Raw genomic sequence first — 57,671 nt, forward strand, 5'->3', positions numbered from 1 at the left:
GTGTACAGAAAGCGCCCAGCCACGGGGCGGCTGGGCGCTAATGATAGCTGATTACCAACAACAGTTGACAAAGAGCCTTTTATTTCTATCTAAAGGTTGCAAGCACAAAAAGGCTCGTGAACTAGACTCACATTGAGCGTTCTACCGTCTCCACTAATTCAATAGCTAGAAGTTGGGACTGACTGATAACATCGGTCGTGAAGGTGGCGTTACATCGGCTAGTTTTGCCGACGTTAACCCACGGACGGTCCGGAACACTTGCGTTTTTTGCAAGGATTCCGGGCGAGGTCCAAGACGTGCTTGGCTTGGACCGGTCCCACGACCGCATGTTATCAGTGCCAACAGCTACTAATTAACCTGTAAGAGCTAGTTATTGACACGATGGCGCTTACTCGTGAACTTCATCTGTTAACCTTTAGTCTTTATCATAAATCGAATAACCTTTTACGCATCTTTTTGTAACTGCGCGGCAAACTGATTGATCTTTCGCAGTCGGTGATTAATCCCAGACTTCGAAATCGGACCACCTGGCACCAAAGTTCCTAATTCTTTCAAACTGACTTCTCGGTGTTCAAGCCGTGCAATCGCCACTTCTTGTAACTTGATTGGTAATTGTTTCAAGCCAACCGTTGAATCAATCAACATGATGTTTTCAATCTGTTGACTTGAGGCATTCGCCACTTTATCCATATTGGCATTTTCACAGTTCACTAATCGGTTCACCGAATTTCGCATGTCGCGCATAATGCGGACATCTTCGAACTTCAACATCCCGGTCGTCGCACCAATCAATGACAAAAAGTCCGCAATTTTTTCAGCTTCCTTGATGTAGGTGATGAAGCCACCACGACGATCCGTCGTTCGCGAATTCAGGCCATACTTGTTCATCATTTCAGAAATCATGCGGTTATGCTCTTCATACAGTGAATAAATTTCCAAATGATAACGCGAGGTTTCAGGATTATTCACCGAGCCACCGGCTAAAAACGCGCCTCTTAAATATGAGCGCACGGCACCATCATCAGTTAATACTTCCGTTGGCGCAACTTCAACGATTTGAAAATCTTTTAAAATCCCCAAATCTTCTAAAACCATATCTGTCCCGGTTTTCAGGCGCACAATATACAAGTTATTTTTGTTCAACTTCATTTTGCGGCGCACGATTAACTCACTTGCCACGTCATAAAATTGTTTCAATAACCGGTAGATACGCCGCGCGATGGCCGGGTTTTCGGTCTGAATATTCAAAATAAAATGGTGATTAGATAAGCTAATCGCCCCATTCATTCGAATCAAGGCCATCAGTTCGGCCTTCGCATTCTCGCGATGGACAGCGAGGTTGGTTAGTTCTTTTTTAACTTCACTGGCGTATGACATCTATTAGCGTCCTCCTATCTTAAAACATCGGAGTGACCGACTAAATTCATGAGTTCCGTCACAACTTGGTCACCATCATGGAAAGCCCCATTGTCTCGTAATTTCAAGAAATTAGCCGAGATCACCTTGCAACCTTGATCTCGTAGCCCACGAAAGTCATGACTGACTTGGCGGGAAACTTCGTTAAATTTATGAAAGTCCATATAGTCATCAGGGACTTTTTCAGTGTTAACGAGCACTGTATTAATAAACGCCTCGCCTAAATGTCGGTTTAGCACCCGAACATGGTCGGCATCCGAGAAATTATCGGTTTCACCTTTTTGCGTCATGATATTACAAATATAGACCACTTCCGCATCGGTTGCGCAGACGGCTCGACCAATATTATCAATCGTCAAGTTCGGTAAAATACTTGTAAATAAGCTCCCGGGTCCTAACACAATTTGGTCCGCTTGCATGATGGCATCAATCACTGGCTGCACCGCTGCTGGCTTATTGCCAGCTTTATCCGTGACCCAGACACGATCTAATGACTTATGCGCGGCAGTAATTTCCGCCTCACCTACTAGTTCAGACCCATCTTTAAAGCGACCATGTAACGTCAAGGCTTCATTAGCAGCCGGATAGACGTGCCCCTCAACTTGCATCATATGCGACAATTCTTGGACCGCATCAAAGACCCCTGACTTCATTTCAGTCAAAGCGGCAATAATAAGGTTGCCAATCGCATGACCAGCAAAAAATTGGTCATCACCTTGGAAGCGATACTGGAAAATATCTTTGTAAATGTTTGGTAAATTGGACAATGCCACCATTACATTTCGAATGTCACCAGGTGGCACGACATTGACATAGTTTCGAATAATGCCTGAGGAACCCCCATCATCGGCCACTGTCACGACTGCAGTGATATCCACCGCCTGCTTCCGCAAGCCGTTTAGGACAACTGGCAAACCAGTTCCCCCACCAATCACCACAATCTTGGGCCGCTGGGTCTTAAACGTATATTTTCTCATGAACGGTTAACTGTTTCCTTCCGCTTTTCGATATCACGATGACTGATGTGCACCTTATAATCTTGACCCAAGGCTTCACCAATGCGCTTCGTTAACGCAACGGAACGGTGTTGCCCACCAGTACAACCTATCGCAATCGTCAAACTAGTTTTGCCCTCGGCTTCATATCCTGGCATGATACTCTCTAGCATCCCAAGGAATTGTTGATAGAACTTTTCAGTCGCGGGTTGTTGCATCACATAATCATAGACGGGCTTATCCAGCCCCGTCTGATGTTTTAATTCTGGAATATAATACGGATTTGGTAAGAAACGAACATCCATCACGATATCCGCATCAATAGGCAAGCCGTATTTGAAACCGAATGATAAAACTTCAATATGGAAAGTTTCATCCGCACTCGTTTCAAATTTATCAAAAATCGACTCTCGCAGTTCTCGTGGCGTCAACGTCGTGGTATCAATGACATACGAGGCCCGATCTTTTAACGGTCCTAATAATTCACGTTCTTTGCGGACACCATCCATGATTCGACCTTCCATCGCTAAAGGATGAGAACGTCTCGTTTCCTTATATCGAGAAACTAACTCCTCGTTGGAAGCATCCAAAAAGAGAATCTGTGTTGAAACAAAATCGGTATTATCCAAATTTGCCAACATATCAATAATTTCGTCGTAAAACGCCCGTGATCGTAAATCAATCACCAGCGCCACCTTTTCAATTTTCCCGGATTCTTCCACTAATTCAGAAAACTTGGGTAACAAGGCGGGCGGCATATTATCAATACAAAAATAACCTAAATCTTCAAAACTCTGGACAGCAACTGTTTTACCAGCGCCGCTCATCCCAGAGACGATGACTAATTGTAATGAATCTGCCATAGCACTGCTCCTTTGGTTCATATTGTTGGTAGTATAACATACCGGGCGTGTCACTGCTACTCTCGCCCCCGGTTATTGGTAGTATAAAGCGGTTAGTGCCATTGCTGGTCCTAACCGCTACTTACAATCACTTAATTACGTCGGGCAAAGGCAATTAAAATTGCGTTGATCCCAAAAATGGCAAAGTAAACACTGACTAAAAGGTTAAATGAGAATGCTGCAACCATCGGATTGAAAATCAACATAATCCCAATGGCTAAACTCAAAATATCTAAAATCATGGAAAAGACATAGTAGCCCATCCCGAATACGCGTAAGTGTGAGACCACCACCAAGCGTTCTATTGAATCAATTAAGAACCAGAACGCAAAGACGTAACCTAAGACAACGATACCGGTTGGCGAGTGAAATAAAAATAACAGCCCAACTAAAATGTCGATAACGGCGAAGACTAACGCAAAATTGGCTCGTAATCCGGTCTCACGTCGTAACTTGGTATAACCACCAATCGTAGTAATCCCACTAATAATTGCAGCAATGGCAAATAAGAAAACCAAACTAAGTAACGCGGCTTTAGGCTGCTTCATGACAAAATAGGCCGCAATCAGGAACACGATCCCTGTCATGAATTCAGTCCAGTCAAAGCCCCAACGATGATCATTAAACATATGACTTAACATCTCCAATATTCTTTAGTTCCATCATACCAGTTCATGAAAGAGTTTCCAATTCTTGGGATAGCTGCGACTAAACCCACTTTAGGGCGCCAACCAATAAAATCAGACACCCTGAACTAGCGTGACGTCGAAATGATTTTGCTTAAACTTCTTTGAACTTTACAGCAGTGCCGTACGCCGCGACGGATTGAATATCTGTCCCAATTGACCCAGAATCAAACCGCATCATGACAACGGCATCCGCCCCAAGTTCAATCGCATTGGTCCGTAACCGATCAACCGCGGCTTCACGCGCTTCATCTAACATTTTGGTGTAATCCTTCACTTCGCCACCAACAATATTTTTCATTGAGGCACCGATATTACGAAAAACATTCTTTGATTGGGTGGTTACCCCAAAAACTTCACCAATAATTTCATAAGCTTGCCCGGGAATTTGTTCAGTTGTTGTGACTAACATTTTGGTCATAAAAATCCCTCCTCAGTGCTTTAAATATACCGGTAATAACGTTTAGTTGCAATCGTTTCCATTTATTTTCAGCAAAAATGAAAAGACCCGAGAAAAATTCTCAGGCCTTTTCGCTATCAATGGTCAAATTGATAAACAAAGTTTAGTTGTTACGATCAAGCGATTGGTACTGTGCTAGCTGCGCAGTCGCTCGTTTGAGTTCCGCCTTGATTTGATCAAAACCAGTGCCACCTAGGGAATGACGCCGTTCAACCGCAACTTTGGCATCTAAATCATGATAGACGTCTTCGTCGATCAACGGTGAAATTTTCTTGTATTCCGCTAACGGAATATCTTGCAGTGGCCGATTCTTTTTCAAACCATCTAAGACCAGCTTTCCCACAATCGCATGGGCTTCACGGAACGGAATACCTTTGTTAGCCAAATAATCAGCTAATTCGGTCGCATTTGAGAAATCATTGGTGGTGGCGTTTGCCATCCGGTCTTCATTAACGGTTAAGGTCGCCAGCATACCAGTGAACACATGTAGACTCGTTAAAATCGTGTTCACGGTGTCAAAGGCGCCTTCTTTATCCTCTTGCAAATCTTTATTGTAGGCGAGCGGAATGGCTTTCATGACGGTCAATAATCCCATCAAGTTACCATAAACCCGGCCAGACTTACCCCGAATCAATTCAGCCATATCAGGATTCTTTTTCTGCGGCATAATTGAACTACCGGTCGAAAATTGATCGCTCAGGCTCAAATACTTAAATTCGTAACTGCTCCAAGAAACGATTTCTTCGCAGAAGCGTGAGAGATGCATCATCAAAATTGACGCATTGCTTAAGAATTCTAAGACGAAATCTCGATCAGACACCGCATCCAAACTATTGTGATAAACGTCACTGAAACCGAGCAATTTCGCACTATACTCGCGATCAATTGGGAAAGTCGTCCCAGCCAAGGCTGCGGCTCCCAATGGTGAAATATCGGTGTGTTTCATATTGAACTCGAAACGTTCCATATCCCGCTTAAACATCTGATAATAGGCCAGCAAATAATGACCGTACGAAATTGGTTGGGCATGTTGCAAATGCGTATAACCTGGCATAATCGTTTCCACATTTTCACTCGCTTTTTCCACGAGCACTGCTTCCAAATCATGTAGCCGATCTAAAATTTTCGGTAACTGATGCTTCATGTATAAATGAAAATCCGTCGCGACTTGATCATTGCGGGAACGTGCGGTATGCAATTTACCAGCGACCGGTCCGATTTCTTCCGTCAATAATGATTCAATATTCATATGAATATCTTCATTGACCGTCGAAAATTCGAGCTCCCCATTTTGCAACTGTTGGGCTAACTTTTCCAGTCCAGCCACAATTTGGTCAACATCAGTTGCAGCCAAAATGCCGGTTTTCTTGAGCATCTTAACGTGTGCCAACGATCCGGCAATATCTTCGGCTGCCAGTAACTGGTCAAAACCGATTGATGCCCCGAAGTCATCGACATACTTGGCGCCAGTTTCCGTAAACCGGCCGCCCCAGAGTTTTTTGGTACTCATTAGGCGTGTTCCTTGGTCGCTTTTGCTTCAGCTTGGGCCTTAGCCTGAACCTGCGCGTTAACTTGCGTTGGTAGCCCCCACAACTTGATAAAGCCGACTGCCGCTTGTTGATCAAATTCATCGGCAGCGGTATAAGTCGCTAAATTCTTGTCATAGAGTGAGTTTGGTGACTTCCGACCTTCAGTAATGACATTGCCTTTGAATAATTGCACCCGAACCACACCATTCACAACTTGTTGCGTTTCTTTCAGAAAGGCCATCATGGCATCCATCAATGGTGAGAACCAGAGGCCGTTATAAATCGTATCGGCTAACTTTTGTTCGATAATTGGCTTGAAATGTGCTAATTCACGTTCAAAGGTTAAATCTTCCAAATCTTTATGGGCTTTGAGTAACACCGTTGCAGCAGGAGCTTCGTAGACTTCACGCGACTTGATCCCGACTAACCGATTTTCAATATGGTCAATCCGGCCAATGCCATGTTCACCAGCAATTTTATCCAATTTCACGATTAAATCAGCTAAGTTCATGGTTTCGCCATCTAAGGCAACTGGCACACCAGCATCGAAAGTAATTTCGAGTACAGTTGGCTTGTCTGGTGTATCAGCTAAAGCTTTGGTCCGATCAAAGGCATCGGCAGGGGCACCTTCCCAAGGATCTTCCAAAATACCACATTCGTTAGCCCGACCCCAAAGATTTTCATCAATTGAGTATGGGCTGTCTAAATTGATTGGAACGGGAATATTGTGTTTCTTAGCGTAATCAATTTCTTCTTCACGTGACCAATGCCAGTCACGGACTGGGGCTTCGATTTTAATATCAGGTGCCAAGGCATGGATGGCCACTTCGAAACGAACTTGGTCATTACCTTTACCAGTACAACCATGCGCAATAGCAACGGCATGTTCTTTTTTAGCTAAGGTGACTAACTTCTTCGCAATCAAAGGACGAGATAGCGCTGAAACCAATGGGTATTCACCTTCATACAAGGTGTGGCCTTGTAAGGCAATCAACGCATATTCTTCAGCAAATTCTTGCTTGGCGTCGATCATGTATGATGAAACGGCCCCTAACTGAATCGCCTTATCCTTAATCGCCGCCATGTCTTTGCCTTCACCAACATCAATACAGCAAGCAACGACATCATAACCTTTGTCCTTCAACCAACTAATTGCGACTGACGTATCGAGTCCACCTGAATAAGCGAGAATAATTTTATCATTTTGTTTGACCATTGAGTTGTACCTCCAAAAATTTATGTCTTATTTCTCAATGACAGTATCGTACCACCAGATTTAACTTTATGCAACAATTATTATAAAATATTCGATATATTTGAAATATTCAGTATTTTAGTGCATTTTTATACATTTATTCATTTAATTATGTATTAACCATCTCATTTTTCCCGTATGGTTACCCGATTCTTCAGCGTTGATTACAGCTCAAAATGATTCCTCAGACAATAAAAAAGAAGCCCTCATTCAGCATCAAGCTGACGAAGACTTCTCTGTTGGCAAAAATTAACTTATTCAACGACCTTGCGCACAAATGGATCTGATGAAATTCCTTGTGACAAAATCAATTTAGCCCATTCTTTCGCTGAGAACAACGAATGGTCTTTGTAGTTCCCACAACTGTCGATGGTCGTTCCTTGAACGTCTTTCCATTCAGCGGGACCCGCAATGAATTCTAATGAGGACTTCAAAGCTTTAGCAACTTCTTCAGTGCTGTGTTCACCCCATGTGATCAAATGAAACCCGGTCCGGCAACCAAATGGTGAGCAGTCAATCACGCCACTCATCCGGTCACGCAATAGCCCAGCTAACATATGTTCAATCGTGTGTAAGCCAGCGGTATCAATCGCCGTCTTGTTAGGTTGAACCAACCGCAAATCAAAATTGGTGATGGCATCGCCCTTTTCGCCATGTTCAACGGTGATTTTACGCACGTATGGTGCTAAAACTTTCGTATGATCTAATGTAAAACTTTCAACTTTAGCCATATCTAAAACACTCCTCTATTTAAATTCTCATAACATGCTTAGTGTAGCACAATCTAAGAACTATTTGGCAGTCAGTGCTGCTTCACGAGCCTTATCGCGTTCGAGTACCGGTTTCAAGTATTGCCCCGTATAACTCTCCGACACGGCCGCGATTTCTTCCGGCGTGCCAGTCGCAATGACCGTCCCGCCACCGGCACCGCCCTCTGGTCCGAGATCAATCAAATGATCGGCTGATTTTACCACATCCAAGTTATGTTCAATAATCAGGACCGTATTGCCGGCATCCACTAAACGTTCCAGCACACCAATGAGTCGACGAATATCTTCGGTATGCAACCCAGTCGTTGGTTCATCCAAAATATAGAAATTCTTACCAGACTGTTGCTTGTGCAATTCAGAAGCCAACTTCATCCGTTGGGCTTCCCCACCAGATAGTGTCGTCGCTGGTTGACCAAGCTTGACGTAACCTAAGCCAACATCAACTAACGTTTGCAATTTCCGCCGAATTTTAGGAATCGGTTCGAAGAACTTCACCGCTTCGGAAGCCGTCATTTTGAGCACGTCCGCAATATTTTTACCTTTGTATTCAACTTCCAAGGTTTCCGAATTATACTGTTGTCCATGACAAACTTCACAAGGTACAAAGACGTCTGGTAAAAAGTTCATTTCAATCTTCAAAATACCATCGCCGTGACACGCTTCACAGCGTCCACCCTTGATGTTAAAGCTGAAGCGACCTTTTTGATACCCACGCAGTTTGGCCTCATTCGTTTGCGCAAAGAGGTCCCGAATATTGTCGAAAACCCCTGTATACGTCGCCGGATTACTTCGTGGTGTCCGCCCAATTGGACTTTGGTCAATATTCACTAGCCGTTCAATATTTTTCACGCCACTGATCGACTTGTATTTCCCGGGTTTCTCAGAATTGTTGTTTAATTTTTGTGCTAACGCCCGCTTCAAAATATCATTGACTAAGGTTGACTTGCCGGAGCCGGAGACTCCTGTGACCACTACAAATTCCCCTAATGGAAAATCAACATCAATTTGTTTCAAGTTATTTTCGGCAGCACCGGTAATCCGAATCTTCTTGCCATTGCCAGTCCGACGTTTCGTTGGCACTGGAATGAACTTCTTGCCGGCGAGATATTGCCCAGTCAGTGACTTGCGTGACCGCGCGACTTGTTTTGGCGTTCCGGCGGCCATGACTTCACCACCATTTTCACCAGCACCGGGACCAATATCAATGATGTAGTCCGCGGCGCGCATCGTATCTTCGTCATGTTCAACAACGATTAACGTATTCCCAAGATCACGCATCTTTTTGAGGGAACTAATTAAGCGGTCATTATCCCGTTGATGTAACCCAATGGATGGTTCATCCAAAATATAGAGTACACCAGATAGATTAGAGCCAATTTGGGTTGCTAATCGAATCCGTTGCGCTTCCCCACCAGATAGTGTTCGTGCTGCACGACTCAACGTCAAATAAGCCAAACCAACGTTTTGTAAAAAGGTCAACCGATCACGAATTTCCTTTAAAATCGGCTTCGCAATGACCAACGCTTGTTCAGATAACTTGAGCCCTTCAAAGAAGGCCAGTTCATCGCCAATCGCTTCGTCAGAAACCGTTCCGATATGTTCGCCACCGACCTTAACTGATAAGGCTTTACGGTTCAAACGGAAGCCGTGACAAGTTTGACAAGTCAACTCAGTCATGTATTTGCGCATCACATCGCGCGTGAAATCACTGCTAGTTTCACGGTAGCGTCGATCAACATTATTGATGACCCCTTCAAAAATGGCATCCACATCACGAACACCGCCAAAGTCATTTTGATAATGAAAATGGAATTGCTTGCCATTGGAACCATACAACACGGTCTGTTGATCCGCTTTCGACAAGTCCTCAAAGGGCACATCCATTGGAATATCAAGCTGTTCACAAGCCTGTTTTAACATTTCTGGGTAGTATTGCGAACTGATTGGATTCCAAGGTGCTAAGGCCCCTTCACCCAAGGTCAAGCTCTTATCGGGCACGACTAAGTCTTCATCAACTTCCAACTTCACGCCCAACCCTTCACAATCTGGGCAAGCGCCTTGGGGGGCGTTGAATGAGAATAGCCGTGGTTCAAGTTCGCCCACAGTAAAGCCACAAACTGGACAGGCGTAATGTTCAGAAAACAGAATGGGGTCGGCCCCAATCACGTCCGCAATCGCATAACCGCCACTTAGACGCAATGCGGCTTCAAAAGAATCAAAGAGCCGTGAGCGATCCCCAGGTTTGACCACAATCCGGTCAATCACAATTTGAATCGTATGCTTCTGATTTTTATTCAATTCAAGGTTTTCACTGATGTCATGGGTTTCACCATCAACCCGAATCCGGACGAAGCCTTCTCGTTTGATCTTTTCAAAAATCTTCTTATGTTCGCCCTTCTTCTCACGCACAATTGGTGACAAGATTTGCAGTTTTGTCCGTTCTGGCAACTTTTGCACGCGATCGACCATTTGCTCAACCGTCTGGCTCGCAATTGGCGTCCCATCATTTGGACAGATCGGATTACCAACTCGTGCCCATAACAACCGCAAATAGTCATTAATTTCAGTGACGGTGCCGACAGTTGACCGTGGGTTCTTTGAAGTCGTTTTCTGATCAATTGAAATAGCGGGACTGAGTCCGTCAATTGAATCAACATCGGGCTTTTGCATTTGGCCTAAAAATTGCCGCGCATACGCCGATAAACTCTCAACGTAGCGCCGTTGGCCTTCTGCATAGAGGGTATCAAAGGCCAATGAACTCTTACCAGAGCCAGACAACCCAGTCACGACCACCAATTTATCGCGGGGAATCGTGACATCAATATTCTTTAAATTATGGGCGCGGGCGCCGTGGATGACGATTTTATCGTTTGCCAAAAAAAGGACCTCCTAGCTGATCTGTGCTTTCAATTCCATTACGGTATCCCGTAAGGTTGCGGCCTGTTCGAAGTCAAGCTTCTTCGCCGCTGTCTTCATTTGCTCTTCAAGTTTACTAATTAAATCTAATTGTTGTTCGTGCGTCATGTCATCGAAATCAGTTTCCAAGAAGTCATCCTTCTTGCCCGCATCCGCCGTATTCTTAGTCGACGCAATTAAGTCTGGAATCGCCTTTTTAATTGTCTTTGGCGTAATATGATGATCTTCATTGTATTTTTCCTGAATTCGACGCCGACGCGCAGTTTCATCAATCGCGGCCTGCATGGATTCAGTTGTCGAATCCGCATACATGATGACCGCGCCATTTTCATTTCGCGCCGCACGCCCGATCGTTTGAATCAATGACCGTTCATTCCGCAAAAAACCTTCCTTATCTGCATCCAAAATCGCAACTAAGGAAACCTCGGGAACGTCAATCCCTTCACGTAAGAGGTTGATCCCAACTAAAACGTCGTATTTGCCCAAACGCAAATCACGAATAATCTTCGTTCGTTCCAAAGTCTTAATATCACTGTGAAGATAAGCCACCTTGATGCCTAAATCTTTCAAATAATCCGTTAAATCTTCGGACATTTTTTTCGTTAAAGTCGTAATAAAGACCCGTTCATCAAGATCAATGCGCTTATTAATCTCGCCAACGAGATCATCAATTTGGCCCATAATTGGCCGAACTTCGATCGTTGGGTCCAACAAGCCAGTCGGCCGAATAATTTGTTGAACGACATGCTTAGTCCGGTCCATTTCGTATGGTCCAGGTGTCGCGGACATATAAACAACTTGATTAATGTGTTGTTCCACTTCTTCGAGCTTTAATGGTCGGTTATCTAGGGCCGATGGCAATCGGAACCCATAATCAACCAACATCTGTTTCCGCGCTCGGTCACCATTATACATGCCCCGAACTTGCGGCATGGTCACATGCGATTCATCGACAACCATTAAAAAGTCTTTCGGGAAGAAATCCAGCAAGGTATAAGGCGGCTCACCAGGCTTACGCCCATCCATAAACCGCGAGTAATTTTCAATCCCACTGGTATAACCCATTTCACGTAACATTTCGATGTCATAGGTCGTCCGTTGTTTTAGGCGCTGCGCTTCAAGTAATTTACCATCATCATCAAGTTCCTTCAAACGGTTGGTCATCTCATCTTCAATCCCGTTGATGGCATGCTCCATGATGGCATCATTCGTCATAAAGTGGGTCGCCGGGAAAATTGCGACATGATCCCGATCGGCAACAATTTCACCAGTCAAGGCGTCGATTTCACGAATCCGATCAATTTCATCACCAAAAAATTCAACCCGTAACGCATGATCATCGCGTGATGCGGGGAAAATCTCAACCACGTCGCCATGAACACGAAAACGGCCCCGTTGGAAATCAATATCGTTACGGTCAAATTGAATATCGACTAATTTTCGTAACAGATCGTCTCGCGGAATTTCCATGCCGACCCGTAATGACACCACGTGGTCTTTATATTCATGCGGATCCCCTAAACCGAAAATACTTGAAACTGACGCAACCACAATCACATCATTGCGTTCGAGCAATGAACTGGTAGCCGAATGCCGTAACTTATCAATTTCATCATTGATGGCGGAGTCCTTTTCAATATACGTATCGCTCGAAGGCACATAGGCTTCGGGTTGATAATAATCATAGTAACTGACAAAGTATTCCACCGCGTTGTTCGGGAAAAACTTCTTAAATTCACCATACAATTGGCCCGCTAACGTCTTGTTGTGCGACAAAATCAACGTTGGTCGATTCTCTTGCGCAATCACATTAGAAATTGTGAAAGTTTTCCCGGTCCCCGTGGCCCCCAGCAAAATTTGTTCCTTTTCGCCGGCATCTAGGCCCGCAGTTAACTTCTGAATAGCCTGGGGTTGGTCCCCCGTTGGCTGATAGTCCGAAACTAGGTCAAACTTATTATCATCAACTCGATCAATCAAAAGCGACTCCTCCTTTAAAGCGTTTAATTTTATTAGCCGTCACCGCACTGAGCGGCATAAAAAATAGGCAAGCACCCGCTTCCCTATCAATTACAAATCGCTATTTATTTTAGCACATCGAACATACTTTCGCTATTAATTGGATTGCGTGTTTGCCGCCAAAATTTGGGTTGTCAAGGCCTGCAGCTTATCTTGGTTCGTGAACGATTCTGCTAACATTTCAGGTAGGACCGATTTCAAGAAATATTGGACACTACTGAGTTGCTTGAACGACACGACAGTCTTCAAACTCTCCTGATAAATATCCGTAAAAACGGGTTCCGGATTACCTTTTTGAATTTCACCAAATGACTCATATAACAAATCGACCTTATCCGCGACAGATAAAATTTGACCTTCTAAAGTCGCATCTTTACCTTCAGACAAGCGCCGTGAATACGCCGCCTGAAACTCAGCTGGAATTTCATTTTGAACAAAGTTTTGTGACAATTTGTGTTCCACATCCGCCAACATTTCCCGCAGCGTCGCCGTTGCATATTTGACTGGCGTTTTAATATCGCCAATGAAGCGTTCGTTATAATCATGATTCAACGACTTTTCATACAATGACCGCCAGTCAACTTGATGCCCAGCATTTTCTTCCACGTCACCTAAAAACTGCGCAATTTCCGCGACTTTAAATGAGTGGGCCGCCACCGAGTGATTTTGATACTTAAAAAATCCTGGCGCCCGTTGAATCGTTTCTAAGTTACTCAAGCTTTGTAAATATTGATGCATTCCCATTTCAATCACCTTCCCGCACGCTATTAAATTGGCCTAAGTGTAACAAAAGGCGTGCTTTTGAGCAACAAAAGAGTGGGGCAAAAGGCGGGTTGCTACCGAGCATAGCATAGGAAACCGAATGATTGGGTTTTTCAATCGTTCGATTTCCGTAGCTCTGTTGCATCTGTGCCTTTTGTTCCACGTTTCGACTATAAATATTCGGAGCTGCAAACAGAATCTGGGATGTTGTCCCAGACTCCGATCACAAACTCATTTTGGCAACGATTCAGATCAGCGGCTCACTACCGCCCAAGCTTGGCAGGTTTTCTCGGGTCCCGTAACATAAACGCCATCAAATAGGACACAATCAAGAAAACTGAGACCACAATATATGGATAGTGAGTGTTCATATCCAGTAACATGCCAGACATGATTGGCCCAACAATATTCCCGACACTCGTTAAAGACATGTTTAACCCATTGATCAGCCCTTGATTGGACTCACTAGCTTTGGTCAGTAACGTGGTAATTGCCGGACGCAACAAATCGAATGCCGAGAAAATCACGAGTGTCGCAATCATAACTTCCAATTTGGCATGAGCTTGCGTAATCCAAATCGTACAAACTGCCGCTGACGCAAAACAGACTCGAATCACCCGCCGTTCACCGAAACGTTGCACAAACGTATCAAATAAGGCGACTTGCAAAAATAGTGAAATTAGCCCATTTAACGTTAACACTAACGCAATGTTGTTCAGGCTAAAGTGGAAGACTTCGTTCACATAAATACTGTAGATACTTTCAAATCCTTGTAGCCCAAATGACGAGACCAGAATCATCGTAAACAGGATGATGATTGGCACCGTCCAGAAAGCCCGCGTCATCGGATGGTGGGCTGGCTCAGTCGTTGCCTCAGCCGCCAAATCAGTTTTCGCCAAGGTCTCGGCATCACTTGGTAACAGGCTGATCAAGACAATGGCGGAGACCAGGCCCAAGGTTCCGGCCACCCAAAATGGCGTTTTATAACTGATTCCGGCCAAAATTCCACCAATCCCCGGGCCTAGAATTAAGCCACCACTGAACGCCGCTGATAACCAACCAATGACCTTAGCACGTTGCCGTTTGGTCGTAATATCCGAGGCTAATGCCATCGCGGTTGGCACAACCATGGCAGCCGACAAACCACCGATCAGCCGCGAAATATTAAACATCCAGAGGTGATTCGTTAGTGCAAATAAGAATTCCGAAACCATATACAAGAATAATCCGGCGGTTAACACTGGCTTACGTCCAATGCGGTCTGAGACCCGCCCGATAATTGGCGAGGCCACAAACTGGGCCAACGCAAATAAGGCGTTCATAATTCCCATATCAGTTGCCGTTAAGTGGAGTTCATTTTTAATAAATGGCATGACCGGAATCACTAAACTGATTCCCAAACAGACTAAAAATTCACTAAAAACTAATATAAAAATGGCACGTTTCGTTTGACGAGTCATGACAGCTTCACCTCGGAGAGTATTTTTGACACAATAACGTACATCATAACAAGCAATCATAATAATTGTCCACTTTTATAACCGTATCAATTGATGGAATTCATCTCAGCAGACAAAAGCCGTAAAATTGCGTACAATAGCGCTAATGACAACATTGGAGGTTCAACGAAATGCGTCCTGAATTAACCGGTTTCACAAATGTGCAAAAGCTCTCACCAACAATTATTGTTGACTTACGTTACGCTACGACTCATAACTTTACTCACCAGATTATTTATGATTTCACCACTGCCATCGTTCGCACGGGTACCGCTCAAAAACTGGCCAACGCTAGTCAGGCCTTGGCAAAACAAGGTTACCGTTTAAAGATCTGGGATGCTTATCGGCCGGTGAGCGCGCAAAAACGCCTCTTTGACGTTTATCCCGATCCTGAATTTGTCGCTAAGCCCAATCCTAATTTCAGTCATCAAAAGGGGGTCACCTTAGACTTAACCTTAACCGATCTCACTGGTCACGAGTGCACGATGCCGACCGCCTTCGACGATTTCAGTCCATCGGCCCATCGTGACGCGCCAAGAACTGTGGCCCAAGACCATTACTATCAAATTTTGAACACCGCGATGTGCAATGCTGGCTTCATCGGCTACGAAAATGAGTGGTGGGATTACCGTGATGCGGATATGGACAGCTATCAGCCATTAGCCGCAAATCCTAATGATTATTAATCGACAATAGCGCCACGATGACAAGGTTTAATCCAGTCATCGTGGCGCTATTTTAAATTGGCCTAAAAGCGATACGCTCACTTTTCAGCGTATCGCTTTTAACTTGCCGTTTATTCTTTGATAAATGCTTGAATCGCTTGGTCAAACTGATCAAGCTTCGTGTTAGCTTCAGCCAAACTATCGCCCAAAGTCCCAATGTAGAACTTGATCTTAGGTTCTGTCCCAGATGGGCGAATCGCAATCCACGTCCCATCAGCTAGTTTATACTTCAATACGTTCGCTGTTGGTAACGCAATTGGTGCCGTATGACCGTCAGCAAAAGTTTCCGTTTGTGACGAAAAGTCTTCAGTTGAAACAACTTTATTCCCAGCAAAGTCCACTGGCGCTTCATTCCGGAATTTTGTCATCAGCGCTTTGATTTTATCGCCGCCACCAACACCATCGAATTCTTCGGAAGTCGTCTTTTCGCGGAAATAGCCATACTCTGCAAACAAGTCTTGTAACCCATCATAAAGGTTCTTGCCTTGTTGCTTGTAATAAGCGGCAACTTCTGCCAGCAAGACGGTTGTTTGAATTGCATCTTTATCATGGACGAATGGCTTGATCAAGTAACCATAGCTTTCCTCGAAACCAAACATGTAAGTGTGTTCGCCGGTTTCTTCGAAGTGTTCAATCTGTTCAGCAATGTACTTGAACCCAGTCAACACATTGATCATCTCGACATTGTATGATGCCGCGACCTTGGTTGCAAATTCACTGGAAACAATCGACTTAACTGCCGCTGCATTAGCTGGCAAGGTGCCGGCATCCTGGTTGGCTTGTAAAATATAATGCAACAAGACGGCCGCAATTTGGTTCCCAGTCAATAACACATAGTCCCCATTTGGTTGCCGCACCGCAGTTCCTAAGCGATCAGCATCAGGATCAACGGCAATTAAAACATCCGCGCCTTCCTTTTTGCCTAAATCAATCGCCATTTTGAAGGCTTCTGGAAATTCAGGGTTAGGAAACTTGACCGTCGAAAATTCAGGATCAGCGACGGCTTGTTCTTTAACGACCGAAAAGTTTTTAAAGCCAGCATTACGCAAGGCTTTTTCGCCTAACATCCGGCCAGTCCCATGCAATGGCGTGAAAACGAGCTTCATGTCTTTCCCAACTTCATCAATCAACTTTTGATTGATATTGACCGTTTTAACTTTAGCCAAATAAGCTTGGTCGACATCATCGCCAATAATCGTCATCGTTTTAGTCGTGAGTAGTTGGTCTTCATCAGCCACTTTAATGGCAAACAAATCCGTTACTTTGCGAATATAAGACGTAATTAAATCAGATTCCTTTGGTGGCATTTGACCGCCATCTTCACCATAAATCTTATAACCATTATATTGTTTAGGGTTATGGCTAGCAGTAATCATAATCCCCGCATAGGTGTGTAAATGCCGCACAGTAAAGGATAATTCAGGCGTCGGCCGTAAACTTTCAAATACAAATGACTTGATACCGTGTTCACCTAAAACCCGCGCAGATTCATGCGCAAAGTCTTCTGAATGATGGCGTGAGTCAAAACTAATCGCGACCCCACGTTCTTTAACCTCAGCAGGGAGCGTATCCATAAAAATGGCGAGGCCTTCGGTAGCTTGCCGAACCGTATAGATATTCATTCGGTTAATACCAGGTCCGAGCACGCCACGCATTCCGGCCGTCCCAAATTCCATTGGTTGATAAAATGCATCTTCTAACGTCGCGTCGTCACCGGCGCTGGCAATTAATTCTTGTTTAAGGCTTGTTTCAAGTGTTGCTTGGTTTTTCCAAGTCGCATAGGTGTCTTTCCAACTCAAGTAGACCATCCCCAATTCATATTGTTGTTAGTGCTTACAAAAACAGTATACAACATGCGCGCCGGTCGTAGTCTAAAATTCGCTAAAAATCCCGTTAGAACAAGCAGTTATTATTCACATCTAGCCTTGCTTCAAGGAGTTGCGTGTCAATTTTGGGACGCTTAATTGGTTAAGTCACTCATCAAACTTGGTATAATTATCTTAATTAAGGAGGTTATCATGACTTTTTATTCATACGATTATTTAACGCATCAAAATAGCAATCATGTCCTATTTCAGCTCGCAGCGATTAGTATTATTATTCTTATCATTGCGGCTGTTAGTTGGCTCTGGTATCGTCACAAAACTGACCTCAAATACCGTGATTTGGTCATTATTATGGTCTTGCTGCTATTATTACTCGTTGGCATTCAAGTCAACGAATGGCAAAGTTTGCAATCGCGTTTTTCACAGAAATCTCAAGTTACTCAAATTATGCAGCGCGTCGCCCAAGAAAAAGACGTGCCACGACAACAAGTCTGGTCAAATACGGCGACTGTCAGCAGCGGCATGCTAATCAAAGTCAAAGCTCAAATTTACAACGTCACCGTTAATCCCGATGGTAATAGTTATACTTTAACTAAAGCCACCACTATTAATGCACGACTCAACTACGTTAAAAGGGGGAATTAGATGTTTTCATATTGGACGGTTTCAATTAAGTTAGCTTTAGGCTTATTGACGATTATTTTGCAAATCAATCTCTCAGGTAAAAGCAATCTCGCCCCCATTAGTGCCCTGGATCAAGTTCAAAATTATGTTCTCGGTGCCATCGTTGGTGGCATGATTTACAGCACTACTGTGACGGTATTACAATACATTTTAGTGCTGCTCATTTGGACCTTGCTAGTCTTAATCCTGCGATTTTTAACACATCACAATCATTATATTAAGCAACTGATTGACGGCAAGCCACAGCTGTTAATCAAAAATGGTGAATTGTTAGTTGCCACCGCGCTAAAGAATGGCATGAGCGCTAACGACCTCGCCTTTCGATTACGAACTGAGGGCATTACTGATATTCGTTTTGTGAAACGGACCGTGTTAGAACAAAATGGCCAATTGACCATTACCCAAGTTGGCGATGATGCGATCAAATACCCGATTATCGTAGATGGACAGTTGAATGCGGATGCGCTCGAAACAAGTGATCACGATCTCAATTGGCTGCAGTCACAATTGGACGCCAAGAACTATGCCATCAGTGATATTTACTTGGCAACTTATACGAATAAGCAATTATTACTATTTCCTTATCAACACTAAAAAGTTAGCAATTTTTTGCGAACTTATTCTAAATTAGCGGCTAAATAGGCGGTTAGCGTTTGTTTTGCCTGCGCAACAATTGCCGGTCGATCTGCCCCCGTCAAATCCAGTCCCTGGGCCCGAATCACTGTCATTTTGGGAATGCCCATCAGATTTAAAATCGTGCGTAAGTAGTATGGGGCGATGTCAGCCGCAACGTAGCGCAAATCGTGTTCATAATCACTGCCACTTGATTGCACGTAGACGACCTTTTGATGACCATCTAGTAACCCAATTGACCCCGTCGCCGTATATTTAAAAGTCTTATTGGCAATAAAAATATTATCAATATAATCTTTAAGTTTACTGACCACATTAAAATTGTGCAGGGGCATCATGATCATAATCAAATCGGCAGCTTGCCACTGATCAATCAGACGATTTTGTTGGGCAACGACTGTTTCTGGCTGGTTTAAGCTGGTCGCCGTCACTCGCGGTAAATCAGTTTGCGGATCATAAAGGGTGACTTGTGCCACGGTCGCGTGCGGCGCTAACTGCCGAATCGTCGTCAGGGCATGGCTCTGCAATTGATTAATGGTACGAGCAGGATTCATAAAATCAGGATGGGCATTAATTACTAAAATTTTCATAGGATGAACTTCCTTTCAAATTTATCACGTCATTGGAGATGGTTGCTTGTTAACGATTCAACGAGATAGTCCTGAACAGATCTATCATCAACTGTATCGCCAACTACGGGCTGAAATTGAGACCGGCGTTCGTCAACCGGGACAACGTCTTGCCAGTACCCGTTTTCTGGCACAACAACTCAAATTGAGCCGAAATACGGTCGACCATGCTTATCAAGACTTGGTCGCGGAAGGTTACTTAATTAGTCAGCCCGGCGCCGGCTATCGCGTCAGTCACCAACTGCCTTACTTGACCGGACGGCCTTTAACGGATCAGATTCCAAAAATCTCACCCGCATTTAAAGTCGACTTTACTGAGAGCTACGATAACTTGCGCTTATTCCCAAAACAGGCCTGGCGCGCCGCCGAGCAAGCAGTCATGTTTCAAGGCTTACCTCACATTCAACCTGCAAATGGTGACTTGGCTTATCGCCAACAATTGACCCACTTTTTAGCCCGACTCAAGGGACTAAACGTCTCTCCAGCACAAATTATCATTACAAGTGGTTTTAATGAAGCGGCCGGAATCATTGCCAATTTAGTGCCAGCCTTAAAGACTGACAAGTTAGCCGTACAAAATCCGATTGCACCAAATGCGCGTACTGTCTGGCAACGACTCCAAGTCCCAACAATACCGTTTACGCCAACAACTGAGCAACCAGTAGCTGGTGGTTACTTACTTGCGCCAACCCATAATTTTCCAACCGGCAGTGGGCTTAATCAGGCTGAAAGGCAAGCCTTCGCCAGCTGGGCTCGGCGTCATCAACGTTACGTCATCGAACTCGACACGGATGCCACCTTGGATTACAGTGGTCAACCCCAACCAGCACTTTTTAATGATTTGGCTGACCACGGCTTTTACTACAGTAACTATGATGATACCCTCGGTGCCGCGTTATGCATGGGATTTTTAGTCATTCCCAGTCATTTGGTTGCCGACTATCAAGCCAAATACGGCCGCTTGCCTAACCGTAATTCTCAATGGCAACAGCAAATTTTAGGCCATTTAATTGCTAGCGGCGACTTAGAGCGCTTTATGCGGCAACTCACCATCGTTTATCGCAACCGCCGCCAACACTTAATCAGTAAAGTCGATGACGTCTTTGGACCAACGCTCACCCCAATGGGAACAACTGCCGGAACGTTTATCCCCTTTCAACTAACGCCAGCCCCAACCACGAGTGTCATCGCCTTGATTGCACAAGCGACTCAAGCTGGCATTGGCATCGTCAACCCTGACCGTTGCTGGCTAAATCAGCTTGAGCCATTTCCAAGTATCGTACTTAGCTTTCGCCAAGTCGATGACAACCAGATTGACAGTGGGATTGACCAGTTGTACCGCTGTTGGCAGCCTTAAGAACAAGTCCTATTTTACAAGGTTGACGTATAATCCCAAGGGCCAATTCAGAATTAAGGATGGGACCAATTTCAACAAAATAAAGACGCACTTGCTTTCCAAATTGGAAAAACAAGTGCGTCTTTATTTAATCAGTCGAATTACATTTAATTTTTAACCTTGTCACCTAAGGCAGTGATATAACTGTAGACTTGTTGTCCAGCAGTTCCACCTTCGCCGACAGCGGTCGCGACTTGGCGTAAGTCTTTCTTACGCACATCACCAATCGCAAAAATACCAGGAACCTTAGTTTCCATATGGTCATTGGTCTCAATCCAACCATTTTCATCCGTAATACCCAAATTCATAAATGGTTTGGTGATTGGGTTGATCCCGACATAGATGAAGACACCATCTACGGCAATTTCGCTGCTTTCGCCGGTTTTATTATTGTTCACTTTAACGCCAGTGACCTTTTTACCATCACCAACAATCTCAGTCACGTTGCTATTCCACACAAAGTCCATTTTTTCGTTGGCAAATGCCCGATCTTGGAGAATTTGTTGTGCCCGTAGTTGATCACGACGATGAATCACCGTCACTTTATCAGCTAATTGGGTCAAATAGCTACCTTCTTCAATGGCAGAATCGCCACCGCCAATGACAACGACATGCTTGTTACGGAAAAAAGCCCCATCACAGACGGCACAGTATGAAACCCCACGGCCACCATAAGTATCTTCACCAGGCACGCCTAGTTTCCGATATTCAGAACCAGTGCCAATCACGAGGGCTTTGGTTTCAAACGTGTCCGAATCAGTCTTAACGATCTTAACATCGCCTTGATCCTCAACCGATTCGACACTCCCGTAAGCATATTCTGCCCCAAACTGGGTTGCAGACTCATACATGTCCTTCGCTAAATCTGGTCCTAAAATTGATTTAAAACCAGGATAGTTTTCGATTGCGGCGGTATTATTCATTTGGCCACCGTAGATACCGCGATCTAACAGTAACACTGATAAGTTGGCCCGTGAAGCATAGAGGGCCGCTGTCATCCCAGCAGGACCAGCACCAATAATAATCACGTCGTAACTCTTTGCCATTTCAAAAGACCCCTTCCACTAAAAATACTATGTGGCTTAATATACCCCCAAAATTTACATTTGTCGACTAAGTTGTTTGTACACAACCGAAAAGGCTTGTTTTGAGGTGCAAGCCCATCATTCAAAATTTGGATCCAGCAATGGCTGGCTCGTCGCCGCTACAGCCATTGTGACGTTGTTCACGCCATCAGACTGAACTAAAAAAAGGTGAAAGGACAGTTCTAGCTTGAAGCAAGCCCACGACCGCACGCTATCAGTTACAAGCAGAGGCGGTAACTGTTAACTAATCTGAATGGCTGATAATTGACATAACAGTCATTACTAGCGGATTTCAACTCGTATCCGACTAAAAAACGTCATAACCAACTTTCAGCTACAACGTTTTATCACTCATTTATTTAGTGTTCTTCTTAGCTGTACTTGCATCAGCTTTGGTCAACTTAGCGCCAAGATCTTTAATATAGGCACGTAAATCATCCTTAACATCTGGATGTTCGAGACCATATTCAATCGTTGTCTTTAAGTAACCGAACTTGTAGCCAACATCATGCCGAGTCCCCTTAAATTCATGGGCAAAGACGCGCTGGGTCTTATTTAGTGTATCAATGGCATCTGTTAATTGGATTTCATTACCCTTACCAGGCTTTTGATGTTCCAAAACATTAAAAATCTCTGGTGTTAATAAATAACGACCAATGATTGCCAAATCGCTAGGGGCATCTTCTGGACTTGGCTTTTCAACAAAGTTATTCACATTGTATAAACCAGGTTCTTTTTCACTTTCAGGATTAATGACGCCATATTTCGAAACTTCTTCATGAGGAACTTTCATGACCGCTAAAGTCGAAGCATGGGTCTTATCATAACTATCCATCAATTGTTTAGTTAACGGCACTTTATCTTCCATTAAGTCGTCGCCTAACATGACAACGAATGGTTCGTCACCAACGAAAGCCTTGGCGGTCAATACAGCATCGCCTAAGCCACGAGGGTGTGATTGCCGGATAAAGTATAAGTTGACGTCAGTTGTTTCTTGAACTAACTTCAACATTTCATCCTTATGTTTAGCCCGCAAATTATCTTCTAGTTCTGGGTTAGAATCGTAGTAATCTTCAATGCTGCGCTTACTCTTCCCAGTCACAATCACAATATCTTCAATACCAGACTTGCGTGCTTCATCCACGATGAATTGGATGGTTGGCTTGTCAACGATTGGTAGCATTTCCTTTGGCATTGCTTTTGTTGCAGGTAAGAAACGGGTTCCTAAACCAGCAGCAGGGATCACTGCTTTTTTAACTCTAGACATATGATAATCCTCCTAAATAAAATGAAATTGATTATAACCTATTGAATTTCAGGTTTCCCCTCACGACGCATTAATTGTGGAATAACCTGTTTAATATCGGCACCATTATACAAGACATCATAGATTGCGCTCGTAATTGGCATCTCAATATTATATTGTTGTGCGAGTTCGTAAGCGGCTTTGGTTGATGGGATACCTTCAATAACCATCCCCATCGTTTCAATCACCGTCTTCAAATCCTGACCAGCACCGAGTTCGTTACCAGCACGCCAGTTACGTGAGTGCACACTCGTTGCGGTCACAATGAGATCGCCCACGCCGGATAGCCCGATAAAAGTTAATGGTTCGGCGCCCAAAGCAACACCCAAACGACTAATTTCCGCAAGTCCACGCGTCATCAGTGCTGCCTTAGCATCATCACCGTAGCCGAGGCCGTGTAAAGCACCGGCACCCAAAGCAATGATATTTTTCAAGGCGGCACCAAGTTCAACACCGATAACATCATGATTCGTGTAAATTCGGAAGTAGTCATTCATGAATAAGTCTTGAACCAATTTAGCAGCAGCTTCATCTGCACTCGCAGCCGTAATTAGCGTAATATCTTTTTTGGCCACTTCTTCAGCGTGACTTGGTCCTGAAAGCACCACAATGGCTTGCCGCAATTCAGCTGGAATTTCTTCTGCTAAAACTTGAGACAAACGCTTATGGGTTTCCAATTCCAACCCTTTACTGGCATGAATAATAATTGGCCGTTGTTGACTTTGTTGTAAAACGGTCGTGACTTGTTGTGCCACAGAACGAATTGCTTTGGTTGGAACAACAAACAAGATTGCTGCGACCCCATCCAAAGCAGCTGCTAAGTCCGTATAGGCCGTTAATGATTCGGAATAATGAAAATCATGGACGTAACGTTCATTGGTGTGTTGATCATTTAATTCTGCAACTTGTGCTGCGGAGTTTGACCATAACCGCACTTCATTCCCATTTTCATCCAATAAGTTCGCTAAGATACTGCCCCATGAGCCAGCACCTAAAACAGCAATTTTTTCTGTCATCCAAATAAACCTCTTATCTACTTATTTTCAGTGGCAATTTTTTGTCCAGAACCATCAAGATACCACCGATTCTGGTTCAGGTGGCGTCGGCGCCAAATAATCAGCCCGATACTCCCAACAAATAATACCACAGATAACGCTTGTGAAATTCTAATGACATTAAATAGCATCAGTGAATCAGTCCGCATGCCTTCTGTGAAAAATCGGCCAAAGGAATACCAAGCAACATAGGTTAAGAAAACCTCACCCTGCTTGTAAAGCCCTTTTCTATGCCGTGTTGTCATCAACAACACGAAGCCTAATAAGTCCCACACAGATTCATACAGGAACGTTGGCTGCCGATAAGCACCGTTAATGTTCATTTGGGTAATCAACCATTGTGGCAAATGCAGACTTTGCAAAAAGCTTAGGCTTGTGACACGCCCAAAAGCTTCCTGATTCATAAAGTTCCCCCAACGGCCAATCCCTTGTCCCATAATGACGGTTGGTGCGGCCACATCTAGCATTAGCCAAACTGGAATAAACCGATGCCGACAAAATAGCAAGACGACAATCGCTGCACCAATTAGACCCCCATAAATGGCAATCCCACCATCCCAGATTCGGATGATTTCACCGGGATTTTGACTGTAATATGACCATTGAAACGCGACATAATACGTCCGCGCAGCAATCAACGTAAATGGCAACGCCCATAGGATCATATCATAAATATCATCTGGACGAATCCCGCGTTGACGGCCTTCACGCACAGCTAAAGCGACTGCAATGACTACTGCCGTTGCAATAATGACCCCATACCAATGTACCTCAATCGGCCCTAATCTCAAGGCGATTGGGTTTAATGCCCCCAGGACAGTTTTCACGCTGCTGCCATCTCCTTAATGCTTGTGAGAATCATGACTCGAATTTTCTTTAATTAAGGAGTTCAAATTATCATCGAAGACTTTCGTGGCGTCATAGCCCATGCTCTCCGCCCGGAAATTCATGGCGGCGGCTTCGATAATAATCGCTAAGTTTCGCCCAGTTTTAACTGGAATCGAAATCTCAGGAACTTCGACATCAAAGAACTTCCGCGACTGTTCTCCATTTCCTAGTCTATCAAATTGCTTATCTGGCGTCCAATTCTCTAAGTGAACGATGAGATCAATATCCGTATCTTGACGCACCGCGCCAGCACCAAATAAATTCATGACGTCAATGATCCCAATCCCACGAATTTCGAGCAAGTGATTCAAGATTTTAGGTGCTTCACCAACTAAGGTTTGTTCATCCTGTTGGTAAACATCAACCCGATCATCGGCAATTAAGCGATGACCACGTTTGACGAGTTCCAAAGCGGTTTCACTTTTCCCAACACCAGAATCTCCGGTAATGAGCACCCCTAAGCCATAAATATCCACTAACACACCATGAACGGATTGGCGTTCCGCCAATTTTCCTTCCAGGTAGTTCGTCATATTACTCAAAACGCGTGAAGACGTCATCTTGGTGCCCAAGATTGGCACACTATTTTCCTTACCAGCTTGCACCAGTTCATCTGGTACGGGTAATCCGGTGGAAATCACAAACGCCGGCGTCGTCATTTGACACATTTTACGAAAAATCATCAAGCGTTCATCATGACTCATATTTTTTGAATAAGCGGTTTCAGTTTTACCTAAAAGTTGTACCCGTTCGCGCGGATAATAATTAAAGTAACCAGTCAACGCCAAGCCTGGGCGTGAAATATCACTAGTTGTGATGGCTTTATCCGCCAATAAGTCGCCACCATGATAAACATCTAAACGGGTATTCTTCACTAAATCGGCAACTGTTACACTTCCTGCCAAGTTAATCCCTCCTAAATCAATCAGTTATTAAAAAAAAGTGCAGTCGGCATTGTCCGTGATGACTATTGCAATCATCTTTCAAGCCTTCCACACTTTTTGGACCGAAAACGGATCATTCCTATCTGTTAATATTAGCACTTTAAAGCGCTTTATTCACCAATTACTCAGCAGACTTGGCGAAAAAGTTAGAAACAATCGCGTTGGCCAGTGACATTAACACTGAGACTAAGACGGCCATCCCAAAACTTGAGAAGCCAAAATTAGCTTTACCGACAAAATATGATGTCATTTGTAACATCAAGCCATTGATCACAATGCTGAATAACCCAATCGTGAGCAGGGTTATCGGTAACGTCAGCAAAACCAAAATTGGTTTTACCGCCGCGTTCAAGATTGCCAAGACAAAGCTGGCAATGAGTGCCACCCAAATATTGGCCACGTGGAAACCACTCTGAAAGAAGCCGGCAATGGCAATAAACAACACTGTATCAATTAAAATTCTTTTCCAAAAGCCCAATCACTATCACTCCATTAATCTTGGTGGCGAGGTTCATCTTCTTCATGCACGTTATGAATTTCTTTACGTCCATCAGAATGTTGAGCCCTTGGTGTTTCCCGTTGACCAGCTTGACGCATTTGTTCGAAGAAGCCGGTGTTTTCTGGCTTACTTGGAATAATGGTCATCAAGACAAGATACAGCAAAATCCCGAATCCGTGTGAGGCAATTGTTAATAGCACAAATAGCACCCGTAAGATCGTCGCATTCCACTGTAAATATTCCGCAATGCCACCAAGTACTCCGGCAATGACACGGTTATTAGATTTGGTTAGTTTACGATTAGTTTTAGTTTTCATAATTAGACACCTCATAAGTTTAGTCTAATTATATTTTACTAATCCTAAAAGGTAGTTGCAAACTTCATGATTCAGCTTTAAAGATTATTTAGGTTTTATTAAACGAGATTGGAGCTTTCCGGGTTCAATTCAATAATATTCCCCGTATTCAAGTAGACAATCCACTCGCCAACATTCGTGACTAACGCGCCAATTCGCATTAAGTAACTGGCAACATTTAAATAATCAGTAGACCCAATCACCGTTTCAGGATGACGTTCCATCTTTGAAATGCCTTTTTCATTGATCTTATCAAACATTTCGCCAACCTTGGCATCTTTAGCGGCCACCGCTCTTGCCGCCGCATCGTCACTTTTAACATAAGCTGCTAACATTTCTTCAACCATTTTTCGGACACGGTTTCCCATTTCCGATAACTGAGCCTCAATTTCGGGCACTCGTACGTGACCTTTCACGCGAATTGTGGCGTGAGCAATATTACGGGCATAGTCAGCCATTCGTTCTAGTTCAGAAACAGCTTTTAAAATGGTGACAATTTCCCGTAGATCAGAGGTCACTGGTTGGTAGAGGGCAATCATTTCAAATGATTTTTGCTCTAGCTCCACTTCTCGTTCATTGATTTTGGCATCATTGTCGATAATTTCTTGCGCCAATTCCCGATCATGATCAATAAAAGCCTTGACCGCTTTTTCGATGGTGGCACTCACCATCATTCCCATTTCAGTAAAATTAGCATCGATATCATTTAACTCATCGTCGAATAGTCGTCGCATGTTTTATCCTCCTAACCAAATCGTCCTGAGATATAGTCATTGGTTTCTTGTTTTACTGGATTCATGAAAATCTGTTTGGTGTCATTCACTTCAATTAATTCGCCATTCAAGAAGAACGCTGTCCGATCAGAAATCCGCGAAGCCTGTTGCATATTATGCGTAACAGTTATGATAGTGTAATCATGCCGTAAATTCAAGAGGGTCATTTCAATTGTGTGACTTGAGATTGGATCTAGCGCACTAGTTGCTTCATCCAACAAGATGATATCTGGTTCCACCGCTAACACGCGCGCAATGCAGACCCGTTGTTGTTGACCACCCGAAAGTGACAGGGCATTGACGTGCAATCGGTCTTTGACTTCATCCCAAATTGCGGCTTGTTTTAAACTTTTTTCAACCGCGGCGTCTAGTTGCTCTTTGTCCCGAACACCGGCTAACCGCAAGCCATAGACCACATTTTCATAGATTGAAAATGGAAATGGGTTCGGTTGTTGAAACACCATCCCGATTTCCTTACGCAACTTTACTGTATCCATCGTTGGGGCATAGATATTGCTTTGATTAAAGTTAACTTCCCCGGTAATCGTCACATTCGGAATCAAATCATTCATACGATTTAAGCATCGTAGAAAGGTCGATTTACCGCAACCAGAAGGGCCGATTAACGCCGTAATTCCCTTCTCATCAAAGCTCATATTGACCCCTTTTAAGGCCTGTTTCTTACCATAATACAGTGATAAGTTTTCAGTTGTTAAAATCGTACTCATTAGCGGCCCTCCTAACCAAAGTTCCCGGAAATATAATCATTCGTCAGATCAACCTTTGGATTGGTAAAAATATCGCCGGTTTCGGCATACTCCAAAACTTTACCTAAGTTAAAGAACGCCGTATAGTCACTGATTCGTGACGCTTGTTGCATATTATGGGTCACAATAATAATGGTATAGTTTTGTTTCAATTCCAAGAGCGTATCTTCAATTTGACTGGTTGATACGGGATCCAGTGCACTGGCCGGCTCATCTAGCAATAAAATGTCTGGCTTGATTGCAATCGCCCGTGCGATACAGAGCCGTTGCTGTTGACCACCGGAAAGTGCCAACGCGCTTTTATTCAAATCATCTTTAACTTGGTCCCACATCGCTGCCTGCCGTAATGACCGTTCGACAACTTCATCTAACTCTTGCTTTTTGTTCATCCCACGCTGACGTAAGGCAAAGGCGATATTCTCGTAAATCGACTTAGCAAATGGATTGGGACGCTGAAAAACCATCCCGATATGCCGTCGCATCTCATAAACATCAATATCATTGCTATTAATGTCTAAGCCACGATACATAATCTTGCCGGTTACAGTCGCAATGCGATCATTCATCCGATTCAACGACCGTAAATAAGTCGATTTACCCGAACCAGAAGGCCCAATTAAGGCACTAATTTTATACCGCTCAAACTGAAGGTCACCTTCCGAAATTCCCTCGGTCTTGCCATAAAACACATGTAAATCCTCGGTCGAAAGCGCGATTTCATGGTCTTTTGGATCGAATTTCATAATATTACGTTGGTTCGTAGTTAAGTTTGTATTATCTGCCATAAAAAAGGCCCTCCTTTATTCAGCGGTTAAATGTTTGTACAATCGCTTGCCAAGCCAACGGGCTAAGAAATTAAAGAGTAAGACAGCGATAATCAAGACTGCGGACGCCCCAGCAGAAACAGCCTTAGCATCGGGCATAATTCCTTCTGAGTTAATCTTCCAAATATGCACGGCCAAGGTTTCAGCGGGGCGCATTGGACTCAACGGACTACTAATATTGAATGGATTCCAATCATGGAAATTAAGTGCTGGCGCTGATTGACCAGCTGTGTAAATCAGTGCAGCGGCTTCCCCAAAAATCCGACCGGCACTCAGAACGATCCCAGTAATAATACTTGGTAAAGCAGCCGGCACAACAATCTTCGTCACGGTTTCCCAGCGTGATAAGCCTAAAGCATAGCCCGCTTCCCGTTGGTCATTGGAAATATTAGCTAAAGCTTCTTCAATACTCCGCGTCAAGATTGGCAGGTTGAAAACTGTTAGCGCAAAGGCCCCAGACAGAATTGAAAAGCCTAACTTGAACTGCACAACGAAGAACAGATAACCAAATAACCCGACAACTACAGATGGTAATGAACTCAAAATTTCAATCGTCGTTCGAATAAGCCCAGTAAGTGTATTTTGTGGGGCATATTCATTCAAATAAATCCCAGCACCTAAGGAAATTGGTAATGAGATTAATAGCGCTAAGAAAAGTAAGTAGAAAGAATTGAACAACTGAATGCCAATCCCACCACCAGCTTCAAAAGACAACGCCGGTGAAGTCAAGAAATGCCACGAAATTTCTGGTACTCCTTGGACGAGGATATAACCAAGCAACGCCACCAAGATAATGACGACAAACGCCGCAATCGCGTATAGAACGCCGGTTGCAATCTTATCAATTCGTTTAGCGTTCATTGTTTAATTTCCCCTTTCGACCGATATAACGGATGACCATATTAAAGACTAATGACATTAATAACAAGATCATGGCCAGTGACCACAAGGCATTATTTTGCAGTGACCCCATGACAGTGTTCCCAATCCCCATGGTCAGAATACTGGTCAATGTGGACGCTGGTGAAACTAAGTTTTGTGGGAGCAATGTGGCATTCCCAATAACCATCTGAACCGCTAAAGCTTCCCCGAATGCTCGAGCCATCCCGAACACAATCGCCGTCAGCATGCCAGGAATTGCCGCCCGTAAAACAACTTTATAGATGGTTTGCCAACGAGTTGCACCTAAGGCTAACGACGCTTCTCGATAATAACGTGGCACTGCATTTAAGGCATCCGCGCTCATCGAAGTCACGGTTGGTAAAATCATGACAAATAGCACAAAGGTCCCAGATAAAATTCCGTAACCACTGCCGCCAAACGTATTACGAACGAATGGCACCACGACTTGAAGCCCGATAAAACCATAGACAACTGATGGAATCCCCACCAGGAGTTCCGTTACCGGCCGCAAAATTTGCGCACCTCGACGCGGTGAGATTTCAGTCATGAAGACGGCCGTCCCGATCGCAAATGGTGTCGCCACAATTGCTGAAAGGATCGTAATCAAGAATGACCCAACAATCATTGGCAACGCGCCAACAGCGGGTTGACCATTCGTGCCGGTCGTACCTGGATTCCATTGCGTGCCGCTTAGAAACTGCCAGAAATTAATATGATTCTGAAAAAATGTTGCTAGCCCACGCGACGCAACAAAATAAAAGATTAAGAAGACGACCAGAATAATTAATGCTAAACAGGTCAGACTAATAATCTTCCCACGGCGCTCAATTTTGCTGGCAATTGATTTTTTTAATAAGCTTGCTCGAATTTTATCCATGCGGTTCCCCTCATTTCACTGTTGTAATCTTACCGGTCGCACTTCGCTGCACCTGCATATCATGGACCGAAATATAACCTAACTGTTTGACCAATTTTTTCTGAACCGCTGCTGATAAAATATAATTAATAAATTTTTTCGTTAATTGATTTGGCTGTAATCCAGTATAAAGATGTTCATACGACCAAATGTGCCAATGATTATTTTTTACATTAGCTTCAGTCGGCTTAACCCCATTAACTTGTAGGGCTGTCACCGACGTATCTAAATATGAAAATGCGACATAGCTAATCGCTCCTGGTGTGCTGGCAACAATCGACCGTGCTAAACCAGAGGAATCCTGTTCTTGTGAATCAGCACTCTTCCGACCATTTAGCGCATAGCTTTCAAACGTTTTACGTGTCCCAGAACCCTGGGCGCGATTGATCAAAACAATTGGCAGATTCTTACCACCAACCGCTTGCCAATTTTTGATCTTACCCGTAAAAATCGCCGTCAACTCTTGACTCGTTAAATTAGTAACGCCAGTTTTCTTATTAATAATCGGCGCAATTCCCACAACTGCCACCCGGTGATCTTTTAGCTTGCTCGCTTTGATTCCGGCTTGTTCTTCGGCAAATATGTCTGAATTACCAATCGCAACGGCACCCGTCTGAATTTGGCTCAAGCCTGTACCTGAGCCGCCACCTTGAACATTAATAAAAACACCCGTGTGTTCAGAACTATACTGCTCACCAGCAGCTTCAACTAATGGTTGCAAAGCGGTGGAACCAACTGCGGTAATTGACTCACTGGCATCGGTCGTTGCTCGCTGACTGTATCCCAGTCCGACCAAAACGCCAATTAAGATCAATCCTAGTAATTGGATGACCCGACTTTTTTTCATAACAAAATACCTCCTACCCATTGCTCAATATTAATAATACAAAGTTTGTGTAAAGTCTTGATAGGCGTTATGTAAAGATTGTGTAAATATCAGTAACTTATGGTCAGTCCCCACTAGCTGAGCTACCCGCGGCTGGCACGGTTTGGTACACTAAGATCGTGACTAAATTTTTACTAACTTGGTCAACAATTTATCGTTTGGGAGCAGACGCATGTCATTAATCGACTTACAACAAGTTTCAAAACAATTAGATCAGCAACTTATTTTGCAAAAACTCACACTAACCATTGAAAGTCAGAGCGAATTAGGCCTTCAAATGACCACTCATGAAAGTCAGACATTCTTTGACTTAATCGTTGGTAAAACACTCCCAACTAGTGGCCAGATTAACGCAAGCACCCAAAGTATTCTGACACTGCTAGCAACGGACGGTCTCTATGATCAACTCACCGTTATCGGCTATCTTAAACAATTTAATCGACTGGCAGGCCTGAACCTCGCATTAGACTCACTGCTAACACAATTTTCATTAGCCGATGTCCGCCAACAACGGCTAAAACAGCTTACGCTTGATCAAAAACGCCGCTTAGTTCTGTTACGTGCAGCGTTATTTCAGCCAACCTTATTACTAATCGAAAATCCATTGGCCAACTTATCAGATCCTGGCATTGACTTATATTTACAAGCACTCGCCACGGTTCGTAAACTTGGGACAACTGTTTTGATTACCTCACACTACCTAGAAGATCTCCTACTATTGTCAACGACTATTTATCGCTATCACGTCAAAAATGGTTTAGAACAAACTGACCTTACTCCTGAGCAAACTGTTTTTGATGCAAACGACTCTAACCAGGTCAAACAACCACGGTCTATCTTCAAAGTTGCCTCAAAACTTGAGGACAAAACAGTCTTTTTTAGTCCCAACGAAATCGACTTTATCGAAAGTATCAATGGTATCAGTCAACTCAAAGTTGGCAGCGAGAGTTTCCCATCTCCACTCACCATGACAGCATTAGAAAAACAGCTCACCAACTTCGGCTTCTTTCGCTGCCATCGGTCTTATTTAATCAATTTGCAGCAAATTGCTGAACTGCATAGCTATTCGCGGAACAGTTACACGCTAATTTTAAAAAGCCACGCTAAAATTCCCTTAGCGCGAACAAAGTTGACCGACTTACATGATTTAATCAACTTTTAGTTGCACCAGTCACCCCAATTTAGTCACTATTCAACCTGAATTGGCTGCATTTTAACTGATTTTAACGACATTGTGTCAAAACTCCTTTAGGCTATAACTGATAGCAGCGCTGCTAACCATTAACTTTAAAGGAGTTCAAATCACCTATGAAGACGACCGCAATTCAAGTCACCAACTTAACAAAACAGTTCAAAACTGATGTTGCACTAGCCGGAATTTCATTTCAAGTTCAGGCCGGTGAAGTTTTCGGTTTGCTGGGCCCGTCTGGTGCGGGAAAAACAACGACAATTAAAATCTTAACCGGACAATTAGCTCCCACCAATGGTCTTGCCGAAGTTCTCGGTCAGCCTGTCACTAATTTAACCGAGAAAAGCTATGCCCAGATTGGTATTGTAACTCATCAAAGTGGCTTATACGACCGCTTAACCGTTAATCAAAATCTAAATTATTTCGCACAGCTTTATCAATTAAAGCCGGCTCGAGTAACCACTGTCTTAAAACATGTTGGCCTGGAAGCTGATCGCAACAAGCGAGCAAGCAAATTATCTCAAGGAATGCGCCAGCGCCTCATTCTGGCACGCGCAATTTTGCACCAGCCTAAAGTTTTATTCTTGGATGAACCAACTAGTGGCCTCGATCCAATGACCACCCAAGCAATTCATGGGTTAATTCGTGACTTACAAGCTCATGGTACCGCCATCTTATTAACCACTCATAATATGGCAGAAGCAACCGCCCTATGTGATCAAGTCGCCTTACTAAATAATGGCCATTTTGCGGAATTAGGGACGCCCCAAGCCTTACGTTTAAAGTATAATCGGCAAATAGCCTTTAATATCCAGCTTAAGATGCAGCCTACAGCCATAACTTTAACCGCTGGGCCACAAACCACTGCCAAAATTAATCACTGGCTAACCGAACAAACTTTACTGAGTATCCATTCTTGTGAACCAACACTGGAAGATGTCTTTTTAACCGTTACCGGGAGGAACTTACAATGACCACCAGCCTACGTAAAATTCACGCAATTTTTAATTTAAAAACAACCTTACTTCTGACAAATACGAACGTCATGGTTGCGCCGGGCCTTGCCATTGGGATGGTCGTAATCATGCGCTTACTTTTTAGTCATAAATTATCACCCAATTTTAATACTGGGTTTCTAATGGGATTCGGTCTATTATTTAATATCGTGATGGGCGGCATTATGATGACCAGCGGACCCTTGGCTGAAGAAAAAGAGAAGCATACCTTGCGAGTGTTGATGACTTCTTCAGTAACTGGCTTAGACTATTTTATTGGTAGTTTATGTCCACCTTTTTTAATTTTAATGTTCACAAATTTACTGATTATTCCACTAGCCGGCGCCAACTTTCAACAAGTCCCATTAGGCAGTTACTTAGTTATTACTGCAATCACTACCGTAACTAGCCTATTATTGGGCTCATTAGTAGGATTATGGTCGCATAATCAAACCCAGGCCAGCCTATTAAGTTTACCGTTAATCCTAATTTTCACCATGGCACCATCATTTCAACTACTCAATTCGACGCTTAAACACGTGGTGCGCTACCTGTATGCCGGAACTGTGACACAACTCGCCGACGGCATTGCCGCTAACAATTTTCAATGGCATGGCTTTGATATCCTAGTTTTGGGACTATGGCTTGGACTGAGCTTGGTCGCGGTGTTACTGGCCTACCGCAAAAATGGGCTTGACGCCTAAGCGCACTTCACGGTCTCACTAGCTCGGCAAAAATTTTAGACTAAAAAAGACGATTCGGGTTAATTAACCCAAATCGTCTTTTTTAGTCGTCACAACTAACGGTAACGTCACGGTCATGGTTGTCCCGACACCGCGTTGACTAATTACCGAAATTTGGCCTTGCATGGCATTCACCAATTCTTTTACAATTGCCAAGCCTAAACCAGTGCCACTGACCACTTGCTGCGAACGTGATGGACTGGCGCGATAAAATCGTTCAAAAATTCGCTGTTGGTCATCGGCACTGATCCCAATACCAGTGTCTTTCACCGTTAAATACCAATGCGTCTCATCCGCGGTTGCCGTAATCGTTACCGTCCCATTGGCACGATTATATTTGATGGCATTGGATAACAAATTTTTGATAATCTGACTCAATTTCTGAACATCGGCTGTCACTGCGACTGCCGCATCTACGTTATCAGTGACCGTCAAGGCCTTACTCTGAATCGCCTGTTGTAACAGTGACAGTTCTTGATCAATTAAAGGTTTCAGCTTGATTTTTCGGCTAGTCAAACTCGTCGTGTTCTGAGCACGAATCCGTGACAAAGATAGCACATCCTGAATCAAATCAATTAAGCGCTGACTCTCATCGGCAATGATTTTTAAAAACTGATCCAACGTTGCCGGATCATCTTTGGCACCACTCAATAGCGTCTCTGTAAAACCAGCAATCGCTGTAATCGGCGTTTTGAGTTCATGACTCGCATTGCTGACAAAATCATCTTGCATCTGTTCAATCATATAGACTTCGGTAATATCATACAGCATCAACACAATTTGATAATGCGAACGACTATTTTGAATAAAAACGGTCGTTGCTTCAACCACCTGCGTATTCGGCGCCGGCGTTAACGTCACCGTGGCCCGCTGATTGGTTTGGGTCGTAATGGTATCTTCAATAACCTTGGTCAAGGCGTATAATCGGATATCCTTGGTGTAGACATGGGCCACCGAGTTGATGGATTGTTGTAAAAGTTCGCTCATCGCCGGATTCGACAACTGCACTTGCCGATGGTGATCAATCACCATGACCCCCACCGGTAAATAGCGCATGATCATCATCAATTCTTTTTCCTGAAGTTCAGCACGCCGCGTCTGATTGCGCTGGTAACTTTCCAGCTGATTGACTGCCTGTGACAAACTATATAACGGGTCATTTTGTGGCAATAAAATATGTGGTGGAAATTGCTGACTGCTCATTTGACGCAGCTTTTCTTCCATACGATCAATCGTTTTTTGTCGCTCGCGTTGTCGAAACCAAATGACACCCGCTTCAATCACGGCTAAAAGCAAAACTGCCACTAGCAAACTCAGCATCAGCGCAGTGGACCACCGAATGGCTGAAAAATGTTGTACCACGACTAGACCGAGTAACAACATCAGCACATTTTCCAACGTCAGCAAACGCCAAGTCTGCTGCCACTGATCATGCATGATCTTCACCAACGAACTCATAACCAAAGCCACGGACGGTGCGAATCAACCGCGGCTTCTTCGGATCAAGTTCGATTTTTTCACGCAGATGTGAAATATGAATATCGACGATTCGGGTTTCACTCGCATAATCGTAGCCCCAGACATGATTTAAGATGGCATCTCGGCTTAAAACCCGACCCTCGCGTTCAATGAAATAAACGAGCAATTCAAATTCTTTTGGGGTCAAGCTAACACTTTTACCATTGCGAGTCACGCGGTACTTGTTTTGGTCGATTCGCAGATTGCCAATCACCGTAATCGCACGATTAGGCGTCACTGGTGGTGTCACCGCCGTTTCATCCGTTGGTGTCATCCGCCGAATCACGGCCTTAATTCGTGCCAAAACTTCTCGTGGCGAGAATGGCTTCGTAATATAATCATCAGCGCCTAATTCCAAACCAAAAACTTTATCAAATTCATCATTTTTGGCAGTCACAATAATAATTGGCGTGTGGACTTTTTCTTGACGCAATCGCTTGGTAACTTCCATACCGTCCAACTTTGGCAACATGAGATCCAACAAAATACAAGCAAATGATTCTTCTAATCCTAATTCCAACGCGGCTTCCCCATCCGTCGCTGTCACAACTTCATACCCGGCTTGTTTCAAATTATACGATAATAACGTGACGATTGCTGGTTCATCGTCAACTACTAAAATCTTATCCATGGTCGTTAATCCTCCTGATCAGTGAATAACACAATTCCTAACTCATGCGGTGCGCCAGTATAAATGGCTGTTTCAGTAATAATTAGTTGTTGCTCAACATTTCTCACTTTGAGATGCACATAGGTCGGACTTATCAACAATGCCGCATAAAATTCTGCCTCCGAATGTACTGGTTGCCGATTACATTCCAAGATAACATCGCCAATGCTCAAATCTAGCTTGGTCGCTGGCGTCTGCGGACGAATCCCAATGACCCGAACGCCCAAGTCGGTATCTGAAAACCAAAATTGTTGATGACGATCATGATAGCGATGCTGTGCTAAAATCGCCCAAACACCCGCAACTAACAAGCCTAGTATGCCAATTGACCAACGGGGGCTCAAAGTTGCCACCCGCGCCACAATTGCAAAAACAACACTAACTGCCGCCAGTAGCCAGTAACGCGTTGCTAGCCGCCGCCAGGCCAGTTGAGGCTGTTGTTTGTAGACCTGTGCGCTGACCCCCAATAACAATGGTAATAATAAAACGCTAAATTGCTGTGAGCCAAACTGAAAGACCGGCCACCATGCGACCGTCGCATGAATCCAATCTCCCGGGATGAGCACCCCTACAGGCAAAACGAGCAATTGCTGCCAGCGATAACGCACAATTCGCTTTCCGCGTTGGTCTGGACGAATCTGTGGTGAATTCAGTTGGGTCTCACGACGTCTCAACAAGATCGCCGTTGCGGCAAAGCCCAGTCCCAAAATTAAACAACCACTAATAATCACGCCACTGTTTAGACCAAGCGTTGCGACACCATGCGTCTGCAACTGAGTACTGAGCTGGGTCGTTAAGCTCGGCTTTAGGCCCCAATACACTAACCAACTCAAACCAAACACCGTGACTGGCACTAAGCCATTTGGCACAATAATCAGACTGACCACCGCTAGCAGTTCATAAATGACGGCCCAAACTGGTGAGACGACCAAGCCCAAGCCTAAACTGACAAGCGTTGCGGCCACCCCCAACACTAAGCCGCCCTTAAAAAAATTCCGAACTTCAATATAATGAGCATCAATCGCACTTTTAAACTGGTGCCGCTCATAACGCACTCGGCGACGCGCTGCAAGGTAACAGCGAATCAGGCCTACCCAGACCAGTGGTTGAATCAAGAATAGTTCCAATACTTTCAATACGTGCATGCGCGTTGCTCCTAACGTTAAACTCTGAAGCTAGTATAGCATTTTTAGTTGGTCACACCAATGCCAGCCGCGTCGAGTTTTCCCTTGATATCAAGGCCTTAATACCTTGTCATTATAATGCTTATAAACACAAAAATACTAAGTCGACCCACTGATTGCTAAGTCAACTTAGTATACGTTTAGCTACTGTGGATTACGCTGTGCTAATTTCCATTGCAAATAAGCGTCCATAAATGGATCCAAATCGCCATCCATCACTGCTTGACCATCATGAGATTCATAATTAGTCCGGTGATCTTTCACCATCGTGTATGGATGGAAAACGTACGATCTAATTTGAGAACCCCAGCCAATATCGAGCTGTTCTCCTTGGATTGCAGCCCGTTCTTTGGCCTTTTTCTCTTCCTCACGTTCATATAATTTAGCGCGCAACATGTTCATCGCCGTTTGACGGTTTTGCAGTTGTGAACGCTGTGCTTGACTCGCGACCACAATGCCAGTTGGCAGGTGGGTAATTCGCACCGCTGAAGACGTCTTATTGACATGCTGTCCACCAGCACCACTCGCCCGATAAACATCCACTTTTAGGTCATCTGGCCGAATTTCAACGTCAACGCTGTCATCTAATTCCGGCATCACGTCAACACTGGCAAATGACGTATGACGCCGGCCAGCAGCATCAAATGGCGAAATTCGAACGAGCCGATGCACCCCTTTTTCGGAGCGTAAATAACCATAAGCATTATGACCACTTATCAACAAGGTGACACTTTTCAGTCCGGCTTCATCACCGGCTTGATAGTCGACCGTTTCCACCCCAAAATGATGGCTGCCTGCCCAACGGGTAAACATCCGTAATAACATGGCGCCCCAGTCTTGAGATTCAGTGCCACCTGCACCGGGATGAATTTCAAGAATCGCATTATTGCGATCATATGGGCCATCTAATAATAGATTCAACCGATATTGCTGGAGATCATGTTGGGCTTTGGCCAAATCGGTTTCAAATTCGGCCTGCATCTCGTCATCTGGTTCCTCAACCAACAGTTCATAAGCCACGGCTAAATCACCAACCTCATCTGCTAACTGTTGATAAGTCTCAAATTTTCCCTTCAACTCGTTGTTATCATCAATAACTTTTTGGGCAGTCGCTTGGTCATCCCAAAACCCAGGTTCTGCCATCCGCGCTTCATTTTCTTGGATGCCTTCATTTAAAGCATCTAAGTCAAAGCGACCCCCTAAAGTCGTCAACGGCACTTTGCATTTCTTCAATAACATGTTTAGTTTCACTTAATTCCACAAAGAACCCTTCTTTCAACTTATTGATACAATTATTTGGCAAAAAGCGTAGTTGGGACTAATCCAACTACGCTTTTACCAGTTTGTGTTTAATTAACGTTGGATATTTTGACGAATTTCAGACTTCATGAATAATCGGGTTGTATCATAATCGATATCCGCAACCATTTCTTCAAACATCCGATAACCATCACGTTGGTATTCAACTAATGGATTTAACTGGCCGTAGCCCCGTAACCCAATTGATTGGCGTAATTGATCCATGGCATCAATGTGGTCAGTCCAGTGCGCATCAACCACTCGTAAAACAACGACTTTTTCGAATTCCAGCATTTGGCCTTCATCATAAAGTTGCTTTGCCTTCGCCGTATAAACGTCCTCGACCCGTTTCATCAAGTAATCTTCAATTTCAGTTTGCGACTTATCCTTCAAGTCCGCTGCACTGATTGAGTCTTCCTTAACCATCGCACCAGTTGCAAAATCAATGATTGCATCCAGATCCCAAGTCTTTTGGTCACCTTGCGTATGCAATTGCACAGTGCGTTCAACCGTACGCTTGATCATCGGCATAATCACCGACTTCAACGACTTATTCTCCATGATGACTTGTTGACGTTCACCATAGATGACTTCACGTTGTGCACGCATCACATCATCATATTGTAAGACATTTTTACGTGAGTCATAGTTATTTCCTTCGACTCGTTTTTGCGCAGATTCAACTTGTCGCGTAATCATCCGTGACTGGATCACCGCATCATCATCTTCAACATTCATCCGTTGCAAGAAGTTCTTGATTCGTTCGGAACCAAAACGCAACATCAAATCATCTTCCAATGACAAGTAAAATTGTGACATACCGGGATCACCTTGCCGACCAGAACGGCCACGCAATTGGTTATCAATCCGTCGTGATTCATGACGTTCGGTCCCAATAACGGCTAACCCGCCAAGTTCCTTCACACCAGGTCCTAATTTAATATCAGTCCCACGACCAGCCATGTTGGTCGCAATCGTCACGGCGCCACGTTGACCGGCATTGGCAACGATATCGGCTTCTTTCGCATGGTTCTTAGCGTTCAAGACCACATGCGGAATGCCAGCTTCATCCAAACGTTGCGACAAATATTCAGAAGTTTCCACGGCAACTGTCCCAATTAACATTGGTTGCCCTTTTTTATACAAACCAGAAATTTCGTTAACGACGGCGTTAAACTTACTACGTAACGTTGGATAAAGTAAGTCTGAACGATCATCACGAATCATTGGTCGGTTAGTTGGAATCGTAATAACTTCCATGTTGTAAATTTCACGGAATTCTTCTTGTTCCGTTTTAGCCGTCCCAGTCATCCCAGAGAGCTTTTTGTACATCCGGAATAAGTTTTGATAGGTAATGTTGGCCATGGTCTTAGTTTCTTCTTGGATTTCAACATGTTCTTTGGCTTCAATGGCTTGATGTAGCCCATCAGAGAACCGCCGACCATCCATAATCCGACCAGTAAAGGAATCCACGATCATTGCTTGACCATCTTGAATCACATAGTCTTTGTCTTTCAACATGATGTAGTTGGCACGTAACGCTTCATCCAAATAATGGTTTAAAGCCGTATTATCCGTGTCATATAGATTAGATAGGCCAAAGTACTTTTCAGCCTTGCGAATCCCTTCATCAAGCAACGCCACGGTCTTTGATTCCAGATCAACTTTGTAATCGTCGTCTTTAGTCAAAGTCTTAGCGAAACGGTCAGCACGCTTATACATGCCAGTCGTCCCTTCGGATTGACCAGAAATAATCAGTGGTGTCCGCGCTTCATCAATTAAAATTGAGTCAACTTCATCGATAATCGCAAAGTTTAATGGTCGCTGAACCATATCTTCACGATAAACAACCATGTTATCTCGCAAGTAATCAAACCCAATTTCACCATTGGTTGAATAAGTAATATCAGCATTGTAGGCTTCCCGTTTTTGTTCGGGAGTTTTATCAGCACCGTTAATCCCGACACTCATGCCTAACCATTGATAGAGTTCACCCATTTCAGTCGCATCACGCGCTGATAAGTATTCATTCACGGTAACGACATGGACGCCGTCGCCAGAAATGGCATTCAAATAAACCGGCATGGTGGCAGTTAAGGTTTTCCCTTCACCTGTCTTCATTTCGGCGATGTCACCTTCATGTAATACAATCCCACCTAAAATTTGTACGTGGAATGGATATAACCCCAGTACACGTTTGGCACCCTCACGAGCGGTCGCAAATGCTTCAGGCAGCAAGTCATCAAGCGACTCGCCTTCTTTATATCGTTCACGGAATTCTGGTGTTTTAGCTTGCAGGTCGGTATCACTTAACTTAGCGTATTCATCAGCGTAAGCTTCAACTTTGTTTGCAATTTTATCAAGACGCCGAATGACGCGCTTGTCGCTTTCAACCCAGCGTTTTAAAATGTTGGCCATTTACGTATCCTCTCCAAATAATAATTCTTAAGTATTGATTCTTAATCGTCTATTTCAAAATAAAATACCATCTGTAATTTTAACATTTTTTGGCGTTAATGGGAACTATAGCCAGTCAATGTAACCGGTACCGAATGGGTTTATTTCAAAAATACTACCGCTGTTCCAGATTATTTGCAACATTCTTAATGATTAACGCGCCTTAACAATATTTTTTGTAAATTAAAAGAACTGATCAAAGACCAGTTCTTTCTGAATCGACTATTCTATTTATTGATTGTCGCCAGTTTCAATCAAACCATAACGACCATCATTGCGCCGATAAACGATATTAATGGCATCCGTTTCCGCGTCTTCATAGATGAAGAAATCATGACCAAGCATATCCATTTGCAGAATTGCTTCTTCATTATCCATTGGTTTCAAAGAAACCCGCTTCGTACGTACAACATCCAACTTATCGTCCTGATCGTTATCAGCAGCTGCAACCGTTTCATCAGTCGCCGCAAAGTCAATGGCCTTAAAGCCCTTTTCGCGGGACTTGCGATTGACTTTGGTCTTATACTTGCGAATTTGGCGTTCGAGTTTATCGGTCACCAAATCAACGCTAGCATACATATCAGGAGAAGTTTCTTCTGCCCGGAGAACTAAATAGGGAAGTGGAATCGTTACTTCGACTTTAGCAGTCTTGTCTGGGTGAATCTTCAAGTTTACGTGGGCAATTGAGTCAACGTTATTGTCAAAGTATTTTTGTAACTTACCCACCCGTTTTTGAACATAGTCACGAATAGCTTGTGTCACTTCGATATTTTCACCGCGAATATTAAAATTTAGCATAGATCTTCTCTCCCTTCACACACATTACTGTGTACCCAAAGTAATAAAAGGACCACTCTTTCATTACTTTGCTTAAATTCATTATAATAGAAAGCGCTATAATAAACAATCGAAATGCCGTTTTTCATCAGATTTACCGTGCCAAAGTTAGGCCTATGACTGACTTGGCACCGTTTTCCAAAATCAGATCAGCGGCATGTCGAATCGTTCGGCCGGTCGTATAAACATCATCCACCAAGACAACCGTTTTGGCAGTTAAATCTGGACCAGCACCTGTTAATTCAAACGGTTGTGGGGTTAGCAACCGCGCTTGGCGTTTCTTTTGCGACTGTGGCACAGCCTTCGTTTGATGCTTGGTTTTTAACCAGCCTGAATTTTCTCCATCACTCAGCCAACCAGTCACTTGGTTAAACCCGCGCGTCACCATGGTATTGGCTGTGACCGGGATGGGGACGACGATAGCCGGCTGCAAACTGGCCAGTCGCGCCATTAACACCGCCCTAAAAACGGCCCGTAGTCGGTAATCCCCTTTAAATTTGTATTGCTCAAAGTACGCTTGCATGGCCTCATTATAAGTAAACAAGGCTTGATTATAAAAAGCTTGCTGCGGCCACCGCTGACAATCATGGCACAGTGATCGTTGTGTTTGGGCGCGACCACAGCTAGGACACGCTTGACTAGTCATAATCGGGGTAAACGTTTGCCAACACGCTTGGCAAACCACGGGACGCTCAAGTGGCTGCCAGCTTAGCACCCATGGCAGCCTTAATTTTGGCTCACTCGAGCGGTGACACAACAGGCATTTCAGCACGTAACCGCCGTCCTTTCCGGTTCACGAGCTTAATTTGTCGGATTGCACGTTTAACTGGTCGGGCATAGCTGCGACAAATAAACCGTACTAAACCAGTTGGCCGTGCTTTACTGCGACCAACACGCCCGGCAATCTGAACCAATGCCGCAGTTGAAAAAATCGGATCATCGGCGCCTAAAACAATCACATCAATGCCCGGAAACGTCACTCCACGTTCTAAAATCGTTGTCGTAACCAAGTATTGAACGTCTAAGTTTCGCATCGCTTGTACTTTGGCTAAGCGCTCTGGATCACTGGCATGGACCGTCAACCCTTTGAGCCCTGGATAGACTTGTTGAATGGCTGCCTGCACAACGGCGAGCTGCGCAACCCTTGGGACAAAAATCAAAAAGCGTTGGCCACGATTCGCGTAATCAGCCAACCAAGGACGCAAGGGCCACGGCAGTTTACCTTTCTTTAATCGTTCCCAATAACGGGGTTGTAAAGTGACGCGAATCGGCGGCAACAACTGCTGATGAAACCGAAGTGGCAAGTAACTCAGCCCCAGCTCATGCTGTCTAACTTGGCGTAACAAGTCTTGGCTAGGTGTCGCAGTCAAATACAGCAAGGCACTAACTGGTTTCAAGGCCTGCTCAACGGCATAGCCTAGTCGTGGATTAGCCGCAAACGGAAAAGCATCAACTTCGTCTACAATGAGCACATCAAATGCCGCTCGAAATCGCAATAATTGATGGGTCGTACAAATTGTTAATTGGCAATAGCGGTAAGGCGTTATTTGACGGCCGTGCAGTAAGGCAATTTCTAAATTTGCAAAAGCGGCCTGAAGCCGGGGGTGTAATTCCAAACAAACATCCACGCGCGGTGAGGCAATGGCAACCCGCCAGCCTTGAGCAAGTGCCCAAGCTAACCCTGGAAATAGCATTTCAGTTTTGCCGGCACCAGTGACGGCCCATAATAACTGTCGTTGATGAGCTTCAAATTTAGTTTGAATCATCGCTGCACAACTCGCTTGTTGATCAGTTAACTGGCCTTGCCAAGTCAACTGATCAACTTTTGGAAAGTCATTTGGCTCTGAAATATGATACAGTGAAGTTAAGGTGCTGACACGACCAAGATTCAAGCAATCATAACAATAAAACTGGTCTCGTGGTAATTGCGCTGCTTGTCGATTCAACACACTGCCACAGCGCTGACACTGCAATCGATTAGCGGTCACGCGCAAGGCGACGAATTTCTGGGTTGCTGCCGGTAAGTCTTGCGCTTCCAATGGTGTTAAAGCGAGTTGACGACCATACAGTTCACTTGCTTGCATGTTTAGGCCTCCCTTTTATCACCCAATTACGAGATTTCACGCGAATTAATTTAAAAAGGAGTTGATTAGTTTGACCAAGCCATACTATACCTTGGCATCAGATACTGTTTTTGAACAAACGATTAAAAAGTCACGCTTTATCGCAAACCTTTACCGCATCACTGATGAAGCAGACGCCAAGTCGAAGCTTGACGCTGTCCGGGCTGCCGAGCCCAAGGCAACTCATCATTGTTTTGGCTATTTGCTTGGTGATGATGACCATATTCAACGAATGAGTGATGATGGTGAACCTGCCGGTACAGCTGGCGTGCCAATCCTTGAAGCATTAAAATTGACTCAAGTTCACGATGTCTTAGCGGTGGTTACGCGTTACTTCGGTGGTATCAAACTTGGCGCTGGTGGCTTAATTCGCGCTTATAATGGGACTCCCGTTGAAGCCATTAAGCAGGTTGGCAAAGTCCAGCGCGTGCGACAGGAAAAGTTAGCAGTCACTATCGACTACCGCAACGTTGATGCCCTGACTTATTACTTAAACCAACAAAAAATAGTGCCATTAACAACTAACTATGCCGTTAAGGTTCAACTGATTATTGCGGTGGCGATTGATGCGGTCCCCGTCGTCGAAACCGCGATTAACAACTTACTCAGCGGTCAGGTCGAATTTGCGGACCAGGGGCAACAATATAGCGAAGTTCCGATATTAACCCACTAAAAAGAGCTTTTCAACGTCAATTGCTGACATTGAAAAGCTCTTTTTTAATCAAAACTATTTTAGTGTTGTGACTTTACCAGATTGACCACGATCAACTTTCATTGACGTCAATGGAATGTAACCTAATTTCTTGACCAGACTACCTTGAACGCTCTTAGAAGTCATGTAAGTTAAGAAGGTCTTCAGCTCACCAGTAGGTGCACCCTTGGTATACATGTGTTCGTATGCCCAGATCTTCCACTTGTTATTCGCAACGTTGGCTTCAGTTGGTTTAACGTTATCAATTGATAATGACGCTAGATCACCTTTAATGTATGAAAAGGCAAGATAACTGATTGCACCTGGCGTTGTAGAAACGATCTTTTCAACAGTACCATTAGAATCTTGTTCTTGGCTAGTTGCAACCTTAGCGTTGTCTAAGCCCCATTTTTCAAAAGTAGCCCGGGTCCCACTGCCTTGTGCACGGTTCACAACAGTGATCTTTTCATTCTTCCCGCCAACTTCTTTCCAGTTGGTAATCTTGCCTTGGAAGATTTGGACTAATTGATCTTTAGAAACATTAGTCACGCCAGCTTCTTTATTGACCACGGGTGCCATTCCGACAACGGCAACTTTGTGATCAACTAAGCCTTTAGCATCCAAACCTTTTTGTTCTTCAGCAAACAAGTCTGAGTTCCCAATATTGACTGAGCCCTTAGCAACTTGGCTTAAACCAGCACCAGAGCCGCCACCTTGTACGTTAATCGTAACATTTGAATGTTCATTTTGGAAAGTTTGACCAGCTTGTTCAACTAATGGTTGTAACGCCGTTGATCCGGTTGCCACAATCTTAGTTGTCTTAGAAGTCTTGGCACTACTGCTACTAGTATTCTTGGTACTAGTGGCTGAACTACTGCCACAACCGGCTAATAAGATGGTCATCGTTACGGCCAGCGCCCCTAATGTCACTGTTTTTTTCATAATTGAAACTCCCCTTTTCCATTTTTACGCTCATAATTAGAACAATCAACGCCGCTAACCTAAACTAGCAAACCTGGGTAGGAAGTGCTACTTCGTGATGCGAGCATGATCACTTTTTAGGTTAGACGATTCATTGACTGCCATTGGAACAGTCTTAATATTACTGGCCGTTTGTAAATTCAAAATGATGTTTATGTAAAACCCTTGTATAGTTTAGGTAAAGGCCATCAATTTTAACCAATGGGCCAACTAATTAATACTTTAAAGGGACAAAAACAGACTCGATAACCAGTACGCGTTATCGAGCCTGTCGTATTTCAAAATCAATTAGTGATTACTTTTGGAAGTGAACTTCGCAACCGTGCGCTTAATCCAATCTAACAACGGCTGGCGGTTATCCCCCGCCAAGCCAATCGCTTCCACAAATAGTTCCAAGCCAAACAGCAAACTAATGGTTAACAATACCGATCCGCCGAGGGATGAAATTGGATAGAGCAACGAAATAAACGAAAAGATTAAAGCGATGCCGTAAATAACCATCACGGTCTGACGATGGGTTAAGCCTAACTGCATCAACCGATGATGCAGATGGTGTTTATCTGCTTGTGAAATTGGCTTCTTGTTTAAAATCCGTCGAATCATCGCATAAATCGTATCGGTAATCGGAACGCCTAAAATCATGACCGGAATTATCACCGAAATCAAGGTGACATTCTTGAGGCCAAACAGTGAGAATACCGCAGTCATGAAGCCAATAAATAATGAGCCGGTATCGCCCAAATAAATTCGCGCTGGAAAGAAATTATACGGTAAGAAACCAAGCATCGCGGCAACCAAGGTGAAAATTAACAGCGACACAAAGGTATTGGCATTTAAGAAAAACAGCCCAATAATTCCCATCGTGCTCAGTGCAATAATTCCAACCCCGGTTGCCAAGCCATCCAACCCGTCAATGAGATTAATGGCATTCGTAATTGCTAAAATCCATAGCAGCGTGATTGGTAGACTTAACCATTGAAAGTGAATCAAGCCAATAAATGGGAATGTTAAGGTAGTCATGCGAATCCCACCAATGAAGTACACTTCCAAGGCAGCTAACGTAATCCCCAACATTTTTTGACGCGGTTTTAGTTCATAGATGTCATCAATAATCCCCGTTGCCAAGATGATCAGCTCACCAAATAAGAGCGCGTAAAATAACCGAGTTGGAAACTGATGCATCAAGTACAAGATTGTCGTCCCAATAGTATAGGCGATAAAAATGGCTAGGCCACCCATTGTCGGCATCGGTACTTTGTTGACTCGTCGAACATTTGGCTTATCAACAGCCCCAATTTTGAATGCGAGATTTCGCACAAACGGCGTTAGGAGCGCGGAGATGATCATGGTCGCCACTAAGCTGACTAAGATTTCAAATCTAATCATTTGTGCGTAACTCCTCTCTGACATATTACCTATAATTATACAAATCAGACGCCAACTTGACAACTCGATTCAAGGAAACTTAGGAAAGCCGACATAGTTCAGTCACAATTCAAACAAAAAACGACGTGTAAGACAGCCAGGGCCATCTCCACGTCGTCTGCAATTACTCTTTTAAGTGATAATTATAAGTCGATACAATAATATTTTCACGAGAATTTAAGACCGCTCGCAAGCGTAGACTCGTTTGGTTGTGCAAAATATTTTGCCAAGGCTTTTTAGGCACAAACTGTGGCACTAATACCGTGGTTGAGAAGTTACGCTCCGCGGCCCGCTTAGCAATGACATCACAGAAACGCAAGGTTGGCGTCGCAATCGAACGATACGATGAGTGTATATCCACAAAACGCACATCTGGGAAAGTCGATTTGAATTCGGCCGCCGTTTTATGCTCTTTTTCTGGATTTTCGTCAAAGGAAACATGCATCGCAATCACGTAATCCCCGATTGACCGGGCATAATTGACTGCCGCCGCCGTCACACGAGTAACGTTGGAAACTAGGACAATCACCGTCGCACCATCATAGTCGTGCAATTCGGCTTTTTCTTGGGCGACCACCCGCAATTGCGCTGCGACCCGATTATAATGTACATGAATTCGATAAAACATGTACAACAATAGTGGCATCACAACGAGGTATGGCCAGACGTTGCCAAAATGTAAGGCAAACAAGAAGACGACCAGCACGAGTGAAATCAATGCGCCTAATAAATTAACGGCGGATTTAAGCCACCACCAGCTACCACGTTCACGTAACCAGTGCACGATCATCCCAGATTGAGACAAGGTGAAAGGCACAAAAACCCCAACCGCATACAACGGAATCAGTAAGGTCGTCTTCCCATGGAAAATGAAGATTAAGACGATTGCACCAACCGCCAACGAGATAATCCCGTTAGAATAACCTAAGCGATCACCGCGATCCATGTAAGCATGTGGTAAAAATTTATCTTTAGCTAAGTTGTAAGCCAAAATTGGGAACGCCGAGAATCCAGTATTCGCCGCCACGGCTAAAATTAACGCCGTCGATAATTGTAACAAATAGTAGAACAAGCCATGACCGAAAACTGCCGTCGCAATTTGTGATAAGACGGTATTGTCAGCTTGTGGTTTGATGCCCAAGTAGTAACTCAAGTAAGTAATCCCACCGAAGAATACCGCCAAGACAATCGCCATAATTGCTAACGTATTAGCAGCATTCCGGCGCTTAGGTCGTTTAAAGTTAGGAACGGCATTACTAATTGCTTCGACCCCAGTTAGTGAGGAAGAACCTGACGAGAAAGCCCGGAAAAACAGGACGAGTGTCATGCCTTGAACAGGTGCGCCCACAGCTGCGGAAGCATGGTAAGTTAAGTTACCACTTGCAATATTCATAATTCCCCATAAAATCATACCGATAATCATGAGGATAAAGAAGTACACCGGAAAAGTTAAAAACGACGCTGATTCGCGCATGCCTCGTAAATTCAGCGCCATAATCGCAATGACAATCAACACTGCAATCAACACCTGATAATTTACTAAGGCAGGTACTGCTGACGTAATCGCTTCAGTCCCAGAAGTAACGGAAACCGCCACGGTCAGCATATAATCAACTAACAATGATCCCCCAGCGACTAATCCGGCCGGTCGACCCCAGTTTGTACTAGCAACCACATACGCCCCACCACCCGAAGGATAGGCACGAATGATTTGCCGATAAGACATCGTAATCGCAAACAATAGAATCAAGACCAGCGCGGCAACATAGAGCTGATACATTAGTGCTGCTGCTGAAAGGGTAATTAATACCGTTGTGATCTGTTCAGTACCATAGGCAACTGACGAGAGCGCATCTGATGACAGCAGCGCCAGCGCCTTGAACTTAGTGAGCGCCTGCCCACCTTCATCCATGGTTTTTAACGGTTTCCCGATAACCAACCGTTTTAAATAACGCCACATGATAATAACTCCTTTATTTCAAAAAATAATTATTCCCAAGTAAGTGCTAAGTCAAAGTTGATTTTACTACTTTAAATTAGTAAATACTACACGTTTAACTGGAACGCACTAACTTTTTCAACCCGCATAGCCCCCTAGTTTACTCCTGACTTCACCACTTGGCTACTTATTTTTCACTAAAACGCCGCCCTCCCCAAAAGCGATTGGCAACCGCGCCTGATTGGCACACATTTCAATCATAATTTTTGGAGATACTAAAGAGGCTCTGACTTGACGTCACAGCCTCTTAAAAGGGTTCAAATTAAACTTACATCATGCCGCCCATACCTGGGTTTGGTGCAGCAGGTGCAGCGGGTGCTTGTGGTTCTGGTTTTTCAGCAACAACCGCTTCAGTCGTTAACAATAACGCTGAAACAGAAGCCGCATTTTGTAATGCGGAACGTGTAACCTTGGTTGGATCAACAATCCCAGCCTTGATCATATCAACCCATTCATCAGTTGCAGCATTAAAGCCAATTCCTGGCTTTTGTTCCTTAAGCTTTTCAACGATAACTGAGCCTTCGCGACCAGCATTTTCAGCGATTTGGCGAACTGGTTCTTCCAAAGCACGCTTAACAATGTTAATCCCAGTTTGAACGTCGCCAGTTTCTTTCAAAGCGGCAACATCTTTAATGACGTTAATGAAAGCAGTCCCACCACCGGCAACGAAACCTTCTTCAACGGCTGCACGAGTCGCATTCAAGGCATCTTCGATCCGATACTTACGTTCTTTCAATTCCGTTTCAGTAGCAGCACCGACCCGCACAACGGCGACCCCGCCAGCCAACTTAGCTAAACGTTCTTGAAGCTTTTCTTTATCGAAATCAGAAGTGGTTTCGCTGATTTGGTTACGAATAAAGTCGACACGTTCTGAGATAGCATCCTTAGAACCGGCACCTTCAACAATAGTGGTGTTGTCCTTAGTAACTGTTACTTTATTTGCTTGACCTAATTGATCAATCGTGGTGTCTTTCAATTCAAGACCTAAGTCATCAGTAATGACCGTCCCACCAGTTAAGATGGCAATGTCTTGTAATTGTTCCTTACGCCGATCACCAAAACCGGGTGCCTTAACTGCAACGACGTTAAACGTCCCACGCATCTTGTTCAAAACTAAGGTTGGTAAGGCTTCGCCAGAAATGTCATCTGCAATAATCAACAATGGCTTGCCTTGTTCAACGATTGATTGTAACAATGGTAAGATATCTTGAATATTTGAGATCTTTTTGTCCGTGATTAAGATGTAAGGACTGTCAAGGTCAGCTTCCATCTTATCGTTATCAGTTACCATATATTGTGATAAGTAACCACGATCAAATTGCATACCTTCAACGACGTCCAAGCTAGTATCCACACCACGTGATTCTTCAATCGTGATCACACCATCATGGCCAACTTTTTCCATGGCTTCGGCAATTAACTTACCAGTTTCTTGGCTAGCTGAAGAAACGGCAGCAATTTGGGCAATATCTTCTTGCGTCTTAACTTCATGGGCCATCGCGTGTAATGAATCAACCGCTGTCTTAGTCGCTTCTTCAATCCCACGACGGATACCAACTGGGTTAGCACCGGCAGTAACGTTCTTCATACCTTCATTGACAATGGATTGTGTCAAAACAGTTGCGGTAGTTGTCCCATCACCGGCGATATCATTCGTTTTTGAAGCAACTTCAGAAACCAACTTAGCACCCATGTTTTCAAAATGGTCTTCCAATTCGATTGCTTTGGCAATCGTGACCCCATCATTAGTAATGGTTGGTGAGCCATATGATTGTTCCAAGACAACGTTACGACCCTTAGGACCTAACGTTGATTTTACAGTGTCAGCTAATTGATCGACACCTTTGAGCATTGCTGAACGTGCGTCTTCAGAAAACTTTAATTCTTTAGCCATTATCTGTATTCACCTCATAAATAGTTTTTAATTAAATCATTTAAATGGATTAGTCTTCAACCGCGACAATATCTTTTTCGTGTAAAACAAGATATGTGGTGCCTTCATACTTAACTTCAGTACCAGCGTATTTGTCAAACAATACTTGTTCGCCAACCTTAACGCTTGGGGCCACCTTTGTGCCGTTATCTAAAACACGGCCATCGGAAACGGCAACAACTTTACCGCTTTGTGGCTTTTCCTTAGCATTATTCGCAATAACGATGCCGCCAACTGTTTGTTCTTCTTCTGCTTGTTGTTGCAAAATAACACGATCACCTAATGGTTTTAACACGTGAATCCCTCCATTTATTCTTTTTTAGCACTCATAACACTTAAGTGCTAATCACAAAATCAACTATAACATTTTCATTTTAGAATGCAAGTTATTTGTCAATAATTAGTCAAAGAATGTCAAATCGACTATAATGGGACTACTTAAGTCAACTTTGATTCTAAATTTACTCTTTAAGGACGTGAAGAAATGGCCAATCGTCGCCAATCTCTCAGTATTTTAATCGTTTATTTTATCGTCTACGCGCTCCCATCTTTATTGGTCACTGGCTTGCCACACTTAGGTTCACAAGTCTACTTAATCCAAACTTTAGACTATCTACTAGGCGCCATTATTCTTGGCTACCTGGCTTGGCACCATGCCAGTCCAAACGCGATTGAGCAACAACCTAGTTCTTGGCTAGCGACGTTATTATGGGGACTCGGTGGCACCGTCATTGTCATTCTTGGGCAAAAGCTCATCCTCGGCTTAACTCAGCTGTTAGGCCAATCGACCGCGTCTGCCAATACAAATACCTTGCTGGCGGCTGGTCAAAAATACCCATTCTTTTTCTTAGCCATCTTAGTTGGGGCCCCAATTATGGAAGAAATTGTTTTTCGTAAAGTGTTGTTCGGCTTTTTTACGCCAGTCACTGGTAGTATCGGGGCTGCGGTCATCTCCAGCATTCTCTTTAGTTTTGCGCATGCCGATGGCCATCTAATTTTGTACGCTTTCATTGGCCTGTTCTTCTGTTGGTTGTACCGTCATACCGGTCGCATCCAAACGTCAATGATTGCCCATATTTTAATGAACTGTCTTGCGGTCTTACCCTTATTTTGGACCTAAATTAAAGCGCCCAGGCAATTTTGCCCAGGCGCTTTAATTTAGCTATTTTTCATCAGTCGACTTGTCACCAAGCTGTTCACCATAATGTTCAATAAAGTAAATTAGCGTTTGTAATTCATTCGTTAAATCAACATTTTGAACGCGGATCGTTTCTGGCACCGAAATCCGTAGCGGCGTGAAATTCATAATACCTTTCACATTTGCTGAAACGAGTTCATTAGTCACGGATTGAACGACCGAAGTTGGTACCGTTAAGATTGCAATCTCAATTTGTTGCTCAATCAATTGTTTCTTAAGTTCCGACATCGGATACACTGGCACGCCAGATTGAACCGTATTTGCCAAGGCTTCGTTGACATCAAAAGCTGCAGAAATTCGAACGTTACTGTTCTTGTGAAAATTAAAATTGAGCAAGGCATGCCCTAAATTACCAACCCCAATCAAGGCAACGTTCGTTAGTGTGTCTTGATTTAAAATTTTCTTGAAAAAGGTTAATAATTTTTCGACATCGTAGCCATAACCACGTTTGCCAAGTGCCCCAAAATATGAAAAATCACGTCGAATCGTAGCTGAATCAACCTTAACCGCCTCAGACAGTTCCGTTGATGAGACCCGTTTTTTGTCTGCATCAAGTAATATGTTCAAGTACCGATAATAGATGGGTAAGCGTTTCGCCGTTGCCCGAGGAATCTTTGTTTCTGCCATTGGACGACCCTCCTTATTAAAAGTTTGTGAATTTGCTGACACTATTCTAGCATACCCCACCACTTTGTGAAATAATATTTACTTATTATTCCATTTCATTAGGGCTAATTGGCGCAATATGCTACAATTATTTGACGAATCAACCCTGAAAGGAGTTTATAACCGTGATTTTACTACAAGTGCAACAAGTCATGCGGCGTTTTGGCGCTGATGTCTTGTTCGATAACGTACAAATGGATATCCAAGACCATGCTCGTGTCGCCTTAGTTGGTCGCAATGGCGCCGGAAAATCCACACTTTTAAAAATGATTGCTGGTGAAACCGTCCCCGACGAAGGCCAAATTTCAATGCGCAAGGGCCTCACAATCGGCTATTTGGCCCAAGATCAAGGTCTAAATAGTGCCAATTCGATTTGGGAAGAAATGAGCAGTGTCTTTGCTGGCTTACATAAATTGGAAGCACAAATGCATCGGCTAGAAGACCAGTTAAGTGACCCCACTGTCATTGCGGATCAGGTCACTTATGAACAAACGTTAAAAACTTACGATCAAGTTCAAACTGATTTCCAGCAACAGAATGGCTATGGCTATCAAGCTGATATTCGTGGTGTTTTACATGGTTTTCAATTCGACGCTGACGTTTATGACAAGTCAGTCACCGAGTTATCTGGCGGTCAAAAGACGCAATTAGCCTTAGCAAAGTTATTACTTGAAAAACGCGATCTCTTAATCTTAGACGAACCAACGAACCATTTGGATGTCGAAACCCTCACATGGTTGGAAAGTTATTTACAGTCCTATACTGGGTCACTGCTAATTGTCAGTCATGACCGTTACTTTTTAGATCGCGTGGTCAATGAAGTTTATGACCTATCTCATCATGAAATGGTCCACTACACCGGAAACTATGATCAGTATGTTCAAACCAAGGCTGCCCGAATTCAAGCAGAATGGAAACACTACGAAAAACAACAAGCCGAAATTAGTAAGCTGGAAGACTTCGTTAACCGTAACATTGTTCGGGCCTCGACAACTAAACGGGCACAGTCACGTCGAAAACAGCTTGCGAAGATGGACCGTCTGGAACGTCCAGATAACGATGAAAAGGCCGCTCATTTTGGTTTTCATGCTAGTAAGCAAAGCGGTAATATCGTTTTAACCGTCAAGGATGCGGCAGTTGGCTATCAAGGCAAAACCTTATCAGCACCGGATACTTTAAACGTTAAAAAGCATGAAGCCATTGCGATTGTCGGGCCAAACGGTATTGGTAAATCGACACTTTTGAAGAGTATTCTTGGCCAGATTCCATTTATCAAAGGCCAAGCTGTCTTTGGAACCAATGTTGTGACTGGGTACTACGATCAGGAACAAAAAAATTTACATGACCGTAAAACTGTCCTAAGCGAATTGTGGGATGACCATCCGACAACCCCTGAAAAAGATATTCGGACTATCCTTGGGAGTTTCTTATTCACCGGAGAAGATGTCGATAAACCAATCAGCGCCCTTTCTGGTGGTGAACGTGCCCGTTTACTTCTAACCAAGCTGGCCATGCAAAATGATAACTTTCTTATTTTGGATGAACCGACCAATCACTTGGACATTGATAGTCGTGAAGTTTTAGAAGTTGCTTTAAATGATTTTGACGGCACTCTGCTCTTCGTGTCACATGACCGTTACTTCATTAACCAGGTCGCAACGAGTGTCGTTGAGGTTTCCCCAACCGGGACCGAACTATTCTTAGGCGACTATGATTACTACATTGATAAGAAACAAGAACAAGCTGAATTTGCTGAAGCAGCAGCAAGTGCCGCAGCTGAGCAGCAAAGTGCTGCTGGTGAGTCTCAACCGAGTGCAGCTGCCGATCCACGTTCCAAAGGCCAACAAACTTATCAGGCTAGTAAACAACAACAACGTGACAAGCGTAAATTGGAACGCAGTGTCGCCGCACTAGAGGAAAAAATGAGTGCGCTTGAAACGGAAGCCACCAGCATTCAAGAACAAATGTCACAACCAGAAGTCTTCGCTGATGCTGAAAAATTGCAAGACTTTCAAAAAGATTTGGACCGCGTGACTGCTGAACATGACCAAGCAGAAAACGATTGGACCCACCAAGCGGAACAGTTAGAAAACCTCGATTAAGCCTAAAAAATGAGACCTGATTTTTTAATCAGATCTCATTTTTTTGTGTTTAATGGACCATATTTGGCATCCAATCAAATTCTAGACTAGGATCAGCGTTTAAAGTTGCGTCACCAAACTGATGATGTTGATATTGAATATAACCGGCAGCACCAATCATCGCCCCGTTATCGCCACATAAGTTTAATGGTGCCAACACCAATTCTGTCTTGGGAAACTTGCCTGGTAATTCAGCCTGTAGCCGTTCACGTAGGCCATGGTTGGCCGCAACGCCACCTGCTAAAATGAGCTGTTTAACCGGATATTCAGCTAACACCCGCATCGTTTTGGCGGTCAACACATCAACCACGCTGGCCTGAAAACTAGCAGCCAAGTCGTTTTTATCCAAACTGTCACCAATTTGATCTGCATGATGCACCGTATTAATAAAGGCACTCTTCAAACCACTAAAACTAAAATCATAGTTATCTTCGTCCATCATGGCACGCGGAAAGTTAAACGTGTCCTGACCTTGATGGGCCATTTCATCAATAACTTTTCCAGCTGGATATGGCACGCCTAAGACGCGACCAATTTTATCGTAAGCTTCCCCAGCGGCATCATCGCGTGTTTCACCAATGATTTCAAACTGACCATCCGCCTGCATATAAACTAACTCAGTGTGCCCACCTGACACTAGTAGCGCCATCAACGGAAAGACAAACGGCTTAACAAAGCGGGCAGCGTAAATATGACCAGCCATGTGATTGACTGGGATCAATGGCAAATGATGCGCATAGGCCACCGTTTTGGCCGCATTCACGCCGACTAACAGTGCGCCGACTAAGCCAGGACCGTATGTCACCGCCACGGCAGCCAAATCATCGTAAGTCACATTGGCTTCCGACAACGCGTCTTCAATACAAATCGTAATTTCTTCAATATGATGACGACTAGCAACTTCTGGTACGACTCCACCAAATCGCTTATGACTATTAATTTGAGTCGCAACGACATTTGATAAAATCGTTTGACCATCCGCGACAACCGCCACACTAGTTTCGTCACAACTAGATTCAAACGCTAAGATTAAATTTTGTTTCTCCACAAGTGACCATCCTTCATTTAATAAATTTCCGCATAATCAGGGCATCTTCACGTGGATGCTGATAATAATTCCGACGCGTTGAGATTTGTTCAAAACCACATTGTTCATATAAGTGTCTTGCTGGCTCATTACTCCGACGAACTTCCAAAAATAATTTTGTATTTGTCATGAGTTGCGCAAATGTTTGTTGGAGCATCAGCCGCGCATAGCCCTGGCGTTGAAACGCTGGTTGCACCGCCACATTCGTAATTTCCGTTTCATCCAATACCGTCG

General features: G+C 43.9%; 53 protein-coding genes (1 of these 53 running past the window's edge). 10 read left to right on the plus strand and 43 right to left on the minus strand.

Going from position 1 to position 57,671, the window contains the following annotated elements; translation table 11 throughout:
• Nucleotides 1–444 precede the first annotated feature (444 nt).
• The 12 genes from whiA to FFM74_RS03140 form a co-directional block, all read right to left on the minus strand.
• Nucleotides 445–1,377 (minus strand): DNA-binding protein WhiA, encoded by a 933-nt coding sequence (gene whiA, locus FFM74_RS03085; protein WP_137625174.1) that lies wholly within the window; start codon nt 1,375–1,377, stop codon nt 445–447.
• A gap of 14 nt (nt 1,378–1,391) precedes the next feature.
• Nucleotides 1,392–2,393: a gluconeogenesis factor YvcK family protein gene (locus tag FFM74_RS03090; RefSeq protein ID WP_137625175.1), complete on the minus strand. Its 1,002-nt coding sequence runs from the start codon at nt 2,391–2,393 to the stop codon at nt 1,392–1,394.
• Nucleotides 2,390–3,274, minus strand: coding sequence for an RNase adapter RapZ (gene rapZ, locus FFM74_RS03095; RefSeq protein ID WP_137625176.1), 885 nt, complete (start codon nt 3,272–3,274; stop codon nt 2,390–2,392). The genes FFM74_RS03090 and rapZ overlap by 4 nt, the downstream gene beginning before the upstream one ends.
• A gap of 131 nt (nt 3,275–3,405) precedes the next feature.
• The gene (locus tag FFM74_RS03100) at nt 3,406–3,942 is read right to left on the minus strand and encodes an HdeD family acid-resistance protein (protein WP_137625297.1); all 537 of its coding nucleotides are present in this window, start codon (nt 3,940–3,942) and stop codon (nt 3,406–3,408) included.
• Between the two features lie 151 nt (nt 3,943–4,093).
• Nucleotides 4,094–4,420, minus strand: a complete 327-nt coding sequence (locus FFM74_RS03105; RefSeq protein WP_137625177.1) for a heavy metal-binding domain-containing protein — start codon at nt 4,418–4,420, stop codon at nt 4,094–4,096.
• Between the two features lie 142 nt (nt 4,421–4,562).
• Complete coding sequence (gene argH, locus FFM74_RS03110) at nt 4,563–5,969, minus strand: argininosuccinate lyase (RefSeq protein ID WP_137625178.1); 1,407 nt, start codon at nt 5,967–5,969, stop codon at nt 4,563–4,565.
• Complete coding sequence (locus tag FFM74_RS03115) at nt 5,969–7,204, minus strand: argininosuccinate synthase (RefSeq protein WP_137625179.1); 1,236 nt, start codon at nt 7,202–7,204, stop codon at nt 5,969–5,971. The genes argH and FFM74_RS03115 overlap by 1 nt, the downstream gene beginning before the upstream one ends.
• Before the next feature lie 293 nt (nt 7,205–7,497).
• Nucleotides 7,498–7,974, minus strand: coding sequence for an S-ribosylhomocysteine lyase (locus tag FFM74_RS03120; RefSeq protein ID WP_137606249.1), 477 nt, complete (start codon nt 7,972–7,974; stop codon nt 7,498–7,500).
• A gap of 60 nt (nt 7,975–8,034) precedes the next feature.
• The gene (gene uvrA / locus FFM74_RS03125; RefSeq protein ID WP_137625180.1) at nt 8,035–10,890 is read right to left on the minus strand and encodes an excinuclease ABC subunit UvrA; all 2,856 of its coding nucleotides are present in this window, start codon (nt 10,888–10,890) and stop codon (nt 8,035–8,037) included.
• Between the two features lie 12 nt (nt 10,891–10,902).
• The gene (uvrB, locus tag FFM74_RS03130; protein WP_137625181.1) at nt 10,903–12,906 is read right to left on the minus strand and encodes an excinuclease ABC subunit UvrB; all 2,004 of its coding nucleotides are present in this window, start codon (nt 12,904–12,906) and stop codon (nt 10,903–10,905) included.
• Nucleotides 12,907–13,041: 135 nt separating this feature from the next.
• Nucleotides 13,042–13,689: a YfbR-like 5'-deoxynucleotidase gene (locus FFM74_RS03135; RefSeq protein ID WP_137625182.1), complete on the minus strand. Its 648-nt coding sequence runs from the start codon at nt 13,687–13,689 to the stop codon at nt 13,042–13,044.
• Nucleotides 13,690–13,970: 281 nt separating this feature from the next.
• Nucleotides 13,971–15,167 carry an MFS transporter gene (locus FFM74_RS03140; RefSeq protein WP_137625183.1) on the minus strand — a complete coding sequence of 399 codons (1,197 nt, stop codon included), beginning with the start codon at nt 15,165–15,167 and terminating at the stop codon, nt 13,971–13,973.
• Nucleotides 15,168–15,337: 170 nt separating this feature from the next.
• On the opposite strand from FFM74_RS03140, the gene FFM74_RS03145 reads away from it, so the two are divergent.
• On the plus strand, nt 15,338–15,892 hold the full coding sequence (locus FFM74_RS03145) for a M15 family metallopeptidase (RefSeq protein ID WP_137625184.1): 555 nt from the start codon (nt 15,338–15,340) through the stop codon (nt 15,890–15,892).
• Nucleotides 15,893–16,002: 110 nt separating this feature from the next.
• Here the strand turns inward: FFM74_RS03145 and FFM74_RS03150 are convergent, their stop codons facing one another.
• Entirely contained in the window at nt 16,003–17,730 is a 1,728-nt protein-coding gene (locus FFM74_RS03150) for a phospho-sugar mutase (RefSeq protein WP_137625185.1), read from the minus strand.
• Nucleotides 17,731–17,949: 219 nt separating this feature from the next.
• Here FFM74_RS03150 and FFM74_RS03155 point away from each other — a divergent pair, with 219 nt between their 5' ends.
• Together FFM74_RS03155 and FFM74_RS03160 are read left to right on the plus strand one after the other, a co-directional pair.
• Nucleotides 17,950–18,402, plus strand: coding sequence for a DUF3290 family protein (locus tag FFM74_RS03155; protein ID WP_137625186.1), 453 nt, complete (start codon nt 17,950–17,952; stop codon nt 18,400–18,402).
• On the plus strand, nt 18,403–19,035 hold the full coding sequence (locus tag FFM74_RS03160) for a DUF421 domain-containing protein (RefSeq protein ID WP_137625187.1): 633 nt from the start codon (nt 18,403–18,405) through the stop codon (nt 19,033–19,035).
• Nucleotides 19,036–19,058: 23 nt separating this feature from the next.
• Here FFM74_RS03160 and FFM74_RS03165 read toward each other — a convergent pair whose 3' ends face one another.
• Entirely contained in the window at nt 19,059–19,664 is a 606-nt protein-coding gene (locus FFM74_RS03165) for an FMN-dependent NADH-azoreductase (protein ID WP_137625188.1), read from the minus strand.
• A gap of 46 nt (nt 19,665–19,710) precedes the next feature.
• On the opposite strand from FFM74_RS03165, the gene FFM74_RS03170 reads away from it, so the two are divergent.
• Nucleotides 19,711–21,060 carry an aminotransferase-like domain-containing protein gene (locus FFM74_RS03170; RefSeq protein WP_171000645.1) on the plus strand — a complete coding sequence of 450 codons (1,350 nt, stop codon included), beginning with the start codon at nt 19,711–19,713 and terminating at the stop codon, nt 21,058–21,060.
• Nucleotides 21,061–21,206: 146 nt separating this feature from the next.
• Here FFM74_RS03170 and trxB read toward each other — a convergent pair whose 3' ends face one another.
• The 13 genes from trxB to FFM74_RS03235 form a co-directional block, all read right to left on the minus strand.
• The gene (gene trxB / locus FFM74_RS03175; RefSeq protein ID WP_137625190.1) at nt 21,207–22,145 is read right to left on the minus strand and encodes a thioredoxin-disulfide reductase; all 939 of its coding nucleotides are present in this window, start codon (nt 22,143–22,145) and stop codon (nt 21,207–21,209) included.
• A gap of 394 nt (nt 22,146–22,539) precedes the next feature.
• Nucleotides 22,540–23,451, minus strand: a complete 912-nt coding sequence (gene galU / locus FFM74_RS03180) for a UTP--glucose-1-phosphate uridylyltransferase GalU (protein ID WP_137625191.1) — start codon at nt 23,449–23,451, stop codon at nt 22,540–22,542.
• A gap of 38 nt (nt 23,452–23,489) precedes the next feature.
• Nucleotides 23,490–24,506, minus strand: coding sequence for an NAD(P)H-dependent glycerol-3-phosphate dehydrogenase (locus FFM74_RS03185; RefSeq protein WP_137625192.1), 1,017 nt, complete (start codon nt 24,504–24,506; stop codon nt 23,490–23,492).
• A 17-nt stretch (nt 24,507–24,523) separates the two neighbouring features.
• Nucleotides 24,524–25,372 (minus strand): prolipoprotein diacylglyceryl transferase, encoded by an 849-nt coding sequence (gene lgt / locus FFM74_RS03190; RefSeq protein WP_137625193.1) that lies wholly within the window; start codon nt 25,370–25,372, stop codon nt 24,524–24,526.
• Nucleotides 25,373–25,387: 15 nt separating this feature from the next.
• A complete protein-coding gene (hprK, locus tag FFM74_RS03195; RefSeq protein ID WP_137625194.1) occupies nt 25,388–26,338 on the minus strand; it encodes an HPr(Ser) kinase/phosphatase in 951 nt (316 codons plus the stop codon).
• Between the two features lie 160 nt (nt 26,339–26,498).
• Nucleotides 26,499–26,855 carry a phage holin family protein gene (locus tag FFM74_RS03200; protein ID WP_137625195.1) on the minus strand — a complete coding sequence of 119 codons (357 nt, stop codon included), beginning with the start codon at nt 26,853–26,855 and terminating at the stop codon, nt 26,499–26,501.
• Between the two features lie 14 nt (nt 26,856–26,869).
• Nucleotides 26,870–27,193, minus strand: a complete 324-nt coding sequence (locus tag FFM74_RS03205; RefSeq protein WP_137625196.1) for a PspC domain-containing protein — start codon at nt 27,191–27,193, stop codon at nt 26,870–26,872.
• A 98-nt stretch (nt 27,194–27,291) separates the two neighbouring features.
• Nucleotides 27,292–27,966, minus strand: coding sequence for a phosphate signaling complex protein PhoU (phoU, locus tag FFM74_RS03210; RefSeq protein WP_137625197.1), 675 nt, complete (start codon nt 27,964–27,966; stop codon nt 27,292–27,294).
• Between the two features lie 11 nt (nt 27,967–27,977).
• Nucleotides 27,978–28,733, minus strand: coding sequence for a phosphate ABC transporter ATP-binding protein PstB (pstB, locus tag FFM74_RS03215; RefSeq protein WP_137625198.1), 756 nt, complete (start codon nt 28,731–28,733; stop codon nt 27,978–27,980).
• A gap of 11 nt (nt 28,734–28,744) precedes the next feature.
• Nucleotides 28,745–29,557, minus strand: coding sequence for a phosphate ABC transporter ATP-binding protein PstB (pstB, locus tag FFM74_RS03220; RefSeq protein WP_137625199.1), 813 nt, complete (start codon nt 29,555–29,557; stop codon nt 28,745–28,747).
• Nucleotides 29,558–29,572: 15 nt separating this feature from the next.
• Entirely contained in the window at nt 29,573–30,457 is an 885-nt protein-coding gene (gene pstA, locus FFM74_RS03225; RefSeq protein ID WP_137625200.1) for a phosphate ABC transporter permease PstA, read from the minus strand.
• Nucleotides 30,447–31,376 (minus strand): phosphate ABC transporter permease subunit PstC, encoded by a 930-nt coding sequence (pstC, locus tag FFM74_RS03230; protein ID WP_137625201.1) that lies wholly within the window; start codon nt 31,374–31,376, stop codon nt 30,447–30,449. The genes pstA and pstC overlap by 11 nt, the downstream gene beginning before the upstream one ends.
• Nucleotides 31,377–31,386: 10 nt before the next feature.
• Nucleotides 31,387–32,262, minus strand: a complete 876-nt coding sequence (locus FFM74_RS03235) for a phosphate ABC transporter substrate-binding protein PstS family protein (protein ID WP_137625202.1) — start codon at nt 32,260–32,262, stop codon at nt 31,387–31,389.
• A 211-nt stretch (nt 32,263–32,473) separates the two neighbouring features.
• On the opposite strand from FFM74_RS03235, the gene FFM74_RS03240 reads away from it, so the two are divergent.
• The 3 genes from FFM74_RS03240 to FFM74_RS03250 all read left to right on the plus strand — a co-directional run bounded on the left by FFM74_RS03240 (nt 32,474) and on the right by FFM74_RS03250 (nt 35,189).
• On the plus strand, nt 32,474–33,463 hold the full coding sequence (locus FFM74_RS03240) for a LytTR family transcriptional regulator DNA-binding domain-containing protein (RefSeq protein WP_137625203.1): 990 nt from the start codon (nt 32,474–32,476) through the stop codon (nt 33,461–33,463).
• A gap of 146 nt (nt 33,464–33,609) precedes the next feature.
• Nucleotides 33,610–34,464, plus strand: coding sequence for an ABC transporter ATP-binding protein (locus FFM74_RS03245; protein ID WP_137625204.1), 855 nt, complete (start codon nt 33,610–33,612; stop codon nt 34,462–34,464).
• Nucleotides 34,461–35,189 carry an ABC transporter permease gene (locus tag FFM74_RS03250; protein ID WP_137625205.1) on the plus strand — a complete coding sequence of 243 codons (729 nt, stop codon included), beginning with the start codon at nt 34,461–34,463 and terminating at the stop codon, nt 35,187–35,189. The genes FFM74_RS03245 and FFM74_RS03250 overlap by 4 nt, the downstream gene beginning before the upstream one ends.
• 63 nt (nt 35,190–35,252) lie before the next feature.
• Here the strand turns inward: FFM74_RS03250 and pnpS are convergent, their stop codons facing one another.
• From pnpS to FFM74_RS03290, 8 genes are all read right to left on the minus strand, one after another.
• Nucleotides 35,253–36,665 (minus strand): two-component system histidine kinase PnpS, encoded by a 1,413-nt coding sequence (pnpS, locus tag FFM74_RS03255; RefSeq protein ID WP_137625298.1) that lies wholly within the window; start codon nt 36,663–36,665, stop codon nt 35,253–35,255.
• Nucleotides 36,658–37,377 carry a response regulator transcription factor gene (locus FFM74_RS03260; RefSeq protein ID WP_137625206.1) on the minus strand — a complete coding sequence of 240 codons (720 nt, stop codon included), beginning with the start codon at nt 37,375–37,377 and terminating at the stop codon, nt 36,658–36,660. The genes pnpS and FFM74_RS03260 overlap by 8 nt, the downstream gene beginning before the upstream one ends.
• Before the next feature lie 5 nt (nt 37,378–37,382).
• Nucleotides 37,383–38,561, minus strand: a complete 1,179-nt coding sequence (locus FFM74_RS03265) for a PDZ domain-containing protein (RefSeq protein WP_137625207.1) — start codon at nt 38,559–38,561, stop codon at nt 37,383–37,385.
• Between the two features lie 183 nt (nt 38,562–38,744).
• Nucleotides 38,745–39,861, minus strand: a protein-coding gene (gene prfB, locus FFM74_RS03270) for a peptide chain release factor 2 (RefSeq protein WP_137625208.1) whose coding sequence is annotated in 2 segments (ribosomal slippage) — nt 38,745–39,788 and nt 39,790–39,861 — 1,116 coding nt in all. Because the reading frame shifts where the segments join, the coding sequence is not laid out codon by codon here.
• A 92-nt stretch (nt 39,862–39,953) separates the two neighbouring features.
• Nucleotides 39,954–42,317, minus strand: a complete 2,364-nt coding sequence (secA, locus tag FFM74_RS03275) for a preprotein translocase subunit SecA (RefSeq protein ID WP_137625209.1) — start codon at nt 42,315–42,317, stop codon at nt 39,954–39,956.
• Nucleotides 42,318–42,587: 270 nt separating this feature from the next.
• Complete coding sequence (hpf, locus tag FFM74_RS03280; RefSeq protein ID WP_137625210.1) at nt 42,588–43,154, minus strand: ribosome hibernation-promoting factor, HPF/YfiA family; 567 nt, start codon at nt 43,152–43,154, stop codon at nt 42,588–42,590.
• A gap of 133 nt (nt 43,155–43,287) precedes the next feature.
• The gene (locus FFM74_RS03285; protein ID WP_223877148.1) at nt 43,288–43,839 is read right to left on the minus strand and encodes a ComF family protein; all 552 of its coding nucleotides are present in this window, start codon (nt 43,837–43,839) and stop codon (nt 43,288–43,290) included.
• A 91-nt stretch (nt 43,840–43,930) separates the two neighbouring features.
• Complete coding sequence (locus FFM74_RS03290) at nt 43,931–45,277, minus strand: ATP-dependent helicase ComFA (protein WP_137625212.1); 1,347 nt, start codon at nt 45,275–45,277, stop codon at nt 43,931–43,933.
• Between the two features lie 70 nt (nt 45,278–45,347).
• On the opposite strand from FFM74_RS03290, the gene FFM74_RS03295 reads away from it, so the two are divergent.
• Entirely contained in the window at nt 45,348–45,989 is a 642-nt protein-coding gene (locus FFM74_RS03295) for a YigZ family protein (RefSeq protein ID WP_137625213.1), read from the plus strand.
• A gap of 54 nt (nt 45,990–46,043) precedes the next feature.
• Here the strand turns inward: FFM74_RS03295 and FFM74_RS03300 are convergent, their stop codons facing one another.
• From FFM74_RS03300 to groES, 5 genes are all read right to left on the minus strand, one after another.
• On the minus strand, nt 46,044–46,949 hold the full coding sequence (locus FFM74_RS03300) for a phosphate ABC transporter substrate-binding protein (protein WP_137625214.1): 906 nt from the start codon (nt 46,947–46,949) through the stop codon (nt 46,044–46,046).
• A gap of 327 nt (nt 46,950–47,276) precedes the next feature.
• Nucleotides 47,277–48,374, minus strand: coding sequence for a glycosyltransferase family 4 protein (locus FFM74_RS03305; RefSeq protein WP_137625215.1), 1,098 nt, complete (start codon nt 48,372–48,374; stop codon nt 47,277–47,279).
• 163 nt (nt 48,375–48,537) lie between these two features.
• Nucleotides 48,538–50,373 (minus strand): APC family permease, encoded by a 1,836-nt coding sequence (locus FFM74_RS03310; RefSeq protein WP_137625216.1) that lies wholly within the window; start codon nt 50,371–50,373, stop codon nt 48,538–48,540.
• A gap of 307 nt (nt 50,374–50,680) precedes the next feature.
• On the minus strand, nt 50,681–52,306 hold the full coding sequence (groL, locus tag FFM74_RS03315) for a chaperonin GroEL (RefSeq protein WP_137625217.1): 1,626 nt from the start codon (nt 52,304–52,306) through the stop codon (nt 50,681–50,683).
• Between the two features lie 49 nt (nt 52,307–52,355).
• A complete protein-coding gene (groES, locus tag FFM74_RS03320; RefSeq protein ID WP_137625218.1) occupies nt 52,356–52,640 on the minus strand; it encodes a co-chaperone GroES in 285 nt (94 codons plus the stop codon).
• 189 nt (nt 52,641–52,829) lie between these two features.
• Between groES and FFM74_RS03325 the strand changes: the two genes are divergently transcribed.
• Complete coding sequence (locus FFM74_RS03325; protein WP_137625219.1) at nt 52,830–53,465, plus strand: CPBP family intramembrane glutamic endopeptidase; 636 nt, start codon at nt 52,830–52,832, stop codon at nt 53,463–53,465.
• Between the two features lie 42 nt (nt 53,466–53,507).
• Here FFM74_RS03325 and FFM74_RS03330 read toward each other — a convergent pair whose 3' ends face one another.
• Nucleotides 53,508–54,170, minus strand: a complete 663-nt coding sequence (locus tag FFM74_RS03330) for a redox-sensing transcriptional repressor Rex (protein ID WP_137625220.1) — start codon at nt 54,168–54,170, stop codon at nt 53,508–53,510.
• Between the two features lie 164 nt (nt 54,171–54,334).
• Between FFM74_RS03330 and FFM74_RS03335 the strand changes: the two genes are divergently transcribed.
• Nucleotides 54,335–56,311, plus strand: a complete 1,977-nt coding sequence (locus tag FFM74_RS03335) for an ABC-F family ATP-binding cassette domain-containing protein (RefSeq protein ID WP_137625221.1) — start codon at nt 54,335–54,337, stop codon at nt 56,309–56,311.
• Between the two features lie 49 nt (nt 56,312–56,360).
• Here FFM74_RS03335 and tsaD read toward each other — a convergent pair whose 3' ends face one another.
• Together tsaD and rimI are read right to left on the minus strand one after the other, a co-directional pair.
• Nucleotides 56,361–57,398 carry a tRNA (adenosine(37)-N6)-threonylcarbamoyltransferase complex transferase subunit TsaD gene (tsaD, locus tag FFM74_RS03340; protein ID WP_137625222.1) on the minus strand — a complete coding sequence of 346 codons (1,038 nt, stop codon included), beginning with the start codon at nt 57,396–57,398 and terminating at the stop codon, nt 56,361–56,363.
• A 13-nt stretch (nt 57,399–57,411) separates the two neighbouring features.
• On the minus strand, nt 57,412–57,671 hold the 3' portion of the coding sequence (gene rimI / locus FFM74_RS03345) for a ribosomal protein S18-alanine N-acetyltransferase (protein ID WP_137625223.1). 199 nt of this gene lie beyond the right edge of the window; 260 of the gene's 459 nt are visible here — the last part of the coding sequence; its start codon lies off the right edge, out of view; it ends in the stop codon at nt 57,412–57,414.

Origin of the sequence: Lactiplantibacillus pingfangensis (assembly GCF_005404945.1) — a bacterium.
GTDB lineage: Bacteria > Bacillota > Bacilli > Lactobacillales > Lactobacillaceae > Lactiplantibacillus > Lactiplantibacillus pingfangensis.

Coding starts and splice junctions, on each gene's coding strand:
- FFM74_RS03115 (WP_137625179.1), bottom strand. CDS start 7,204: ATGGTCAAACAAAATGATAAAATTATTCTCGCTTATTCAGGTGGACTC.
- pstA (WP_137625200.1), bottom strand. CDS start 30,457: ATGAACGCTAAACGAATTGATAAGATTGCAACCGGCGTTCTATACGCG.
- FFM74_RS03135 (WP_137625182.1), bottom strand. CDS start 13,689: ATGGGAATGCATCAATATTTACAAAGCTTGAGTAACTTAGAAACGATT.
- FFM74_RS03300 (WP_137625214.1), bottom strand. CDS start 46,949: ATGAAAAAAACAGTGACATTAGGGGCGCTGGCCGTAACGATGACCATC.
- secA (WP_137625209.1), bottom strand. CDS start 42,317: ATGGCCAACATTTTAAAACGCTGGGTTGAAAGCGACAAGCGCGTCATT.
- FFM74_RS03140 (WP_137625183.1), bottom strand. CDS start 15,167: ATGACTCGTCAAACGAAACGTGCCATTTTTATATTAGTTTTTAGTGAA.
- FFM74_RS03305 (WP_137625215.1), bottom strand. CDS start 48,374: ATGATTAGATTTGAAATCTTAGTCAGCTTAGTGGCGACCATGATCATC.
- galU (WP_137625191.1), bottom strand. CDS start 23,451: ATGTCTAGAGTTAAAAAAGCAGTGATCCCTGCTGCTGGTTTAGGAACC.
- argH (WP_137625178.1), bottom strand. CDS start 5,969: ATGAGTACCAAAAAACTCTGGGGCGGCCGGTTTACGGAAACTGGCGCC.
- FFM74_RS03100 (WP_137625297.1), bottom strand. CDS start 3,942: ATGTTTAATGATCATCGTTGGGGCTTTGACTGGACTGAATTCATGACA.
- FFM74_RS03165 (WP_137625188.1), bottom strand. CDS start 19,664: ATGAAAATTTTAGTAATTAATGCCCATCCTGATTTTATGAATCCTGCT.
- trxB (WP_137625190.1), bottom strand. CDS start 22,145: ATGGCAAAGAGTTACGACGTGATTATTATTGGTGCTGGTCCTGCTGGG.
- FFM74_RS03235 (WP_137625202.1), bottom strand. CDS start 32,262: ATGAAAAAAAGTCGGGTCATCCAATTACTAGGATTGATCTTAATTGGC.
- FFM74_RS03185 (WP_137625192.1), bottom strand. CDS start 24,506: ATGACAGAAAAAATTGCTGTTTTAGGTGCTGGCTCATGGGGCAGTATC.
- pstC (WP_137625201.1), bottom strand. CDS start 31,376: ATGGATAAAATTCGAGCAAGCTTATTAAAAAAATCAATTGCCAGCAAA.
- FFM74_RS03105 (WP_137625177.1), bottom strand. CDS start 4,420: ATGACCAAAATGTTAGTCACAACAACTGAACAAATTCCCGGGCAAGCT.
- FFM74_RS03265 (WP_137625207.1), bottom strand. CDS start 38,561: ATGCACGTATTGAAAGTATTGGAACTATTCTTGATTCAACCACTGGTC.
- FFM74_RS03155 (WP_137625186.1), top strand. CDS start 17,950: ATGACTTTTTATTCATACGATTATTTAACGCATCAAAATAGCAATCAT.
- phoU (WP_137625197.1), bottom strand. CDS start 27,966: ATGCGACGACTATTCGACGATGAGTTAAATGATATCGATGCTAATTTT.
- pstB (WP_137625199.1), bottom strand. CDS start 29,557: ATGGCAGATAATACAAACTTAACTACGAACCAACGTAATATTATGAAA.
- FFM74_RS03090 (WP_137625175.1), bottom strand. CDS start 2,393: ATGAGAAAATATACGTTTAAGACCCAGCGGCCCAAGATTGTGGTGATT.
- FFM74_RS03120 (WP_137606249.1), bottom strand. CDS start 7,974: ATGGCTAAAGTTGAAAGTTTTACATTAGATCATACGAAAGTTTTAGCA.
- hpf (WP_137625210.1), bottom strand. CDS start 43,154: ATGCTAAATTTTAATATTCGCGGTGAAAATATCGAAGTGACACAAGCT.
- FFM74_RS03240 (WP_137625203.1), top strand. CDS start 32,474: ATGTCATTAATCGACTTACAACAAGTTTCAAAACAATTAGATCAGCAA.
- FFM74_RS03160 (WP_137625187.1), top strand. CDS start 18,403: ATGTTTTCATATTGGACGGTTTCAATTAAGTTAGCTTTAGGCTTATTG.
- FFM74_RS03285 (WP_223877148.1), bottom strand. CDS start 43,839: ATGACTAGTCAAGCGTGTCCTAGCTGTGGTCGCGCCCAAACACAACGA.
- pnpS (WP_137625298.1), bottom strand. CDS start 36,665: ATGCATGATCAGTGGCAGCAGACTTGGCGTTTGCTGACGTTGGAAAAT.
- groL (WP_137625217.1), bottom strand. CDS start 52,306: ATGGCTAAAGAATTAAAGTTTTCTGAAGACGCACGTTCAGCAATGCTC.
- rapZ (WP_137625176.1), bottom strand. CDS start 3,274: ATGGCAGATTCATTACAATTAGTCATCGTCTCTGGGATGAGCGGCGCT.
- FFM74_RS03330 (WP_137625220.1), bottom strand. CDS start 54,170: ATGGCAGAAACAAAGATTCCTCGGGCAACGGCGAAACGCTTACCCATC.
- FFM74_RS03325 (WP_137625219.1), top strand. CDS start 52,830: ATGGCCAATCGTCGCCAATCTCTCAGTATTTTAATCGTTTATTTTATC.
- FFM74_RS03245 (WP_137625204.1), top strand. CDS start 33,610: ATGAAGACGACCGCAATTCAAGTCACCAACTTAACAAAACAGTTCAAA.
- FFM74_RS03145 (WP_137625184.1), top strand. CDS start 15,338: ATGCGTCCTGAATTAACCGGTTTCACAAATGTGCAAAAGCTCTCACCA.
- FFM74_RS03260 (WP_137625206.1), bottom strand. CDS start 37,377: ATGGATAAGATTTTAGTAGTTGACGATGAACCAGCAATCGTCACGTTA.
- whiA (WP_137625174.1), bottom strand. CDS start 1,377: ATGTCATACGCCAGTGAAGTTAAAAAAGAACTAACCAACCTCGCTGTC.
- FFM74_RS03290 (WP_137625212.1), bottom strand. CDS start 45,277: ATGCAAGCAAGTGAACTGTATGGTCGTCAACTCGCTTTAACACCATTG.
- FFM74_RS03250 (WP_137625205.1), top strand. CDS start 34,461: ATGACCACCAGCCTACGTAAAATTCACGCAATTTTTAATTTAAAAACA.
- pstB (WP_137625198.1), bottom strand. CDS start 28,733: ATGAGTACGATTTTAACAACTGAAAACTTATCACTGTATTATGGTAAG.
- FFM74_RS03205 (WP_137625196.1), bottom strand. CDS start 27,193: ATGAAAACTAAAACTAATCGTAAACTAACCAAATCTAATAACCGTGTC.
- FFM74_RS03310 (WP_137625216.1), bottom strand. CDS start 50,373: ATGTGGCGTTATTTAAAACGGTTGGTTATCGGGAAACCGTTAAAAACC.